General features: G+C 66.3%; 53 protein-coding genes (1 of these 53 running past the window's edge). 31 read left to right on the top strand and 22 right to left on the bottom strand.

The features are described from left to right. Positions 1-466 carry the beginning of a glutamine synthetase family protein gene (locus ACIPG5_RS18690; RefSeq protein WP_176510841.1) on the bottom strand. It extends 893 nt beyond the left edge of the window, so 466 of the gene's 1,359 nt are visible here — the first part of the coding sequence; it begins with the start codon at positions 464-466; its stop codon lies off the left edge, out of view. 150 nt (positions 467-616) lie between these two features. Between ACIPG5_RS18690 and ACIPG5_RS18685 the strand changes: the two genes are divergently transcribed. Together ACIPG5_RS18685 and ACIPG5_RS18680 are read left to right on the top strand one after the other, a co-directional pair. Next, positions 617-1,516, top strand: a complete 900-nt coding sequence (locus tag ACIPG5_RS18685) for a helix-turn-helix domain-containing protein (protein WP_176510840.1) — start codon at positions 617-619, stop codon at positions 1,514-1,516. A 40-nt stretch (positions 1,517-1,556) separates the two neighbouring features. Next, positions 1,557-3,464 carry an AAA family ATPase gene (locus tag ACIPG5_RS18680; RefSeq protein ID WP_401377000.1) on the top strand — a complete coding sequence of 636 codons (1,908 nt, stop codon included), beginning with the start codon at positions 1,557-1,559 and terminating at the stop codon, positions 3,462-3,464. A gap of 123 nt (positions 3,465-3,587) precedes the next feature. Here the strand turns inward: ACIPG5_RS18680 and ACIPG5_RS18675 are convergent, their stop codons facing one another. Next, positions 3,588-4,973, bottom strand: coding sequence for an aldehyde dehydrogenase family protein (locus tag ACIPG5_RS18675; protein WP_401376997.1), 1,386 nt, complete (start codon positions 4,971-4,973; stop codon positions 3,588-3,590). 105 nt (positions 4,974-5,078) lie between these two features. Between ACIPG5_RS18675 and ACIPG5_RS18670 the strand changes: the two genes are divergently transcribed. The 3 genes from ACIPG5_RS18670 (at position 5,079) to ACIPG5_RS18660 (ending at position 7,216) form a co-directional block, all read left to right on the top strand. Then, positions 5,079-5,945, top strand: coding sequence for a LysR family transcriptional regulator (locus ACIPG5_RS18670; RefSeq protein ID WP_401377162.1), 867 nt, complete (start codon positions 5,079-5,081; stop codon positions 5,943-5,945). Positions 5,946-6,006: 61 nt separating this feature from the next. Beyond that, positions 6,007-6,450, top strand: coding sequence for a carboxypeptidase regulatory-like domain-containing protein (locus ACIPG5_RS18665; protein ID WP_401376994.1), 444 nt, complete (start codon positions 6,007-6,009; stop codon positions 6,448-6,450). A 244-nt stretch (positions 6,451-6,694) separates the two neighbouring features. Then, positions 6,695-7,216: an acyloxyacyl hydrolase gene (locus ACIPG5_RS18660; RefSeq protein WP_176510836.1), complete on the top strand. Its 522-nt coding sequence runs from the start codon at positions 6,695-6,697 to the stop codon at positions 7,214-7,216. A gap of 39 nt (positions 7,217-7,255) precedes the next feature. On the opposite strand, the gene ACIPG5_RS18655 is transcribed toward ACIPG5_RS18660, so the two are convergent. Continuing rightward, positions 7,256-8,146, bottom strand: a complete 891-nt coding sequence (locus tag ACIPG5_RS18655; protein WP_176510835.1) for a universal stress protein — start codon at positions 8,144-8,146, stop codon at positions 7,256-7,258. Between the two features lie 301 nt (positions 8,147-8,447). On the opposite strand from ACIPG5_RS18655, the gene mntP reads away from it, so the two are divergent. Continuing rightward, complete coding sequence (gene mntP / locus ACIPG5_RS18650; RefSeq protein ID WP_176510834.1) at positions 8,448-9,014, top strand: manganese efflux pump MntP; 567 nt, start codon at positions 8,448-8,450, stop codon at positions 9,012-9,014. Positions 9,015-9,107: 93 nt separating this feature from the next. On the opposite strand, the gene ACIPG5_RS18645 is transcribed toward mntP, so the two are convergent. Then, positions 9,108-10,487: a hypothetical protein gene (locus ACIPG5_RS18645; RefSeq protein ID WP_401376990.1), complete on the bottom strand. Its 1,380-nt coding sequence runs from the start codon at positions 10,485-10,487 to the stop codon at positions 9,108-9,110. 194 nt (positions 10,488-10,681) lie between these two features. Between ACIPG5_RS18645 and hisN the strand changes: the two genes are divergently transcribed. From hisN to ACIPG5_RS18630, 3 genes are all read left to right on the top strand, one after another. Then, positions 10,682-11,473 carry a histidinol-phosphatase gene (gene hisN / locus ACIPG5_RS18640; RefSeq protein ID WP_401376987.1) on the top strand — a complete coding sequence of 264 codons (792 nt, stop codon included), beginning with the start codon at positions 10,682-10,684 and terminating at the stop codon, positions 11,471-11,473. Positions 11,474-11,667: 194 nt separating this feature from the next. Then, complete coding sequence (locus ACIPG5_RS18635; protein WP_236236336.1) at positions 11,668-12,399, top strand: hypothetical protein; 732 nt, start codon at positions 11,668-11,670, stop codon at positions 12,397-12,399. Positions 12,400-12,585: 186 nt separating this feature from the next. Continuing rightward, complete coding sequence (locus ACIPG5_RS18630; protein ID WP_176510831.1) at positions 12,586-13,542, top strand: AraC family transcriptional regulator; 957 nt, start codon at positions 12,586-12,588, stop codon at positions 13,540-13,542. A gap of 154 nt (positions 13,543-13,696) precedes the next feature. On the opposite strand, the gene ACIPG5_RS18625 is transcribed toward ACIPG5_RS18630, so the two are convergent. From ACIPG5_RS18625 to ACIPG5_RS18595, 7 genes are all read right to left on the bottom strand, one after another. Next, complete coding sequence (locus ACIPG5_RS18625; protein ID WP_401376982.1) at positions 13,697-14,848, bottom strand: acyl-CoA dehydrogenase family protein; 1,152 nt, start codon at positions 14,846-14,848, stop codon at positions 13,697-13,699. Between the two features lie 16 nt (positions 14,849-14,864). After that, a complete protein-coding gene (locus ACIPG5_RS18620) occupies positions 14,865-15,935 on the bottom strand; it encodes an enoyl-CoA hydratase/isomerase family protein (RefSeq protein WP_176510829.1) in 1,071 nt (356 codons plus the stop codon). Between the two features lie 393 nt (positions 15,936-16,328). Then, positions 16,329-17,525, bottom strand: a complete 1,197-nt coding sequence (locus tag ACIPG5_RS18615) for an MFS transporter (RefSeq protein ID WP_401376978.1) — start codon at positions 17,523-17,525, stop codon at positions 16,329-16,331. Between the two features lie 75 nt (positions 17,526-17,600). Next, positions 17,601-18,641: a heme-dependent oxidative N-demethylase family protein gene (locus ACIPG5_RS18610; protein ID WP_401376975.1), complete on the bottom strand. Its 1,041-nt coding sequence runs from the start codon at positions 18,639-18,641 to the stop codon at positions 17,601-17,603. A 17-nt stretch (positions 18,642-18,658) separates the two neighbouring features. Next, complete coding sequence (locus ACIPG5_RS18605) at positions 18,659-19,627, bottom strand: PDR/VanB family oxidoreductase (protein WP_176510987.1); 969 nt, start codon at positions 19,625-19,627, stop codon at positions 18,659-18,661. Next, positions 19,624-20,229, bottom strand: a complete 606-nt coding sequence (locus ACIPG5_RS18600; protein WP_176510986.1) for a dimethylamine monooxygenase subunit DmmA family protein — start codon at positions 20,227-20,229, stop codon at positions 19,624-19,626. Before ACIPG5_RS18600 ends, ACIPG5_RS18605 begins: the two co-directional genes overlap by 4 nt. 100 nt (positions 20,230-20,329) lie before the next feature. Next, a complete protein-coding gene (locus ACIPG5_RS18595; protein WP_401376972.1) occupies positions 20,330-21,754 on the bottom strand; it encodes a gamma-aminobutyraldehyde dehydrogenase in 1,425 nt (474 codons plus the stop codon). Positions 21,755-21,993: 239 nt separating this feature from the next. On the opposite strand from ACIPG5_RS18595, the gene ACIPG5_RS18590 reads away from it, so the two are divergent. The 11 genes from ACIPG5_RS18590 to madM all read left to right on the top strand — a co-directional run bounded on the left by ACIPG5_RS18590 (position 21,994) and on the right by madM (position 30,928). Next, the gene (locus ACIPG5_RS18590) at positions 21,994-22,749 is read left to right on the top strand and encodes a FadR/GntR family transcriptional regulator (protein WP_176510984.1); all 756 of its coding nucleotides are present in this window, start codon (positions 21,994-21,996) and stop codon (positions 22,747-22,749) included. A 47-nt stretch (positions 22,750-22,796) separates the two neighbouring features. Beyond that, complete coding sequence (locus ACIPG5_RS18585) at positions 22,797-23,540, top strand: cache domain-containing protein (protein ID WP_236236308.1); 744 nt, start codon at positions 22,797-22,799, stop codon at positions 23,538-23,540. A 112-nt stretch (positions 23,541-23,652) separates the two neighbouring features. Continuing rightward, positions 23,653-25,314 (top strand): malonate decarboxylase subunit alpha, encoded by a 1,662-nt coding sequence (mdcA, locus tag ACIPG5_RS18580; protein WP_236236309.1) that lies wholly within the window; start codon positions 23,653-23,655, stop codon positions 25,312-25,314. Continuing rightward, entirely contained in the window at positions 25,314-26,216 is a 903-nt protein-coding gene (locus ACIPG5_RS18575; protein ID WP_401376967.1) for a triphosphoribosyl-dephospho-CoA synthase, read from the top strand. Before mdcA ends, ACIPG5_RS18575 begins: the two co-directional genes overlap by 1 nt. 1 nt (position 26,217) lies before the next feature. Further along, the gene (locus ACIPG5_RS18570; RefSeq protein WP_176510980.1) at positions 26,218-26,517 is read left to right on the top strand and encodes a malonate decarboxylase subunit delta; all 300 of its coding nucleotides are present in this window, start codon (positions 26,218-26,220) and stop codon (positions 26,515-26,517) included. Continuing rightward, positions 26,510-27,358: a biotin-independent malonate decarboxylase subunit beta gene (locus ACIPG5_RS18565; protein ID WP_401376964.1), complete on the top strand. Its 849-nt coding sequence runs from the start codon at positions 26,510-26,512 to the stop codon at positions 27,356-27,358. Before ACIPG5_RS18570 ends, ACIPG5_RS18565 begins: the two co-directional genes overlap by 8 nt. Then, positions 27,355-28,146, top strand: coding sequence for a biotin-independent malonate decarboxylase subunit gamma (mdcE, locus tag ACIPG5_RS18560; RefSeq protein ID WP_176510978.1), 792 nt, complete (start codon positions 27,355-27,357; stop codon positions 28,144-28,146). The genes ACIPG5_RS18565 and mdcE overlap by 4 nt, the downstream gene beginning before the upstream one ends. Before the next feature lies 1 nt (position 28,147). Beyond that, positions 28,148-28,762: a malonate decarboxylase holo-ACP synthase gene (locus ACIPG5_RS18555; RefSeq protein ID WP_401376961.1), complete on the top strand. Its 615-nt coding sequence runs from the start codon at positions 28,148-28,150 to the stop codon at positions 28,760-28,762. Beyond that, a complete protein-coding gene (gene mdcH, locus ACIPG5_RS18550; RefSeq protein ID WP_401376959.1) occupies positions 28,759-29,679 on the top strand; it encodes a malonate decarboxylase subunit epsilon in 921 nt (306 codons plus the stop codon). The genes ACIPG5_RS18555 and mdcH overlap by 4 nt, the downstream gene beginning before the upstream one ends. 60 nt (positions 29,680-29,739) lie before the next feature. Then, positions 29,740-30,162: a malonate transporter subunit MadL gene (madL, locus tag ACIPG5_RS18545; protein ID WP_401376956.1), complete on the top strand. Its 423-nt coding sequence runs from the start codon at positions 29,740-29,742 to the stop codon at positions 30,160-30,162. Position 30,163: 1 nt separating this feature from the next. Further along, complete coding sequence (gene madM / locus ACIPG5_RS18540; protein ID WP_176510974.1) at positions 30,164-30,928, top strand: malonate transporter subunit MadM; 765 nt, start codon at positions 30,164-30,166, stop codon at positions 30,926-30,928. Positions 30,929-31,044: 116 nt separating this feature from the next. Here madM and ACIPG5_RS18535 read toward each other — a convergent pair whose 3' ends face one another. After that, positions 31,045-31,956 carry a LysR family transcriptional regulator gene (locus tag ACIPG5_RS18535; RefSeq protein WP_176510973.1) on the bottom strand — a complete coding sequence of 304 codons (912 nt, stop codon included), beginning with the start codon at positions 31,954-31,956 and terminating at the stop codon, positions 31,045-31,047. A 440-nt stretch (positions 31,957-32,396) separates the two neighbouring features. On the opposite strand from ACIPG5_RS18535, the gene ACIPG5_RS18530 reads away from it, so the two are divergent. The 3 genes from ACIPG5_RS18530 (at position 32,397) to ACIPG5_RS18520 (ending at position 36,205) form a co-directional block, all read left to right on the top strand. Next, complete coding sequence (locus tag ACIPG5_RS18530; RefSeq protein WP_401376952.1) at positions 32,397-33,245, top strand: LuxR C-terminal-related transcriptional regulator; 849 nt, start codon at positions 32,397-32,399, stop codon at positions 33,243-33,245. 65 nt (positions 33,246-33,310) lie between these two features. Beyond that, positions 33,311-34,801: an aldehyde dehydrogenase gene (locus ACIPG5_RS18525; RefSeq protein ID WP_286913557.1), complete on the top strand. Its 1,491-nt coding sequence runs from the start codon at positions 33,311-33,313 to the stop codon at positions 34,799-34,801. Positions 34,802-34,822: 21 nt separating this feature from the next. Then, complete coding sequence (locus ACIPG5_RS18520; protein ID WP_401376949.1) at positions 34,823-36,205, top strand: aspartate aminotransferase family protein; 1,383 nt, start codon at positions 34,823-34,825, stop codon at positions 36,203-36,205. A 158-nt stretch (positions 36,206-36,363) separates the two neighbouring features. Here the strand turns inward: ACIPG5_RS18520 and ACIPG5_RS18515 are convergent, their stop codons facing one another. Beyond that, positions 36,364-38,364, bottom strand: a complete 2,001-nt coding sequence (locus ACIPG5_RS18515) for a U32 family peptidase (protein ID WP_236236318.1) — start codon at positions 38,362-38,364, stop codon at positions 36,364-36,366. Between the two features lie 225 nt (positions 38,365-38,589). Between ACIPG5_RS18515 and ACIPG5_RS18510 the strand changes: the two genes are divergently transcribed. Continuing rightward, positions 38,590-39,642 carry a 3-keto-5-aminohexanoate cleavage protein gene (locus ACIPG5_RS18510; protein ID WP_401376946.1) on the top strand — a complete coding sequence of 351 codons (1,053 nt, stop codon included), beginning with the start codon at positions 38,590-38,592 and terminating at the stop codon, positions 39,640-39,642. Between the two features lie 188 nt (positions 39,643-39,830). Continuing rightward, the gene (locus ACIPG5_RS18505; RefSeq protein ID WP_401376943.1) at positions 39,831-41,162 is read left to right on the top strand and encodes an MFS transporter; all 1,332 of its coding nucleotides are present in this window, start codon (positions 39,831-39,833) and stop codon (positions 41,160-41,162) included. On the opposite strand, the gene ACIPG5_RS18500 is transcribed toward ACIPG5_RS18505, so the two are convergent. The 4 genes from ACIPG5_RS18500 to ACIPG5_RS18485 all read right to left on the bottom strand — a co-directional run bounded on the left by ACIPG5_RS18500 (position 41,157) and on the right by ACIPG5_RS18485 (position 46,275). Further along, positions 41,157-42,182: an AraC family transcriptional regulator gene (locus ACIPG5_RS18500; RefSeq protein WP_401376940.1), complete on the bottom strand. Its 1,026-nt coding sequence runs from the start codon at positions 42,180-42,182 to the stop codon at positions 41,157-41,159. The two genes, ACIPG5_RS18505 and ACIPG5_RS18500, sit on opposite strands and share 6 nt — an antisense overlap. A 75-nt stretch (positions 42,183-42,257) precedes the next feature. Further along, positions 42,258-43,316, bottom strand: coding sequence for an NAD(P)-dependent alcohol dehydrogenase (locus tag ACIPG5_RS18495; RefSeq protein WP_401376937.1), 1,059 nt, complete (start codon positions 43,314-43,316; stop codon positions 42,258-42,260). Between the two features lie 57 nt (positions 43,317-43,373). After that, positions 43,374-44,831 carry an acyl-CoA reductase gene (locus ACIPG5_RS18490; RefSeq protein ID WP_401376934.1) on the bottom strand — a complete coding sequence of 486 codons (1,458 nt, stop codon included), beginning with the start codon at positions 44,829-44,831 and terminating at the stop codon, positions 43,374-43,376. Positions 44,832-44,835: 4 nt separating this feature from the next. Continuing rightward, a complete protein-coding gene (locus ACIPG5_RS18485) occupies positions 44,836-46,275 on the bottom strand; it encodes a hypothetical protein (protein ID WP_401376931.1) in 1,440 nt (479 codons plus the stop codon). A 290-nt stretch (positions 46,276-46,565) separates the two neighbouring features. Between ACIPG5_RS18485 and ACIPG5_RS18480 the strand changes: the two genes are divergently transcribed. From ACIPG5_RS18480 to ACIPG5_RS18470, 3 genes are all read left to right on the top strand, one after another. Then, positions 46,566-47,717, top strand: coding sequence for an iron-containing alcohol dehydrogenase (locus tag ACIPG5_RS18480; protein ID WP_401376928.1), 1,152 nt, complete (start codon positions 46,566-46,568; stop codon positions 47,715-47,717). Next, the gene (locus tag ACIPG5_RS18475) at positions 47,714-48,148 is read left to right on the top strand and encodes a thioesterase family protein (RefSeq protein ID WP_286913547.1); all 435 of its coding nucleotides are present in this window, start codon (positions 47,714-47,716) and stop codon (positions 48,146-48,148) included. The genes ACIPG5_RS18480 and ACIPG5_RS18475 overlap by 4 nt, the downstream gene beginning before the upstream one ends. Positions 48,149-48,217: 69 nt before the next feature. Further along, positions 48,218-48,871 (top strand): TetR/AcrR family transcriptional regulator, encoded by a 654-nt coding sequence (locus ACIPG5_RS18470; protein WP_176510960.1) that lies wholly within the window; start codon positions 48,218-48,220, stop codon positions 48,869-48,871. 76 nt (positions 48,872-48,947) lie between these two features. Here ACIPG5_RS18470 and ACIPG5_RS18465 read toward each other — a convergent pair whose 3' ends face one another. Beyond that, positions 48,948-49,307, bottom strand: coding sequence for a RidA family protein (locus tag ACIPG5_RS18465; RefSeq protein WP_176510959.1), 360 nt, complete (start codon positions 49,305-49,307; stop codon positions 48,948-48,950). 148 nt (positions 49,308-49,455) lie between these two features. Here ACIPG5_RS18465 and ACIPG5_RS18460 point away from each other — a divergent pair, with 148 nt between their 5' ends. Beyond that, entirely contained in the window at positions 49,456-50,154 is a 699-nt protein-coding gene (locus tag ACIPG5_RS18460; RefSeq protein WP_176510958.1) for a tRNA (adenine(22)-N(1))-methyltransferase TrmK, read from the top strand. 1 nt (position 50,155) lies between these two features. On the opposite strand, the gene ACIPG5_RS18455 is transcribed toward ACIPG5_RS18460, so the two are convergent. Then, positions 50,156-50,428, bottom strand: a complete 273-nt coding sequence (locus ACIPG5_RS18455) for a DUF2790 domain-containing protein (RefSeq protein WP_286914809.1) — start codon at positions 50,426-50,428, stop codon at positions 50,156-50,158. A gap of 123 nt (positions 50,429-50,551) precedes the next feature. On the opposite strand from ACIPG5_RS18455, the gene ACIPG5_RS18450 reads away from it, so the two are divergent. Next, on the top strand, positions 50,552-51,484 hold the full coding sequence (locus tag ACIPG5_RS18450) for a LysR family transcriptional regulator (RefSeq protein ID WP_176510956.1): 933 nt from the start codon (positions 50,552-50,554) through the stop codon (positions 51,482-51,484). Positions 51,485-51,528: 44 nt separating this feature from the next. Here the strand turns inward: ACIPG5_RS18450 and ACIPG5_RS18445 are convergent, their stop codons facing one another. Beyond that, a complete protein-coding gene (locus tag ACIPG5_RS18445) occupies positions 51,529-51,846 on the bottom strand; it encodes a hypothetical protein (RefSeq protein WP_176510955.1) in 318 nt (105 codons plus the stop codon). 189 nt (positions 51,847-52,035) lie between these two features. Beyond that, positions 52,036-53,313: an MFS transporter gene (locus tag ACIPG5_RS18440; RefSeq protein ID WP_176514135.1), complete on the bottom strand. Its 1,278-nt coding sequence runs from the start codon at positions 53,311-53,313 to the stop codon at positions 52,036-52,038. 155 nt (positions 53,314-53,468) lie between these two features. Between ACIPG5_RS18440 and ACIPG5_RS18435 the strand changes: the two genes are divergently transcribed. Next, complete coding sequence (locus ACIPG5_RS18435) at positions 53,469-54,344, top strand: AEC family transporter (RefSeq protein WP_176514133.1); 876 nt, start codon at positions 53,469-53,471, stop codon at positions 54,342-54,344. 68 nt (positions 54,345-54,412) lie between these two features. On the opposite strand, the gene ACIPG5_RS18430 is transcribed toward ACIPG5_RS18435, so the two are convergent. Further along, positions 54,413-55,045 carry a hypothetical protein gene (locus ACIPG5_RS18430; protein ID WP_176514131.1) on the bottom strand — a complete coding sequence of 211 codons (633 nt, stop codon included), beginning with the start codon at positions 55,043-55,045 and terminating at the stop codon, positions 54,413-54,415. Positions 55,046-55,274 lie beyond the last annotated feature (229 nt).

Below are 55,274 nucleotides of genomic sequence, written 5' to 3'. Positions count from 1 at the left end.
GGGGCAGGTCCGGGTCTTCGCAGCGCTGGGTCAGGTAGAACTCCATCTCCGGCGCGACGATCGGCTGCCAGCCTTTGTCGGCGTAGAGCTTGAGTACTTTCTTCAAGACGTTGCGCGGCGACAGCTCGATCGGATTGCCCTGCTTGTCGAAGGTGTCGTGGATGACGATGGCGGTCGGCTCGATCGCCCACGGGATCTGGTACACCGCAGTCGGGTCGGGGCGGCAGACCATGTCGATGTCGGCAGCGTCGAGCAGGCTGTAGTAGATGTCATCGTCGACGTAGTCGCCGGTGACGGTCTGCAGCAGCACGCTTTCAGGCAGGCGCATGCCACGCTCGTGGAGGAATTTGGCGGTCGGTGCGATCTTGCCGCGGGCGATGCCGGTCAGGTCGCTGATCACGCATTCGACTTCGGTGATCCGGTGCTCTTTCAGCCAGGTGGACAGCTGATCGAAGGGGGCGTTCATACAGACCTCTTGGTTGGGTTTTTGTGGCACTTGCGTGAAGGAACCTTCCCACACGGCGTGCTGGCGACTATCTTGGTCGCAGCCCCCACGGGCCATCTATCCACTTTATTCGGCAATGAATGCACCAAAAGAGTGCAAATAGGACCAAGCGTGAACACGCCCAATGCCTTGCAAGTCCAAGCGTTCAACACCACCGATGTCACCGAGCTGGTGCGCGCCACCCCCGGCTGGCAGCAGCAGTACCGGCAGATGTCGCCGGGCCATTTCAGCGGCCAACTGCGCTGCCTGGGGCTCGATGGCGTGGAGGTGTACGAAGAGCGCCTGAACACCCGCGTCGAGCAGTTCTTCCGGGCGCCCAGCGGCGCCTTGGCGTTCTGCTTCGACCGCAGCGAAAACAGCCTGTACCTGCTCAACGAGCAGAGCCGCAATATCTGGATCACGCCGGAGAACTACCAGGAAGTGGCGGTGGTGTTCGACCAGGCCTTCCTGGCCCGCCATGGCCTCGACCCGCAGCGCCTCGAAGGCTTGTTCATGGTGCCGCTGGGCAGCGGCCAGAATGCGCTGTTCGGCAGCTGGCTCAGTGCCACCCTGACGCGCCTGGGCGAAGCCGATTGCCCGCTCGAAGGCCAGGCGCTGGCCGAGCAGCTGCTGGAAGACTGCCTGTTCATTCTCGACAATGCCTGCCAGCGCCTGCAGGGCGGCGCCCTGGGGCGGCGCGGGGTGGAGCGGGGGATCATGCAGCGGGTCAGCGAATGGGCGGCGGATTGCCCGGAAGAAACCCTCAACCTGGTGGAGCTGGCGGCAGTGGCCGGGGTTTCCCTGCGCCAGCTGCAGGAAGCCTTCAAGGCCTTTACCGGCATGCCGCCGGCGCAATGGCTGCGCTTGCGCCGCCTGAACGGTGCGCGGCGCGACCTGCTGCGCGGCGGCGAGATGACCGTGGCAGAGGTCGCCATGCGTTGGTCGTTCTGGCATTTGGGAAGGTTTTCAGAGAGTTACAGGCAGTTGTTCAAGGAGTTACCGAGCGAGACCCTCAAGCGCAGCCGGGCCTGAAACCTGCTATCGTGCCCGGCAGTTATTACCCGAGGTTTCGATGTTCTACCTGCCTTTGCCCAGCGACCAGGCCGACCGCCTCGCCAGCGAACCTACCGACTTCTTCCACACCGCCAGCCTCTTCGAGGCTGCTGCGGTGCTGTTCGTGCAGAACCTGCCACGCCAACCCGCCAGCCTTTCGGCCGACGTCCAGGAGCGGCGTTTTGCAGAAATCGTGCGGATCGCCAACGAAGTCGAGGCGGCAGCGCCCGGCCGCTTCCAGGGCCAGGTGGCGCAGCATTTCGACCGAGAGGCCTTTGCCATGGGCCTGGGGATGCTGGGCGAGAATGGCGTCGGGCTGGTGTCGCCAGAGGTCGACTGCCCGGCCGATGAGTGGCAGGACGGCGAAGGCCAGTGGAACTTCCAGTTCGCCGACAGCTACCGCCAGCGGGTGACGCCGCTGCACCCGGTGCATTTGCCAGGCCTGGGCAGTGACCTGCGCCTGAGCGACCAGCAGAACCGCCTGCTGCGCGAGTTCCTCTCCGGCGTGGACGAATCGGTGGCGGTGCAGGGCTTTGCCGGCACCGGCAAGACCTTCCTGATTCAGCAATTCACTCGCCTGCTCGACCCGCAGCGCACCTTGCTGCTGGCCCTGACCGAGGGCCAGTTGCGCGCGTTGCAGGCGCGGGTGAAGGATGCCGCAGCGTACACGGCGATGACCTTCGGCCAACTGGCCGACGAAATCCTCAACCGCGACCTGACCAGCAACGGCTGGCGCCTGCGCGATCCATACCGCACCAAGCTTTCCTGGCGCCCACAGGAAGCGCAGGTGGTGAAATGGCTGGCGATCCCCGACATCGGCCCGCTGGCGGCCCGCGATGTGGTGGCCCTGTGCATCAAGGCCGTGCGCAATTTCTGCCGCAGCGGCGACAGCCAGTTGCAGTTGCACCATCTGCCCTGGGCCGGCCCCGGCACCACGCCGCTGGACCAGCAAGTGCTGCTGGAAAAGGCCCGGCTGTACTGGCAGGAGCTGACCCGCCCCTCGGCGCGGGAAATCCAGCTGCCGGTGCGCGATTACCACCGGGTCAAGCTGCTGTCGCTGACCGCCGAGGTGATCGACAGCCGCTACAGCCACGTCATCGTCGACGAAGCCCACGAGCTGTCCGCACCGATGCTTGCCGTGCTCGATCGCAGCCCGCAATCGATCATCGCCCTGGGTGACGAGCTGCAGAACCTCAATGGCCTGAGCCCACACCATGGCGGCTTCATTCGCCAACGCTACATCGACCATTCGCTGCGCGCCGGGCCGGCCATGGACGGTGTGCTCAACCCGCTGATCCAGGCACACCCGGCGGCCATCCAGGCGGCCTTCAGCGGCAGCGCCGAGCACTACACCCGGGTCAGCTTCTTCGATGCGGTGGCCGTGCCCGAGCAGCCCACGGCGTTGATCGTCGACGACGAGTGGGGGCTGTTCGGCTGGTTCCAGCGCCTGACGCACCAGGGTGTGCCGTTCGTGCTGCTGCAGAGTGCGCGCAAGGATTTCGAGCTGTTCGTCGAGGATTGCATCGAGCTGTACCGCTACGGCACCCGGCCGCGCCACCCGATGCTGTTCCGCTACCCCAGCTGGCAGGCGCTGGAGCAGGACAAGGGCGATGACAAGGCATTTGTCGCGGTGGCCAACATGCTGCGCAAGGGCTACACGCCCGAGCACTTTGCCAAGGCCAAGAGCCGCTACCGCTGGGACAAGGCGCCGAAGCTGTTCCTGGGCCGCGTGCGCGATGTGAAGAACATGGAATTTGCCCGGGTGATGGTGTCGCCGGAGTTGATGGTTGCGCCGGCCACGGCGGGCAATCGCAATGAACGGGCGCGGCTGCTGGCGGGGTTGTATACCGCGTGTTCGCGGGCGCGGCATGAACTGATCGTGCCGGGGGGGATGCTGGACTGGGTCAAGGACCAGGTTCGTGATTGAGATCTTTGGGGGCCGCTTCGCGGCCCTTTCGCGACACAAGGCCGCTCCTACAGGTATTACGCGATCCTCTGTAGGAGCGGCCTTGTGTCGCGAAAGGGCTGCCTAGCAGCCCCAAAGTACAACTCAGTTACGATCCAGCCACACGGTCTGGGCATTGGTGAACTCACGCACACCAAAGTGCGACAGCTCGCGCCCAAAACCACTCTTCTTCACCCCGCCAAACGCCACGCGGGGGTCGGACGCGCAGTAGCCGTTGATGAACACGCCACCGGTATCCAGCGCTGCCGTCATGCGCTCGGCCAGGGCATAGTCGGCGGTGTAGATGGTCGAGGCCAGGCCGAACTCGCTGTCGTTGGCCAGCTCCACGGCGTGGTCGGCATCACGGGCGGTGATGATCGCCGCCACCGGGCCGAACAGCTCCTGCTTGAACGCGGTCATCTGCGGGGTCACGTTGGCGAACACGGTCGGTGCGTAGAAGTTGCCCACGCCCTCGAGCTTGTTGCCGCCCAGCAGCAGGGTAGCGCCTTCGGCAAGGGTCGCCTGGACCTGGCCGTCGAGCTCGTCACGCAGGTCGTAGCGGGCCATCGGGCCGATGTAGGTGTCGTCTTCCAGCGGGTTGCCGACTTTCAGCTGGCGGGTGGCTTCGACGAACTTGTGCGTGAACGCCTCGACGATGCTTTCTTCGACGATCAGGCGCTTGGCGGCGGCGCAGACCTGGCCGGTGTTCTGGTAACGGCCGATCACGGCGGCCTTGACCGCAGCGTCCAGGTCGGCGTCAGCCAGCACGATGAACGGGTCGGAGCCGCCCAGCTCGAGCACGCACTTTTTCAACGCGGCGCCAGCCTGGGCACCGATGGCCATGCCGGCGCGCACGCTGCCGGTCAGGGTCACGGCGGCGATGCGCGGGTCGTTGATGGCGCGGGTGACGCCTTCGGGGGTCACGTTGAGCACTTCGAACACGCCTTGCGGCACGCCGGCATCCTTGAACAGCTCACCCAAAAGGTAAGCACTGCCCATCACGTTCGGGGCGTGCTTGAGCACGTAGGTGTTGCCGGCCAGAATCGCCGGTACCGCGCCACGCAGCACCTGCCAGACCGGGAAGTTCCACGGCATCACGGCCAGGATCGGGCCCAGCGGGCGGTATTCGATGCGGGCCTTTTCCACCTGGGTCGGTTCGGCGGCGAGCATCGCCGGGCCGTGCTCGGCGTACCAGCGGCACAGGCCCACGCACTTGCTCACTTCACCGCGCGCCTGGCTGACCGGCTTGCCGATTTCGTGGCTGATCATCTGCGCGAAGGCCTCGGCCTTGGCTTCCAGGGTGCTGGCCAGGGCGAGCAGGTATTCGCTGCGCTGACCCAGCGACACCTGGCGCCACTGGCGGTAGCCGAGCTTGGCACGTTGCAATGCCGCTTCCAGTGCGGCATCGGTGTCGAAGGGGTAGCTGCCGATCTGTTCGCCGGTGAAGGGGTCGACGGAGATGGCGTGGGTCAGGCTGCTGATGGCGCTCATGGCGGGGCACTCGTTGTTGTTGATCAGTGGGGCCAGACTAGTGGGCTATGGCTTTAATGAAAACTGAATAATAATGAGCGAAACATTCACGTTTGGAGAATGACTGTGGACCTGGTGCAACTCGAGATCTTCAAGGCCGTGGCCGAGCAGGGCAGCATCAGCGCCGCCGCCCAGCACATCCATCGGGTGCCGTCGAACCTGACCACGCGCATCAAGCAGCTGGAAGAAGACCTCGGCGTCGAGCTGTTCATCCGCGAAAAAAGCCGCCTGCGCCTGTCGCCGGCGGGCTGGAATTTCCTCGAATACACCCGGCGCATTCTCGACCTGGTACACGAGGCGCGGCTGACCGTGGCCGGAGAAGACCCGCAGGGCACCTTCGCCCTGGGCTCGCTGGAGAGCACCGCGGCGGTGCGCATCCCGGCCTTGCTGGCGGCCTACAACCAGCGTTACCCCAAGGTCGACCTCGACCTCTCCACCGGGCCGTCGGGGACCATGCTCGAAGGCGTGCTGTCCGGGCGCCTGGTGGCGGCGTTCGTCGATGGCCCGGTGCTGCACCCCACCCTCGAAGGCATGCCGGTGTTCGAAGAGGAGATGGTCATCATCTCGCCTCTCAACCACGCCCCGGTGCGCCGCGCCCAGGACGTCAATGGCGCGAGCATCTACGCCTTTCGCGCCAACTGCTCTTACCGCCACCACTTCGAGAGCTGGTTCGTCCAGGACCAGGCCGTGCCGGGCAAGATCCATGAAATGGAGTCGTACCACGGCATGCTCGCCTGCGTCAGCGCAGGCGCGGGCCTGGCCATGCTGCCGCGCAGCATGCTCGACAACATGCCCGGCTGCAGCACGGTCAGCGCCTGGCCGATGTCGGAAGATTTCCGCTACCTCAAGACCTGGCTGGTGTGGCGCCGAGGTACCGTGTCGCGCAGCCTGAGCATGTTCGTGAAATTGCTCGAGGAGCGCCGCGCGGCGTGAACCTGGCCACAGGCCAGGCATCCAATATCAGGTAAGCCATCTCCACAAGGAGGAGCTGACCATGCGTAACCATCCCCATGCCCTGGGCGCTGCACTGCTGCTGGCTTTGGCAATGCCCTGGACCCTCGCCGCCGCCGCGGACCTCAATGCCCCCATCAACATGCAAGCCGTGCAACTGCAGCCGCAGGAGCAGAACGGCATTCGCTACCTGGAAGGCGGTATTGGCCAGGATGAAGCCAACGCCCTGCGCAAGACGCCGGGCTATGACCTGCACGTGGAACTGTCGACCGGGCCCAGCGGTCAGTTCGAAAGTGGCGCTGCAGTGGATATCCAGAACGCCCAAGGCAAGTCGCTGCTGAGCGTGCAGGACGCCGGCCCCTTGCTCTACGTACAGTTGCCGCCGGGCCAGTACAAAGTGGTCGGGCAGGCGGGCGGCACCACGGTGCAGCAGCATGTGACCGTGAGCGGCAAGGCGCCGGCCACGGTAAGCCTGAACTGGCGTTAATGGAGGAAAGTTGCCGTGGAGTACATCTGTACTCCACGGCTGCAAACGGACGCTTGAATACGCTCAAGACAAGGCGCTGCAAGAGAAATTAGCCATTAGTGGCAATTCACTTTCAACTTTCTGATTATCTGGACAATAATCAGAAAAGTATTACCTCTTGTGACCGATTGGATGCATCGGTCACAAAAAAGTCGAGGGGCCCAAGCCCCCACAAGCCCGTGTTGACCATCAGGAGAAGTCATCGATGAAAACCCGTCTAGCCGCTTCGCTGGCTGTAGCCGTATTGGCCCTCGCCGGGGCCAACCTGGCCCAGGCTGCGCAGATCTCCGGAGCCGTAGGCGCCACCAGCCAGGGCGACATGACCTACCGTATCGGCATGTCGTTCGATTGGGACAAGAAATGGATGCAAAGCAGCACCGGTTTCGTCTCCGGCTACTGGGATGCGGCCTACACCTATTGGGAAGGCGGCGACGCCAGCGGCGCCCACTCGCTGTCGTTCAGCCCGGTATTCACCTACGAGTTCAGCGGCTTCACCTACACCCCCTACATCGAAGCGGGCATTGGCCTGGCGGCCTTCTCCAAGACCGACGTGGGCGACCAGCGCCTGGGTTCGTCGGTCAACTTCGAAGACCGTATCGGTTTCGGCCTGAAGCTGCCGGGCGAGCAGAAGGTCGGCATCCGTGCCATGCATTACTCCAACGCCGGCATCAAGCAGCCGAACGACGGCATCGAGTCGTACTCGCTGTTCTACAGCAAGGGCTTCTGACCCGCACGGGGCCGCCTCGCGGCCCCAGCCTTGCGCGGCTCAGCGCGTCGCTTTCAACGCCAGCACATTGCACAACGGATGTTCCAGCACGTGGGCGGTGGTGCCCCCGAGGAACGTCTGCATGGCGTCGTGCCGGTGGCTGCCCATCACGATCACATCCATGCGGCTGTGGCTGACGAACTGGGCGATCGCCCGTATCGCCGTACCCTCCAGAAAATGCCGACGCTCCAGCGGGACCTGGTGATGGTCGCCCAGGCGGTTGAACGCCGCGCGCTGGGCCGTGCGCACGCTGCCCTCGAAGCCCGGCATAGTGACCGTGCCGGCGCCAAAGTCGGCAATGTGGGTCTTGGCCGCATCGCACACGTGCAGCAGGTGCAGTTCGCCATTGCACTGCAAGGCCAGGGCATGGGCGCAGTGGATCACCTGTTCGTCCAGGTGCTCGCCGCTGCCATGGCTATTGAGGTCGACCGCCGCGGCGATCTGCCGGGGGAGGGGTAGGCGGATGTCGCTGACCAGGTGCACGGCCACCGGGCTGTCCTTGAGCAGCTGCCAGTCCAGTGGCGTCACCAATAGGCGCTTGAGCACCGGCTCGTGCTGCACATCCTTGACCAGCAGATCGCAGCCCAGCTGTTCCATGCGTTCGAGCGCGCTGCCCAGCGGGTCGCGGGTGAGCAGCAATTCGGTGGACACATCGAGCCCGGCATTGCCCAGTTGCTCGGCCTGGTCGGCCAGCCATTGGCGGTTGTCGGCCAGCAGCCGCTCGCGCTCACGGCCGTCGCTCATCAGGCCAAAGGTGTCGACATCGTCGACGAACACGTTGATATCCAGCAGTGCGCCGTTGGATTCGGCCAACGCCGCGGCGCGTTGCAGCGCCGGCGTGTGGCGCATCTGCGGGCCGAGCATGACCAACAAACGCTTGAACTGGCTCATCGCACACCTCCTCGTGTGGGCAGCCCCCCGGTTCATGCCATGTCATCTGGTCTGTACAGTCTAGCCCCGCTTGCGCCCGGCAAAACCTTTCGCGCTTTTTTCCCCGGGCGCTGGTATGATCGCGCCACTCTTTGGGAGTAGCCTGCCTTCGCGCCCTGCGAAAGCGCTCTGGTCAACATATTTGGCAACCTGCCATGGCCAGCGCATCCACCCGGATTGGCGAGACCAACGACCTTCCTGCAGCCAAGCCGGGCCTGCAGGTCGTCTGTCGTTGACTCGTTGCCTGGCTGGAGTCTGATCGTTGAATCCCATTTCCCTCATCTTCCTTGCCTTCGCCATGTCCACGGATGCCTTCGCGGCCGCCATCGGCAAGGGTTCCAGCCTGCACAAGCCACGCTTGGCCGAAGCCCTGCGCACCGGCCTGATCTTTGGCGTGATCGAGGCCATCACCCCGGTCATCGGCTGGCTGCTGGGCCAGGCGGCCAGCCAGTATGTCGAACAGTGGGACCACTGGATCGCCTTTACCCTGTTGCTGCTGCTGGGCGCGCACATGGTGCATGCCGGCCTCAAGCCCGATGACGAAGAAGAAGAGAAACAGAGCCAGCACTCGTTCTGGATCCTGGCGGTAACGGCTGTTGCCACCAGCATCGATGCCTTGGCCGTGGGTGTGGGCCTTGCCTTCGTCGACGTGAATATCTGGGTGGCGGCCGCCGCGATCGGCCTGGCGACCATGACCATGGTGACCATTGGCACCATGCTTGGGCGAGCGCTGGGGTCCGTGGTGGGCAAGCGCGCCGAGATCGTCGGTGGCATCGTGCTGATGCTGGTCGGTGCGACCATCCTCTACGAGCACCTGACAGCGGTGTAATAAGCAGGCATTGTCGGTGCAACTTCGCAGTGTGGATAGCCTCCGGTCTACCCACACTGCAATCGGGAAAGCGTAAAGCTCTGGGCCGAAATGTCAGGCATTGAGCTTGAGGATGACTTCCAGCAGATCCCGGTCGCCCACAAGTGGCCTCACCGTGAAGACGCGAATTCCGTCCGGGTCCAGATACAACTCGTTTGAGTGATAAAGATCGGGGCCTGAATCGAAATACCCCCCTACGCCGAAACTCTCATCCAGCGCGCCAGCGTAAGTGAGACGGCAGACATTCAGTGTGCCGACGTTCACGGCTGTCAGGTGGGGGCCTGCAAGTACAATTCGCCCTTGATCATCCAGGCGGGCATTGTTCAGCACAAGGCCGCCACGGTCATGCCTGAGGGTAAGTGGCTGTCCGCCGTTGAAGTTCTGGTCATTTTGCCCTGCATGGTTGAAGCAGAAGACCACCGTAGGATCGATAAGCTGCCTGTCGACTGCGCGGGTAATGACGATTCGATCATCGTTCACATCCATTCCAGGTGACATGCCCGGGGTGTTTGCAAACAGGTTCCGCACTCCGTTATCGGCAAAGCTTCTGTCGAGTTCGCCATTAGCGTTGTAGCGCAGCAACACGACGCGCTCATCTGCATTGAGGGCCAGTAGCAGGAGTGCGCCGTCCTTGAAGAAATGGCCGCGCAGGGTGCGAATACTGCGGCCTGAGCCATCTAGCAAAGGCAAAAGACCACGGGCACGCCGCGAGGTGGAGGCCTCTATCAGTTCTCCTGTTACAGGGTCGATATAGGCGATCCAGGACGCGTGGAACTCACCCTCATCATTGTTCAAGATAGCTTGCACTATTACCCGCAGCTCTCGATCAACCAGGCACATGGGTTGTCGCCGCGAAGGGGGCTGTGCAAAGACTTTTTCTGCTGGCGTGGCCGTGCTGTCTGCATGCCTGGCGAGACGCGCTGCAGCAATCCTGGATGCTCCAGCCAAGCCACCGAGGATGGGGATCCAAGCCTCGCCAGGGTTTGGCAAGGCAACGCCACGGGTACCGAATGACAACACTGGCCTAAATGCGTCATCCAAGCGCGCAATGCTGATGAAGTTCAACACTGCAAAGGTTTCTTCATCGTAATAAGCCGGGATGCCAGCAGCGAAAATGCAGGGTTCCCCATCGAACACTGTATATAACATGCCGCCATATTCGTGGGATTGGTCTGGGAGGTCTTGATCGTACGGGACTTTTACATGGCCAGTGCCTTGGTCCCATTGACCATTGCGCAATACGCGGGTGAACACACGTTCCGTGCCATCACCTTCACCCAGATCACAAAAGACCAGGTTGCCATTGCCGTCATCGGCGAGCCCTGCAACTTGAAGTGATTTAACGTCAGGGTTTGCCGGCGGTACCGGTGGAATACTGGCGATTCCCTGATTGCCGTAAGCAGTGTCAGGTGTGCCGGGTCGATTCTGCTTCATGTCCAAACACTCCATACAAGGCGGGAAGGCACAAGGTAGCGGGATGCCTGTACTTGCGAAACTGACAAAAATGCCAGGTCCATGAACGCGCTTGGATATGGGCAAAACAGCGTTTTACTTCTTCTGGCCGGGGTCTGTTTCCTCACTCTTTGTCGGGTATCATGCGGGCCCCATCATCGTGAGAGGCCCACCCCATGTCCCTGAAAGCCGAACAGATTGCCGAGTACCGCGCCTTCGCCGAGCAGTTGGCCGATGCCGCTGCGGCCGCGATCCAGCCGTACTTTCGCGCCAGCCTGGACGTCGAGGACAAGGGCGGGCGCTTGTACGACCCGGTGACCGTGGCCGACAAGGCGGCCGAGGATGCCATGCGCGCACTGATCCAGGCGCGCTACCCAGAGCACGGCATTCTCGGCGAAGAGGCTGGCGTGGCGGTGGGCAGCAGCCCGCTGACCTGGGTACTCGACCCGATCGACGGCACCCGCGCCTTCATCACCGGCCTGCCGCTGTGGGGCACGCTGATTGCGCTCAATGACGGCACCCGCCCGGTGCTGGGGGTGATGAACCAGCCGTTCACCGGCGAACGCTTCGTCGGTACCCCGGCAGGCGCCTGGCGCAGCGGCACGGCGCTGAAAACCCGCGCTTGCGCCGACCTGGCGGCGGCCACGCTGATGTGCACCACGCCAGACATGTTCGACACCGCCGAGCGCAAGGCCGCCTTCGAAGCCGTGGCCGGCCAGGCGCGGCTGATGCGCTATGGCGGTGATTGCTATGCCTACTGCATGTTGGCGTCGGGCTTTGTCGACGTGATCGTCGAGGCGAGCCTGCAGCCCTATGACGTGCAGGCGCTGATGCCGATCATCGAAGGGGCGGGCGGGGTGATCACCGCCTGGGACGGCAGCAGTGCGCAGGATGGCGGGTGCGTGGTGGCCTGTGGTGACCCGGCGCTGCATGCGCAGGTGGTGCAGATGTTGCGCCACGCCATGTGACCTGCATTGGCCGCATCGCCGGCAAGCCGGCTCCCACAGGTATCTTGCGGCCAGCCTGGACTTTGTGGGAGCCGGCTTGCCGGCGAAGAGGCCATCACAGGCACGCGCCATCGCACTTTTTCGCATTTCCGGGCTCTATGCTTGGCCAGGCCACGCCGATCCCCAGCGCGGCCGCCGACCCTGTCCCGGTGCCGATGGTTGCAAGCAAACCCCTGAAAATCCCCCGCCTGCTGCTGGCAGGCGCCCTGGCCTGCCTGGGCGCCTGTACCCAGCAACAAGGCCATGACATCGTCAGCCAGTTCGGCAACGGCAAGCCCAGCGAGCTGTTCCAGACCAGCGTCGATCGCCTGGCCACGCTGTCCATGCGCGACAACCTGCAGAGCCTGTACCTGCTGATGAACAAGCTGTACCTGCGCAACCCCAACCAGCTGACGCTCTCCGGCTACCTCGACGCCGCCACGGCTGAACGGCAGATACGCCTGGCCATCGAGCAGCGCCAACCCTTGCCGCAGCTGGGCAACCGCCGCGACCTGGCTGCCTTGAGCTATGCCCTGAGCCCGGAGTTTCGCGGTGACCGGGTCGGTGCCTTCATCTACGCCATCGGCAGCATGCTGGTGACCGCTCATGGCGGGCGCACCGAGTTCTACATGACCGATACCCTCGACCCGCTGTTCATCAACAACGCTGCGCGCAATATCGAGAAGGCGACCTGGATGCTGAGCCAGCGCCAGGATGCCAATGGCGTGCTGCTGCTGTTCTCCAACGAGATTTCCGAGGCGGGCAGCAACCTGAGTTTCGCCGTGGAATTCGGCAAGGTCGTCGCGCGCCTGGACCTGTTGGCCGAGCTGCTCGACGAGCGCTACCGGCGTATCGGCCTCAACTATGCGCAGAGCCTTTTGTTGATGAACTTCCTGCCGGTGCAGTAAGCGGCCGATAATCGCCCCAACGCCTGGTACCGCCGGGCGCTATCCGCCCAGCCAATCCACAGATCGCATTGCCCAACCCCGGCCTTTTGCTTAGTGTATCGCCAGGACCGTGACCGACCGCGACCACAGGCCCCCGGCCAGTAGGCAGCGGCGAACAGAACAATAACGATACCGAGTGCCTTGCCTATGGAAAGCCGCCTGCTGAGCGAGCGCAGTAGCGTGTTCCATCACGCCGACCCGTATGCCGTGTCCGACTACGTCAATCGGCACGTGGGCCAGCATTGCATCGGCCTGTCGCGCACCACCCACCCCCAGGCCAGCCTCAGCCACCGCAAGTTCGCCGACCTCGACCTGTGCCGCATCAGCTACGGCGGCAGCGTGCGGGTCACCTCGCCCGCCCTGGAAACCATCTACCACCTGCAGGTGTTGCTCAGCGGCAACTGCCTGTGGCGCGGCCACCAGCGCGAGCACCACCTGGTGCCGGGCGAGCTGCTGCTGATCAACCCGGACGACCCGGTCGACCTGACGTATTCGCACGACTGCGAAAAATTCATCCTCAAGCTGCCGACCCGGCTGCTCGACTCGATCTGCGAGGAGCAACGCTGGCAGCGGCCAGACGGCGGCGTGCGGTTTTTGCGCAACCATTACCGGCTCGATGAGCTGGACGGTTTCGTCAACTTGCTGGCGATGGTCTGCCACGAGGCCGAGGTCAGCGATTCGCTGCCGCGGGTGCAGGGGCATTACAGCGAGATCGTGGCCAGCAAGCTGCTGACCTTGATGAGCACCAACATCCGCCGCGAGCGCCTGGCCAGCCCGGGTGCGAGCCTGGAGCGGATTCTCGACTACATCGAGCGCAACCTGAAACTGGAGCTGGCGGCCGAGACCCTGGCCGAGCAGGCGTGCATGAGCGTGCGTTCGTTGTATGCGCTGTTCGACCGGCAACTGGGCACCACGCCCAAGCAGTACGTGCGCCAGCGCAAGCTGGAGCGGGTGCATGCGTGCCTGGGCGATGGCAGCTGCACGGTGCGCAGCGTGACTGAGCTGGCGATGGATTATGGCTTTTTGCACCTGGGGCGGTTTGCCGAAATCTACCGCCAGCGCTTTGGCGAGCTGCCGTCGGAAACCTTCAAACAACGCCGCTGACTGTGCGGGCCTCATCGCCGGCAAGCCGGCTCCCACAGTATTGTCAGCAGCGCTGCCGTATCTGGACTGCCCTCAAGGGTTGGATGGGTGTCCAACTTCTTGGCGGCAGTCCATACCTGGGGGAGCCGGCTTGCCGGCGATGAGGCCGGTAGCATCACAGCGGATAGTGCTTCAACTCCCGCGCAATCAGCATCCGCTGAATCTCGCTGGACCCTTCATAGATCTGCGTGATCCGCGCATCCCGGTAATGCCGCTCCACCGGATAATCCTCCAGGTACCCATACCCGCCATGCACCTGGATCGCCATCGAGCACACCCGCTCGGCCATCTCCGAGGCGAACAGCTTCGCCTGGGAGGCCTCCGACAGGCACGGCTTGCCAGCACTGCGCAGGCGCGCGGCATGCAGGATCAGCAGGCGCGCGGCATTGACCTGCACCTGCATGTCGGCCAGCAGGTTGGCGATGCTCTGGTGTTCGTTGATCGGCTTGCCGAACTGCACCCGCTCACGCGAATACACCAGCGCCGCCTCGAACGCCGCGCGGGCAATCCCCAGCGCCTGGGCGGCAATGCCGATACGCCCGCCTTCAAGGTTCGACAGCGCAATCGCCAGGCCCTTGCCACGTTCGCCCAGCAGGTTGGCGGCGGGGATGCGGCAGTTGTCGAAGGTGACCGCGCAGGTGTCGGAGGCGCGGATGCCCATCTTGTGCTCGCTGCGGTCAACCTTGAAGCCTGGGTTGTCGGTCGGCACCAGGAATGCCGACAGGCCTTTCTTGCCCAGCTGCGGGTCGGTCACCGCGAAGACGATGGCCAGCCCCGCACGGCGGGCATTGCTGACGAACTGCTTGGCGCCATTGATCACCCACTCACCGTCCACCAGCTCGGCGCGGGTGCGCAGGTTGTGCGCCTCGGAGCCGGCCTGCGGTTCGGTCAGGCAGAAGCAGCCGATCACCTCGCCACTGGCCAGGCGCGGCAGCCACGCCTGTTGCTGTTCGGCATTGCCATAGGCCAGCAGCGGGCCACAGCCCACCGAGTTGTGGATGCTCATCATCGCCCCGGTGGCGCCGCAACCGGCGGCGATTTCCTCGACCGCCAGGGCGTAGGCGACGTAGTCGGTGAAGCTGCCGCCGAAGTCTTCCGGCACCACCATGCCGAGCAGGCCCAGCTCGCCCATCTTGCGCACCACGCCGTCATCGATCCAGCCGGCCTTTTCCCATGCCTGGGCGTGCGGCGCGATCTCGCCGCGGGCAAAATCCCGGGCCATGTCGCGGATCATGATCTGCTCTTCGCTCAGTTCCAGGTCTTGCATCTGTGTACTCCCAGGCTCACAGGCCTTCGAAGAATTGGTCGACCCGCTGGCGCTGCAGGCCGGCCAAGGTCGGCGGGTTCCAGCGCGGCTGCTTGTCCTTGTCGATGATCAGCGCGCGCACGCCCTCGATGATGTCGCCGTACTGGAACCACTGGCGGTCCAGGTGCAGCTCCATGGCAAAGCAGTCGTCCAGCGAGAGATGGCGGCCACGGCGCAGCATCTCCAGGGTAACCGCCATCGCCAGCGGCGAGCGGCTTTCCAGCTGGTCGGCGGTGGCCAGCGCCCACTGGTGGCTGTCGCCGATGCTCACCGCGCGCAGCTGCTCGATGATCGCGCTCAGGTCGGGCAGGGCGAAGAAGTGGTCGATGACCGGGCGCAGCTTTTCCAGTGGCGCGTCGTCCAGCGTCTGGCTGCCGAGCTTGGCCAGCAGGTTTTGCAGGTCCTTGAGCGGGTTGCCGGTGAAGTTCAGGCGGTCCAGCCCTTCATCCAGGGCCGCGAGCTTGTCGCTGGGCACGTACCAGTCGGCCAGCCCGCAGTACAGCGCGTCGGCGGCCTGCACCTGGGCGCCGCTGACCCCCAGGTAGATGCCCAGCTCGCCCGGGATGCGCGGCAGGAAGTAGCTGCCGCCCACATCCGGGAAGTAGCCAATGCCGACCTCGGGCATGCCCAGGCGGCTGCGTTCGGTGACGACGCGCAGGTCGCAGCCCTGGGCCAGGCCCATGCCGCCGCCGAGGGTGAAGCCGTCCATCAGCACCAGCACCGGCTTGCGGTAGCGGTGGATCAGCAGGTCGAGGGCGTATTCCTCGGCGAAGAAGTCTTCGTGCAGGGTGTCGCCGGCCTTGTAGCTGTCGTGCAGCGAGCGGATATCGCCGCCGGCGCAGAAGCCTTTGGGGCCTTCGCCGCGCAGCACCACGGCCAGCACCTGCGGGTCGTCGGCCCAGCGGTCGAACTGCTGGCGCAGGCTGCGCACCATGTCCAGGGTCAGGGCATTGAGGCCGGCGGGGCGGTTGAGGGTGAGGTGGCCAATCTGGTTGCGGACCTCGGCCAGTACATGAGCCGTTGCCGAGGTGTGAGCGTGCGCGGTCATCGCGTTCTCCCTGCTTTGTTATTGATTTTCCAAGTGAAGTCTGGAGGCCGCTGGAGTATCGCGAGATCCTGGCATGCGAATTTGTCGTACACAATCGGCAAATATGCAGGGGGAGTCTGCGTTTTTGCCTGGGTCGAGTTTTTCAGCGTGGTCAAGATCGAGCGCCGCCCGCGCGGCGCATCGCGGATGAATCCGCTCCTACATTTGTTGCAACGTACCACGGTCTGTCAGGCCATGGTTGCCCGCTCTTGGCGCCCGCCGAGAAATTGCGTCGTACCAACAAGGCTGTCAACCATGGCCTATCAGGCATAGGTACGTTGCAACAAATGTGGGAGCGGATTCATCCGCGATGCGCCGCGCGGGCGGCGCTCGATCTCAACCGCGCCGCCTACCTCAAGCGGCCGCCAACCCTACGGTAACGTGCTCGCGGCGAATGCTCGCCAAGGGGATGGATACCAGCAGCAAGGTCAGCACCACGGTCACGCCAATGCCCCAGGCCGCCAGGCTGAACCCGCCCAGCGAAATCAGCCCGCCGGAAATCGCCGGCCCTACCGCCAGCCCCAGGCTCAGGAAGCTGCTCGCCGCAGCCACCACACGCCCTTCGCGGTCCAGCGCGGCGGCCAGCCCGGTCAGGTAGCTCAAGGCATAGAAGTAGGTAATGCAGATGGTCATCACACCCATGGTGTACATGGGCTTGGAATGCTCGCCCAGCACATAGCACAGGCTGGTTGCGCCGGTCAGCAGGATGGCCAGGATCACCGGCGTGCTCAGCCCGAAGCGCTTGCCGATCATCGCCGCCAGCAATGGCCCGATCAGGCCGATGAAGGACTGGAACGACAGCAGCATGCCCAGCTCGTCACCGCTGTAGCCCACCAGCGTGCCGATGCGCTCGACGAACGCCCAGCCCATGGTGTCGCGGGCCTGGAACACGAACATCGCCAGCATCATGCAGATCGCCGGCAGGCTCAGCAGCACATTGCTCGAGCCCTGGGGCGTGGTGTGCGTGGCGTCGGCCCGCGGCGCACGCTGCTCCATCGCCGGGATCGCCAGCAGCATCAGCGCCATGGTCGCGGCCATCGCGTAGTACAGCCCGGCCAGCCCGAACAGCGCCATCACCTTGGCATAGCCGAGCATCACCACGATCATCAGCAGCACCGAGAGGATGTTCATGTGCCCGGCGATGCGGTCGGGCTGCGTTGCGCTGGCCACGCAGGCATTGCCGCAGGCCAGCGCCAGGCCGGCACCGACCCCGGCCACGCAGCGCACGGCGCCCAGGGCATAGAGGTCGGTCATGTGCGCACTTGCAAGGTTTGCGGCAATTGCCAGCAGGGTGCCCGCCAGCGCCAGGCTGCGGCGCGGGGCGCGGCCCATGAACGGCGCCACCAGCAACGAGGCGAGCATGGTGAAGATGAACTCGGCCGACATCAGTAGCCCGGCCTGGGCTTCGTTGAGCTTGAGGTCATTGATGATGGCGCTGATCAGAAACGGCAGCGCCCACAGGCCGAGCAGCCCCACGCCATAGGCGGAGGCGGCGGCGGAGAACACCAGGCTCCAGCTTTCGGGCAAGGCATTGCGTATTGTTTTTTTCATCGGGGGTGATCCCTGGTTGGCATGCATGGCATTACGAAAAAGCGCGCCAGTATGGCGCGCTCGTGGGCTAAAGGTTTACTGCTGCAGACTTTCGTCGACAGGCGTGCCGTCGTCGTACTGCGACAGCCACGCCACCATGGCATCGCGGTAGCGGGTGAAGCCCTTGTAGTCGACCAGCTCCTGGTCCAGGTCGCGGATCACCCGGTGCATGCGCTTGGCCCACTGCGGTGCGGCCTCGGCCAGCTCCTTGAGGCTGACCAGGTAGGTGCGTACCGGGAACAGCACCGCGTTGCTGCGCGGCAGGCGGTGCAGCGGTTGCAGTTCGATGCGCAGGTTGACCCGCTCGCCGGCGTTCTCCGGCGTCACCGTGGTGCGGTCCGGGGCCCAGTCCGGCAGGGTTTCGGCCGAGGTTTCCAGGCGCGGGTTGACGGTGATCGACCAGTTGGTGCGGCGCACCGGGTGGCCTGGGCGCAGGCGCAGCAGGAACTTCAGGGCGCGCTGCAGGATGCCCATTTCGTGCAGCTTGGGCACCGGGCCGTGGAACTCCATGAAGCTCATGCCCAAGTTGAAGCGCAGCGAGTAGTCGGCGCGCTGGGTGGCCATGCCGGCGCCCATCACCAGGGTTTCGTCACGCTCTTCGAGAAGGATGAACTCGCCCTGGGCCTGGCGGGTGATGTACTCCATCGGCTCCATCGGCAGGGTGCTGGCGTCGCCGAAGGTGAAGGTCTGGTCGATCTGCAGCGGGCGGTTGATCCAGTGCCACTGGCTGCCGTTCTTCTCCAGGGTGAAATGCTCGGGGAAGTCCCGCGAGTAGCACTCCATCAGCAGCTCCAGCAGGTCCCACTGCGCTTCCATCATGTGCGGCAGGGCGGCGTAGTGCACGCCCGGCTGGCTGTCGAGGGTGTGCGCGCGGTGGTGGCACTCGGAGATGTAGTGCTCGTCGATGTCGAACTGCGCGCGCAGGGCGCCGACGCCGAACGGTACATGGGGCTCGACGTTCATCGAGTACATGTACTGGTCTTCCGGGTAGGGGAAGGGCAGGCGCAGGATCGCCTCGCGGCTGTTGCTGTAGGTGTAGTCGTCGCAGTAGGTTTCGATCGGCTTGAATACGGTCATGATGGTTTGTTCTCGTCTCAGAGGTCTACGACCAGGCGGCTGCAGGTGGCGCGGGATACGCAGGGCATGAATTTGCGGCGCTCGAGCTTGTCTTGCTCGCTCAGCCAGTCGTCGCGGTGGTCCAGTTCGCCGTCCAGTTCCAGCACTTCGGTTTCGCAGTAGCCGCAGGCGCCGCCGCGGCACAGGTAGGGCACCTTGTAGCCGGCCTGTTCGGCGGCTTCGAGCAGCGACTGGTCGGGCGGCACTTCGAGGGTCACGCCCTGGCGGGCGAGGGTGACGCTGAACGGCTGGCCGCTGGAGCCCTGCTCGACGAAGCGCTCGTAGTGGATGTGGCTGTCGGTCCAGCCGAGGGCGCGGGCGCTGTCGAGGGTGTCGTCGATCATGCTGTCCGGGCCGCACACGTACACGTGGCTGCCCAGCGGGCGTTCGGCGAGGATCTGGCGGATGTCCATGCGCGCATCGACGCCTTGCACATACAGCTGCACGCGCTCGCCATAGCGGGCCTTGAGCTCCTCGCCCAGGGCGATGTGCTCGGGGCCGCGCACGGCCAGGTGCAGCTCGAAGTCGGCCTGCTTGATGTGCAGCTCTTCCATCTGCGAGTACACCGGGGTAATGCCCACGCCCCCGGCGATGAACACGTGCTGGCGGGCGTGCTTGGCCAGCGGGAACAGGTTGGCCGGCTGCAGGATCTGCAGCAGCGCACCTTCCTCGACCTGCTCGTGCAGGTGGCGCGAACCACCACGGCCGCCTTCGACCCGGCGCACGGCAATCTGGTAGGCGCTGGAGTCGTAGGGCGAACCCATCAGCGAGTAGGCGTTGCGGTGGGTCTTGTCACCGTCCTGCATCACCACCACCACATGGCTGCCGCCGGAGAACGCCGGCAGGTGCTTGCCGTGCGGGTCGACGAAGGTGAAGCGCTTGATTTCCGGGGTCAGCGTCTCGATGCGGGTGACCCGCACGCTGAGGGTTCCGTTATGGGTGTTCACGTGTCGAGCTCCTCGGCAGCTGGCATTTCGCCCGGGACTTCACCGTCGGCCTTGATGCCCTGGAAGGCGGCCAGGCGGCGCGAATAGTGGTCGCGCACCACCAGGTCCAGCTGGCAGCCGGGGCAGGTGAACACGCGGTGGGTGACGTTTTCGGTGTAGGTGTCGCAGTGCGCGCACCACACGCGCCGCACCAGGGTGCCGCTGTGTTCGCGCAGCACCTCGTCACGGTTCAGGTCCACCGCGTTGGCCGCCTGCATGGTGGTGCCGATGAAGCTTTCCGAGCCGCTCAGGTACAGCCGGGTGCCCATGTGCGCGCTGCCGAGCAGCTGGCGCAGGCCGTCGATCAGCGCCTGGTTGCTGTCGAACACCTGCAGCTCGCCGACGTCGGCCTTGCGCAGTTCGGCCAGGTGGTTGTGGCCGGAAAAGGTCTCGGTGGAGTAGAGCAGGGTGCTGGCCTGGCGCTGGGCCGCGGTCATGTCGCCGATCAGGCGCAGCATGGCCGTGCCGCCGCTGCCCTGGCCGGCGACCAGGTGGCGCAGGCCACTGGCCATCGGCTGCAGGCGGTCATAGACCGGGCGGCTCTTGATGCCGGTGATGAGCATGGTGTTTCACCTCGTGCAGGTGCTGGCAGGGCGCGCGGTGAGCGCGCAAAGCCATATTACCTATTGTGTTATATGTTTTATGGCGAACGCGAAAACGGTTTTAGTGCTTGAACATCACATGGCGCACGCAGGTGTAGTCTTCCAGCCCGTACATGGACATGTCCTTGCCGTAGCCAGACTGCTTCATGCCGCCGTGAGGCATCTCGCTGACCAGCATGAAGTGGGTGTTGACCCAGGTGCAGCCATACTGCAGGCGCGCCGCCAGGCGGTTGGCGCGCCCGACATCGGCGGTCCACACCGACGAGGCGAGGCCGTAGTCGGAGTCGTTGGCGTAGGCCAGGGCCTGGGCTTCGTCGCTGAACGGGGTGACGCTGACCACCGGGCCGAACACTTCGCGCTGGACGATCTCATCGTCCTGGCGGGCATCGGCCAGCACCGTCGGCTCGAAGAAGTAGCCCGGGCCCGGCACGCGGTTGCCACCGGTGACCACGCGGATGTGCGGCTGCGCCTTGGCGCGCTCGACGAAGCCTGCCACGCGCTCCAGGTGGTCGCGGGTGATCAGCGGGCCCAGCTCGGTCTGCGGGTCGTCCTGCAGGCCATGGCGAATGCTGCCCACCGCCTGGCCGAGTTTTTCCACGAAGGCCTCGTAGACGCCTTGCTGCACATACAAACGGCAGGCGGCGGTGCAGTCCTGGCCGGCATTGTAGAAGCCGAAGGCGCGGATGCCCTCGACGGCGGCGTCGATGTCGGCGTCGTCGAAGATCAGCACCGGGGCCTTGCCGCCCAGCTCCATGTGCGTGCGCTTCACGCTGCTGGCGGTATTGGCGACGATGCGTGCCCCGGTGGCCACGGAGCCGGTCAGCGACACCAGGCGCACTTTGGGGTGGGTCACTAGCGGCTCGCCCACGCTTGGGCCCTTGCCGAACAGGATGTTGACCACGCCGGCCGGAAACAGCGCGTTGATCAGCTCGGCCAGTTTCAGCGCGGTCAGCGGCGTCTGCTCGGACGGCTTGAGCACCACGCAGTTGCCGGCAGCCAGGGCCGGGGCGAGCTTCCAGGCCACCATCATCAGCGGGTAGTTCCACGGCGCGATGGAGGCGACCACGCCCAGCGGGTCGCGGCGAATCATCGAGGTGTGGCCGGGCAGGTACTCGCCGCCGGCCGAGCCGTTCATGCAGCGGCTGGCGCCGGCGAAGTAGCGGAACACGTCGGCAACGGCGGGGATCTCGTCGTTGAGCGCTGCCTGGTAGGGCTTGCCGCAGTTCTGCGATTCGAGCGAGGCGAACACCTCGGCCTGCGCCTCAATGCGGTCGGCAAGTTTGAGCAGCAGGGCGGCGCGGTCCTTGGGTGGGGTTTGCGACCAGCCATCGAACGCCTGGTCGGCGGCCTGCACGGCGGCATCCACCTGGGCGCTGCTGGCCTCGTTGAGGGTAACCATCACCTCGCCCAGGGAGGGGTTGTAGACAGGCTGGCTGGCGCCCTCACCGGCAATCAGCTGGCCGTTGATGAGTAGGTTTGTTTGCATGGCGGTTCCCTTGAGGGGTTTTATCGTTGTGGTACAAGCCGTAAACATATGAAAACATATCTTAATGTTTGAAGTTTGCCAACTGCCAAGGCGATAATTGGTCGCAGGCGGCAAGCAAGCGGCCGCGCAGGGGTGGCGGCAACCGTATCAGCCGCCGCCCAATCGCTATAAGATACGGAACTGAACGTTTAGCCCCATGCCTCAGGGCCAGGTCGAACACACTGAAAAGGGAGAGTCAATTGAGTGCCCTGAATACTGCCCGCAGCACCGCGTTCATTCGCCTGCGCCAGGAAGGCCGTACCGACGAAGTGGCGCGCAGGCTGGTGGAGGCCATCGAACTGGGGCTGTTCACCGAAGGCCAGCAACTGCCCAGCGAAAGCGAGCTGGCGCTGCAACTGGGAGTGGCCACCGTGACCTTGCGCGAAGCGCTGGTGGTGCTGCGCCAGCGCGGGCTGATCGAAACCCGCCGCGGGCGCAACGGCGGCAGCTTCGTCTGCGCGCCGGTCGAGCTGCCCGAGCCGCTGCTCTTGGCCCGCCTGCGCGAAATGAGCGGCCCCGACCTGCGCGACCTGGGTGACGAGCAGATGGCGATCTCCGGCACCGCCGCACGCCTGGCCGCGCAGCGCAGCTCGCGCGAGCAGCAGGCGCGCATTGCCCAGCACATCGAGTCGCTGGCCCAGGCCAGCACGCGCCTGGCGCGCCACCGCGCCGATGCGCGGTTCCATATCGAGGTGGCGGCCGCGGCCCAGTCGCTGCGCCTGACCCACGCCGAAATGCGCCTGCAGTCGGAAGTCGGCGAGCTTTTGTGGATGGAGGCGGCAGGCGGTGGCGAGGTCAGCGTGATCGAACACGAACACCGGGCGATTCTCGATGCCCTGGTCAACGGTGACGCGGTACTGGCCGGTGCGCTGGCCGAAGCGCATGTCAGCCGCGGCATCAAGCGCCTGATGGCGCTGCGCCTGGAACTGCTGGCCGCAGGCGAAAGCCCGGCCTGACCCCTTGAGCACAACAACGTACAAAAATACCTGCGTGAGGAAATGCCATGTCTACCGCGATCGATAGCGACCCTCTGCTGCTCTGCGCCCGGCAGCTCAACAGCACGGTGGGCACCATCTTCGGCCAGGTGCGGCAGCTGGTGGATGTGGCGGCCGAGCAGTGGCGCCGGGTGCTGGCCGAAGGCCGCGAGCCGGCCTCCAAGGACCTGGCCCTGCTGCGCCCGGCCATCGATGAGCAACTGCTGGCCACCGGCGCCTTCGGCTGCGGCGGCGGGGTGATCGTCGAACCCGGCTGCCTGGCCGACCGCGAGATGCACCTGGAGTGGTGGTACCTGGCCGACGGTGGCAAGACCCTGCCGCTGCGCCCGAACTTCGACCGCCGCCGCGAGAACTTCTACGACTACACCAACATGCCCTGGTACGCCCGCCCGCGCGACTCGCGCAGCAGCAGCGTGGAAGGCCCCTACGTGGACCTCTACGGCACCAACATGTATGTGCTGACCTTCACCATGCCGATCCTCGTCGAGGGCCGCTTCATCGGCGTGGCAGGGCTCGACCTGTCGCTGCACAACCTGGAGAAGATGCTGGTGTGCAGCCTGATGCGCCTGGACAACGAAGCGGTGCTGATCAGTGCCGATGGCCGCATCATCGCCGCAAACACCGCCAACTGGATGGTCGGCGACCTGGCGCCGAAGCTGCTCGACCCCACCCCGCTGGGCGGCGTGCGCCTGGTGCTGGAAGAGCCCGAGGCTGGCTGGTCGCTGGTGCGTTTGCCATCGCCTCGGCGCTGATCGGCCTGCAATCGTTAACCTGAGCGTAACGATTGCGTGCCCGGCTTGATTGATCGGCCTGGGCAGCCCGTCCTACTGTGCCTCCACGACAGCGAACCCGTGGAGTCACCCAATGACCATAACCAACAATCCACCGCCGCAATGGTCGCGGCGGCGCGCCGAGAAGCAGCGCCGCCTCGAACGTGTGCGCCACCTGGCCGACGGTGTGGTGCTGCCTACCGAGCGTATCGTCGAGGCGCTGGAGCTGTTGATCGCCCCCGGCGACCGGGTGGTGCTCGAAGGCAACAACCAGAAGCAGGCCGACTTCCTCTCGCGGTCATTGGCCAAGGCCGACCCCGAGCGCCTGCACGACTTGCACATGATCATGCCCAGCGTCAGCCGCGCCGAGCACCTGGACCTGTTCGAGCGCGGCATCGCACGCAAGCTCGACTTCTCCTTCGCCGGCCCGCAGAGCCTGCGCATCGGCCAACTGCTCGAAGACGGCCTGCTCGAAGTGGGCGCCATCCACACCTACATCGAGCTGTACTCGCGGCTGCTGGTCGACCTGATCCCCAACGTCACCCTGGTCGCCGGCTTCATGGCCGACCGCGACGGCAACCTGTACACCGGCCCCAGCACCGAAGACACCCCGGCCCTGGTCGAGCCAGCCGCCTTCAGCGACGGCCTGGTGATCGCCCAGGTCAACCAGCTGGTGGACCGCGTCGACGACCTGCCACGGGTCGACATCCCGGCCTCGTGGGTGGATTTCGTGGTGGTCGCCGACCAGCCGTTCTACATCGAGCCGCTGTTCACCCGCGACCCGCGCCACATCAAGCCGGTGCACGTGCTGATGGCGATGATGGCGATCCGCGGCATCTACGAAAAACACCAGGTGCAGTCGCTGAACCACGGCATCGGCTTCAACACCGCCGCCATCGAGCTGATCCTCCCTACCTATGGCCAATCGCTGGGCCTGAAGGGCAAGATCTGCCGCAACTGGACCCTCAACCCGCACCCGACCCTGATCCCGGCGATCGAAACCGGCTGGGTCGAAAGCGTGCATTGCTTTGGTACCGAGCTGGGCATGGAAGACTACATCGCCCAGCGCCCGGACGTGTTCTTCACCGGCCGCGACGGCTCGCTGCGCTCCAACCGCATGATGTGCCAGCTGGCCGGGCAGTACGCGGTCGACCTGTTCATTGGCGCCACCTTGCAGGTCGATGGCGATGGCCATTCCTCCACCGTCACCCGTGGCCGCCTGGCCGGCTTCGGCGGTGCGCCGAACATGGGCCACGACCCCCGTGGCCGGCGCCACGCAACCCCGGCCTGGCTGGACATGACCGTGCCCGAGACGATGCTCGAACGCGGCCGCAAGCTGGTGGTGCAGATGGTCGAGACCTACCAGGAAGGCGGCAAGCCCACCTTCGTCGAAACCCTCGATGCGGTCGAAGTGGCGAAGAAGGCCGGCATGCCCTTGGCGCCGGTGATGATCTACGGCGACGACGTCACCCACCTGCTCACCGAAGAGGGCATCGCCTACCTGTACAAGGCGCGCAGCCTGCAAGAGCGCCAGCAGATGATCGCCGCCGTGGCCGGGGTCACCGCCATCGGCCTGCGCCACGACCCCAAAGACACCCTGCGCCTGCGCCAGCAAGGCCTGGTGGCGCTGCCCGAAGACCTCGGCATCCGCCGCACCGACGCCAGCCGCGAACTGCTCGCCGCGCGCAGCATCGCCGACCTGGTGGACTGGTCTGGTGGCCTCTACAACCCGCCCGCACGGTTCAGGAGCTGGTGATGCAGACACTCGAAACCGTGGCGCCGCTGCGCCCCCCTGTGGGCGCCGGCTTGCAGGCGATAGGGCCAGCAAAAGCAAGCACAATCCCGCTGCCCGATCACCTGGCCGACCTCGCCGTCGAGTCCCTGATCGACGAAGCCGAACTTTCGCCCAAACCCGGCCTGGTCGACCGCCGCAGCAGTGGCGCCCACCGCGACATGAGCCTGCCCCTGATGCACGCCTCGGCCCTGGCCCTGTGGCCATGCCTGCGGCAAATGGCCGAAGCCGCCGAGCAGCATGGCGCGGTCGGCCTACCGCTGCGCACCGCCCTGGGCCGCATCGGCCGCGAAGGCGAAGCCCAGATGCTGGCCGCTACCGGCGGCGTCAACACCCACCGCGGCGCCATCTGGGCCCTGGGCCTGCTGGTAGCGGCGCGCACCCTGGACACCCGCGCCGACGCCGCAGCCGTAGCCGCACGCGCCGGCCGTATTGCCCTGATCGACGACCCGGCCGCCATAACCCCCGACAGCCACGGCAACCAGGTACGCCGCCGTTACGGCGCCAGCGGTGCCCGCGAGCAGGCCCAGCAAGGCTTCCCGGCGGTGATCGAACATGGCCTGCCGCAACTGCGCCGCAGCCGCGCCGCCGGCGCCAGCGAAACCCAGGCCCGCCTCGACGCCTTGCTGGCGATCATGGCCGCCCTGAGCGACACCTGCGTGCTCTGGCGCGCCGGCCCGCAAGGCCTGCAAGCCCTGCAGCAGGGCGCCCGCGCCGTGCTCGACGCCGGCGGCTGCGCCAGCCTCGACGGCCGCCGCCAGCTGCGCCTGCTCGACGCCCAGCTGCTGCACATGAATGCCTCGCCAGGCGGCGCCGCCGACCTGCTGGCCGCCTGCCTGTTCCTCGACAAGACCGGGAGCCTGTGACATGGAAACCCTGAACTTTCAATTCCCCGCCGCCGAGCCCGGCCGCGGCCGCACCCTGGTCGGCTGCGTCAGCTCCGGCGACCTGGAAGTGCTGATCGAACCCGGCACCCCTGGCCAGCTGGACATCCAGGTGGTGACCTCGGTCAACGGCAGCAGCGCCCGCTGGGGCCAGCTGTTCCAGCGCCTGTTCGAAGGCCGCAGCGTACCGGCGGTGAAGATCGACATCCATGATTTCGGCGCCACGCCCGGGGTGGTGCGCCTGCGCCTGGAGCAAGGTTTCGAGGAGATCGCCCATGACTGACATCGCCCGCCTGCTGCAAAGCCGCAGCTTCGTCGAACTCGGTGCGCGCCAGCGTGCCCGCGCCTTGCTCGACCCTGGCAGCTTTCGCGAACTGCTCGGCCCCTTCGAACGGCTGATGTCGCCCTGGCTGCCGCGCCAGGGCATCGTGCCCCAGGCCGACGACGGCGTGGTCATCGCCAAGGGCCAGTTGCAGGGGCGCAACACCGTCATCGCCGCCATCGAAGGCGCCTTCCAGGGCGGCAGCATGGGCGAGGTGGGCGGGGCCAAGATTGCCGGCGCCCTGGAGCTGGCCATCGAAGACAACCGCAACGGCATCCCCACCTGCGCCGTGCTGCTGCTGGAAACCGGCGGCGTGCGCCTGCAGGAGGCCAACCTGGGCCTGGCGGCGATTGCCGAGATCCAGGCGGCGATCGTCGAGCTGCGCGCCTATCAGCCGGTGGTCGGGCTGGTCGCAGGTTCGGTCGGTTGCTTTGGTGGCATGTCCATCGCCGCCGGCCTGTGCAGCCACCTGCTGGTCACCCGCGAAGCGCGCCTGGGCCTGAACGGCCCGCAGGTGATCGAGCAGGAAGCCGGCATCGGCGAATACGACGCCACGGACCGCCCGTTCATCTGGAGCCTGACCGGTGGCGAGCAGCGCCACGCCAGCGGCCTGGTGGACGGCTACGTGGCCGACGACGTCGAAAGCATTCGCCAGCAACTGCTGCAGTTGCTGGCCGCCACGCCCGCCGACCGCGCCGGCCAGCACGCCTGGTACCTGCAGCGGCTGGCCAGCCTGGGCGCCGACTGCCCGCAACTGGATGCCGCCGCCGTGCGCGCCCTCTACCAAGGAGATGCCCCATGAACCGTGCCCTGAACTGGCTGCCGGGCCTGGCCGGTGGCGAAGCCCTGGCGGGCTATCCCGCCTCGGTGAAGGTCATCGATGGCGAACTGGACCAGCGCCTGGCGCGCTTTATCGCCGTGGTGCCGGATGCCCAAAACCCATTCCCCCGCGCCCGCTCGGGCGAGGTCGGCCTGCTCGAAGGCTGGGGCCTGGCCAAGGCGGTGAGCGAGGCCATGGCGCTCGACCGCGATGGCGAGAAACGCGCCATCGTCGCGGTCATCGATGTGCCAAGCCAGGCCTACGGCCGCCGCGAAGAAGCCCTGGGCATCCACCAGGCCCTGGCGGGCGCGGTGCAGGCGTATGCCCAGGCACGCCTGGCCGGGCACCCGGTCATCGGCCTGCTGGTGGGCAAGGCCATGTCCGGGGCGTTTCTCGCCCACGGCTACCAGGCACAACGGCTGATCGCCCTGGATGACAGCGGGGTGATGGTGCATGCCATGGGCAAGGCGGCGGCGGCGCGCATCACCCTGCGCAGCGTCGAACAGCTCGAAGCCCTGGCCGCCGAAGTGCCTCCCATGGCCTACGACCTGGCCAGCTATGCCTCGCTGGGCCTGTTGTGGCGGCGCCTGAGCGTGGACAACGCCGATGCGCCGACGGCGGCCGACCTGGCGCAGGTACGTGCCTGCCTGGCCGAAGCCGTGCGCGATATCGGCCGCTGCACCGACCTGTCGTCGCGCCTGGCCGGCGAGCATCGCAGCGCCTCCCGCGAGGTGCGGGCACGCCTGCGCAGCCAATGGCAGGAGGCCTGAGATGAACGCCCCGCAGCCCCATGACCTGCTTTGGGGAATGCCCCCGGCAGCGTTGCCCGCCGACGCCCCGGCCTGGGCCCGCCAGGTACTCGCGGCCGGCCAGCCGGTGGTGGTACGCCGGGCCGTGTGCGCCGAGGGCTGGGTGGCCGTGGGCCTGCGCGGGGCAGGGCGGGAACAGCGCCTGGGCGTGCAGATGCCGCTGGCCGACATTGCCCGCCAGCTCAGCCCCGAAGCGCTGCGCTGGCAGGGTGACAGCCCCTGGGCTGCCTTGCAGGCGCTGGCCAGCGTGGCGCCCGTGCTCGATGCCAGCGGGCTGGCCTGGGGGCCGACCGGCAGCGTCGGTTATCAATTGGCCACGGGCGTTGGCGCAGTACACGCTGCCAGCGACCTCGATGTGCTGCTGCGCACGCCGCAACCCCTGGCCCGGACCAAGGCGCGCGAGCTGCTGGATATTCTCGATTGCGGCCCTTGCCGCATCGACGTGCAGCTGCAAACCCCGGCCGGCGCCATCGCCCTGCGCGAATGGGCCGGCATGGCGCGGCGCGTGCTGCTCAAGTCGGCCAGCGGCGCGCAGCTGGTGGCCGACCCGTGGGCGTTGCTGGAGTGCGCAGCGTGAGCAGCCTGTTCGCCTTCCCCGGCCAGGGCGCCCAGCAGGCGGGGATGCTGCACCGCCTGCCCGAGGGCAGCGCGGCGCTGCTGGAGGAGGCCAGCGATGCGTTGCATCAGCAGGTGCTGGCGCTGGACACCGCGCAAGCGCTGCAGACGACCCAGGCCGTGCAGCTCTGCCTGCTGCTGGCCGGGGTCGCCTGGGCGCGCTGGCTGATGCAGCGCAGCCCGGCGCCGGACTATGTGGCCGGGTTGTCGATCGGCGCCTACCCAGCCGCCGTCGCCGCCGGCGCTCTGGCCTTTGCCGATGCCGTGCGCCTGGTGGCGCTGCGCGGCAAGCTGATGCACTGCGCCTACCCGCAGGGCTACGGCATGACCGCCCTCAGCGGCCTCGACCAGGCGCGTGTCGAACACTTGCTGGCCGAGGTGGGCGGCGAGGTGTACCTGGCCAACCTCAACAGCGACAACCAGTTCGTCATCGCCGGCAGCGACAGCGCCATGGCCGCGGTCGCCGCCCGCGCCCGCCGCCTTGGCCAGGGCGTGGCCCGGCGCCTGGCGGTCAGCGTGCCGTCGCACTGCGCGTTGCTCGACGGCCCGGCCGCCGAGCTGGCCGCAGCCTTCGCCCAGGTGCAGCTGCGCCGCCCGCGCATCACCTACCTGAGCGGCAGCAGCGCCCGGCCGATCCACGACCCGCAACGCCTGCGCGATGACCTCGCCGGCAACATGGCGCGGCAGGTGGATTGGCGTGCCACGCTGCGCAACGCCTATGAACGCGGGGTGCGCCTGCACCTGGAGATGCCGCCTGGCAGCGTGCTCAGCGGCCTGGCCCGGCCGGTGTTCGAACAGGGCAGGGTGGTGGCCGTCGAGGGCACCCGGGCCGACACCGTCGATGCGCTGTTGCGCCAGGAGGTGGCCGACAACCGATGACGGCGCTGCAACTCGAAGAACAACAACAACCAACTTCGATACAAGCTGAGGACAACAACAATGATCATCTATGGTGTGGCTCTGCTGGCGGTGTGCACCCTCGCCGGCGTCATCGTCGGCGACTTCCTGGGCGTGCTGCTGGGCGTCAAATCCAATGTGGGCGGGGTCGGCATCGCCATGATCCTGCTGATCTGCGCACGGCTGTACATGCAGCGCCAGGGCGGCATGAGCAAGGAGTGCGAGTTCGGCGTCGGTTTCTGGGGCGCCATGTACATCCCGGTGGTGGTGGCCATGGCTGCCCAGCAGAACGTGGTCACCGCCCTGCACGGCGGGCCGGTGGCGCTGCTGGCGGCCATTGGCGCGGTGCTGGTGTGTGGCCTGACCATCGCCCTGATCAGCCGCAGCCACCGCGGCGAGCCGTTGCCGGCGCTGGAGGCACCCACCCCTGAGACTGCGCAGGTAGCCCCTGCAGGAGGGCGCTGAGATGTGGCCGATCATTGACAATGCCCTGGAACACAATGGCCTGATCACGGCGTTCGCCGTGGTCGGCGGGATCATGTGGCTGTCGGTGCTGTTGTCCAAGTACCTGACTTTCGGCCGCGTGCATGGCTCGGCCATCGCCATCGTCATCGGCCTGGTGCTGGCCTGGGTCGGCGGTACCGTGACGGGCGGGCAGAAGGGCCTGGCCGACATGGCGCTGTTCTCTGGCATCGGCCTGATGGGCGGGGCGATGCTGCGCGATTTCGCCATCGTCGCCACGGCCTTCGAAGTGCAGGCCACCGAGGCGCGCAAGGCCGGCATGATCGGTGCCATCGCGCTGCTGCTGGGCACGGTGCTGCCGTTCATCGTGGGCGCTGGGGTGGCGTATGCCTTCGGCTATCGCGATGCGGTGAGCATGACCACCATCGGCGCGGGCGCGGTGACCTACATCGTCGGGCCGGTGACCGGTGCGGCGCTGGGCGCGAGTTCGGATGTGGTGGCGCTGTCGATTGCCACCGGGTTGATCAAGGCGATCCTGGTGATGGTGTTCACGCCGGTGTCGGCGCGGTTGCTGGCGTTGGACAACCCGCGTTCGGCGATGGTGTTTGGTGGCTTGGCCGGGACGGTGTCGGGGGTGACGGCAGGGCTTGCGGCGACGGATCGGCGGTTGGTGCCGTATGGTGCTTTAACGGCGACCTTCCATACCGGGTTGGGGTGCCTGATGGGGCCTTCGATCCTGTATTTCTGTGTGCGCGGGTTGGTGGGCTGAAGGGGCCTGGGGCTGCTTTGCAGCCCTTTCGCGACACAAGGCCGCTCCTACAGGGTTACGCGGTAGTTTGTAGGAGCGGCCTTGTGTCGCGAAAGGGGCGCAAAGCGCCCCCAATCTCAATTCTCCCGGCTATACATCCGGCATTCCGCCAACAACGCCAACAGGTTCGGCTCGCGCTCCCGCGCCTTCAGAAACACCACCCCAATATGCTGCTGCAACCGATACCTCTGCTGCAGCGCTATCAACTTCACCCGGTTCTCGTACACCGCCGCAATCCGCCCGGGCAACAGCGCAAACCCCACCCCCGAACTGACCATGCTGAGCAAGGTGAAGATGTCGTTCACCTGCATCGCCACCTTCGGCTCGAACCCCGCCTGCTGGAACACCTGCGCACCATCGCGGTGGGTGGCAAAACCCTGGGTCAGGGTGATGAAGGTAGAGTCGGCCAGGTCCGCCAGGTCCACTTCCTGCTGCCCGGCAAACGGAGAATCGGTGGGCACGGCGAGGAAGATGTCGTCGCAAAACAGCGCCAGCTGCTCGCAGGCAGGGTCGGCCACGCTCTCATCCAGCGACACCAGGATCGCTTCCAGCTCGTGGTTCTTCAGGCGCTGCAGCAGCTCGACGTTCGAGCCCAGGGTCAGGTCGATGTTCAGCTCGCTGCGCCGCAGCTTCAGGCCCATCACCAGTTTCGGCACGGTCTTCACGGTCAGCGAATACAGCGCGCCCAGGCGGAAACGCTCGGCGTAGAAGCCCGCGGCCTCGCGGGTCTGGCGCACCATCTGCTCGGCATCCTGGATCAGCTGGCGGGCCTTTTTCTCCAGCACATAGGCGCTTTCCAGCGGGATCAGCTGACGGCCTTCGTGCTTGAACAGCGGGCAGCGCAGGGCGCTTTCCAGGGAGTGGATGGCCCGGTGCACGCTGACCGCGCTGGTGGACAGCTCGGCGGCGGCGCGGCCGAGGTTGCCGCTGCGCATGAAGGCGAGGAAGGTCTCGAGCTTTTTCAGGGTCAGTTCTTCGTCGATCAGCATGGGGCAGGGTGGGGCACAGAGGCTGGGCGGGTAATGATGACATAGGTGCGGAATGTGCGTGGGTGTTGTGGGTGGAAGGGTTGAGATTTTTTGTGGTCATGAGATCGCGCGCCGCCCGCGCGGCGCATCGCGGATAAATCCGCTCCTACATTTGTTGCAACGTGCCACGGTCTGTCAGGCCATGGTTGTCCGCCTTTGGCGCCCGCCGAGAAATTGCGCTGTACAAACAAGGCTGGCAACCATGGCCTATCAGGCATAGGCACGATGCAACAAATGTAGGAGCGGATTTATCCGCGATGCGCCGCGCGGGCGGCGCTCGATCTCACCCGCACCGAAAAAACCACGCCATGCACCCCAGGCTCACCCCGAAGGGTGATGGCCGCCCCCGCCAACCCATGCAAGAATTCCCCTCATAACAACCCCGGCATGGGACCACGACAATGAGCAAAGACCGGCTGAAATCGCCCGACTGGTATGCGCAGATGGCGCGTGTCATCGACGCCCAGGGCGCGCCGGGCTTCGTCGAGGCGCTGTTCGCCGCGCTCAAGCTGCTTGCCCCGTGCCAGGCCATCACCGTGTTCCTCTACCCGCGCAAGGGCCTGCCCTCGGCACTGTTCGTCAAGGACGAGGAAGGCCCATGGCTGCCGGAAGGCAACGTGCAGCGCTACCTCGAAGGCTACTACCTGCTGTGCCCGTTCTACCGCGCCTGCATGGACGGCGTGCCCGCCGGTTGCTACCGGCTGAGCGACGTGGCCCCCGACCACTTCAAGCGCAGCGAGTACTTCCTGGCCTTCTACCAGCACGCGCACATGGAAGATGAGCCGAACTTCATCGTGCCATTGGACGAAGACCTGACCATCGCCGTGTCGCTGGCCAGCACCCAGCGCCTGAGCCGCCAGCAGGTCAACGACCTCAAGTGCGTGGCGCCCTGGGTCGCGGCCGTGGTGCGCCGGCAATGGGGCCACCTGGACATCGACGCGCTCGGCGGGCGCTTCGAGAGCGCCCTGGGCCGGCAGATCAACGCGGCGCTGAACAATTTCGGCTCCTCGCTGCTGACCGAGCGCGAATGCCGCATCGCCCAGTACCTGCTGCGCGGCCACTCGACCCGCTCGCTGGCCGAGCGCCTGGGCATCAGCGAAGACACGGTCAAGACCCACCGCAAGAACCTCTACACCAAGCTGGACATCGCCAAGCAGTCCGAACTGTTCTCGCTGTTCATCGACTCCCTGGCCCAGGCCCAGGAAGGCTTGAGCAAGGACCCGCTGGAAAGCTACCTGCGAAGGCGCTGACGCCCGCGCGACACCTCATACGAACGACAAAACCGGCCGCCCGTGCGGCCGCAAGGGAGACCTGCGTGCATACGAAAAGCGATTGGCAGCAGCGCGCTGCTGGGCAAAGCTTCATCACCTCGGCGCTGATCGACGGCCGCCCGCTGTCGGCGCGCTCCGGGCAAACCTTTGCCGCCATCAACCCGGCCACCCAGCAGCTGCTGGCCCAGGTGGCCGCCTGCGGCGAGGCGGAAATCGACCAGGCCGTGCGCTCGGCGCGCCGCGCCTTCGAACAAGGCCCCTGGGCGCGCATGGCGCCCTCGGCACGCAAGCAGGTGCTGCTGCGCCTGGCCGAGCTGATGATGGCCCACCGCGAGGAGCTGGCCCTGCTCGACTCGCTGAACATGGGCAAGCCGGTGATGGACGCCTACAACATCGATGTGCCGGGCGCCGCCAACGTGTTCGCCTGGTACGGCGAGGCGCTGGACAAGGTCTACGACCAGGTTGCCCCGACCGCGGCCAACGCCCTGGCCACCATCACCCGTGAAGCGCTGGGCGTGATCGGCGCCGTGGTGCCCTGGAACTTCCCGCTGGACATGGCCGCCTGGAAAGTCGCCCCGGCCCTGGCCGCCGGCAACAGCGTGGTGCTCAAGCCCGCCGAGCAGTCGCCGTTCTCGGCCTTGCGCCTGGCCCAACTGGCCCTCGAAGCCGGCTTGCCGGAAGGCGTGCTGAACGTGGTGCCGGGCCTTGGCGAAAGCGCCGGCCGCGCCCTGGGCCTGCACCCGGATGTGGACTGCCTGGTGTTTACCGGCTCCACCCAGGTGGGCAAGTACTTCATGCAGTACTCGGCCCAGTCCAACCTCAAGCAGGTGTGGCTGGAATGCGGCGGCAAGAGCCCGAACCTGGTGTTCGACGACTGCCAGGACCTGGACCTGGCCGCCGAGAAGGCCGCCTTCGGCATCTTCTTCAACCAGGGCGAAGTGTGCTCGGCCAACTCGCGGCTGTATGTGCAGCGTTCGATCCACGACGAGTTCGTCGAGCGCCTGCTGGCCAAGGCCCGCAACTGGCTGCCGGGCGACCCGCTGGACCCGGCCAGCCGCGCCGGCGCCATCGTCGACAGCGCCCAGAGCGCCCGCATCATGGCCGCCATCGAGCAGGGCCAGGGCGAGGGCGCGCGCCTGCTGTGCGGCGGCCAGCGCCTGAGCTTCAACGGCTCGGACAACTTCATCGCCCCGACCGTGTTCAGCGACGTGCGCCCGGACTCGGCCCTGGCCCGTGAGGAAATCTTCGGCCCGGTGCTGGCGATCACCGCCTTCGACGACGAGGCCCAGGCCGTGCGCCTGGCCAACGACAGCGTCTACGGCCTGGCCGCCTCGGTGTGGAGCGATGACCTCAACCGCGCCCACCGCGTGGCGCGCCAGCTCAAGGCCGGCACCGTGTCGGTGAACACGGTCGATGCCCTGGACGTGGCCGTGCCCTTCGGCGGCGGCCGCCAGTCCGGTTTTGGCCGCGACCTGTCGCTGCATGCTTTCGACAAGTACACCCAACTCAAGACCACCTGGTTCCAGCTGCGCTGACCGACATCACGGAGAACGACCATGAACGCACCTTTTAAGCCGCAACGCGACACCCGCGATTACCAGGCCAGCGACGCCGCCCACCACATCCACGCCTTCCTCGACCAGAAGGCGCTCAACGCCGAAGGCCCGCGCGTCATCACCCGCGGTGAAGGCCTGTACCTGTGGGACAACGACGGGCGCCGCTACCTGGACGGCATGTCCGGCCTTTGGTGCACCCAGCTCGGTTACGGGCGCAAGGACCTGACCGCCGCCGCTGCCGCGCAGATGGACCAGCTGGCCTACTACAACATGTTCTTCCACACCACCCACCCGGCGGTGATCGAGCTGTCCGAGCTGCTGTTCAGCCTGCTGCCGGGCCACTACAGCCACGCCATCTACACCAACTCCGGTTCCGAGGCCAACGAGGTGCTGATCCGCACCGTGCGCCGCTACTGGCAGGTGGTCGGGCAGCCGAGCAAGAAGATCATGATCGGCCGCTGGAACGGCTACCACGGCTCGACCCTGGCCGCCACGGCCCTGGGCGGCATGAAGTTCATGCACGAAATGGGCGGGATGATCCCCGACGTTGCCCACATCGACGAGCCGTACTGGTACGCCGAGGGCGGTGAGCTGAGCCCGGCCGAATTCGGCCGCCGCTGCGCACTGCAGCTGGAAGAGAAGATCCTCGAGCTGGGGGCCGAGAACGTCGCAGGCTTCGTTGCCGAGCCGTTCCAGGGCGCGGGCGGCATGATCTTCCCGCCAGAGAGCTACTGGCCGGAAATCCAGCGCATCTGCCGCCAGTACGACGTGCTGCTGTGCGCCGACGAAGTGATCGGTGGCTTTGGCCGCACCGGCGAATGGTTCGCCCACGAGTACTTCGGCTTCGAGCCCGACACCCTGTCGATCGCCAAGGGCCTGACCTCGGGCTACGTGCCGATGGGCGGCCTGGTGCTGAGCAAGCGCATCGCCGAGGCGCTGGTGGAGCGCGGTGGCGTGTTCGCCCACGGCCTGACCTATTCCGGCCACCCGGTGGCGGCGGCGGTGGCCATTGCCAACCTCAAGGCGCTGCGTGACGAGGGCATCGTGCGCCAGGTCAAGGACGACACCGGGCCGTACCTGCAGCGCATCCTGCGCGAGACGTTCGCCAATCACCCGTTGATCGGCCAGGTGCAGGGCGCGGGGCTGGTGGCGGCGCTGCAGTTCGCCGAAGACAACGGCAGCCGCAAGCGGTATGCCAACGAGAACGACCTGGCGTGGCAGTGCCGCACCTATGGCTTCGAGGAGGGGGTGATCATTCGTTCGACCCTGGGGCGGATGATCATGGCGCCGGCGCTGGTGGCCACGCGCAGCGAGCTGGATGAGCTGGTGGAGAAGACCCGCATCGCGGTGGACCGCACTGCGCGCGGGCTGGGGATTCTCTGAGGCCGTAAAAGGGGCCGCGTTGCGGCCCTAAGCTGTAGGAGCGGCCTTGTGTCGCGAAAGGGCTGCAAAGCAGCCCCCGGGTTTGTGCAGCACTGCTTCATCCAGGGGGCCGCGCTGCGGCCCTTTCGCGACACAAGGCCGCTCCTACAAGCCTACCCTCAATGCGGCGCGCGGGGGATGGTCTTGAGCAGGTCTTCCGGGCTGATGTGCCCCACCACCTGCGCCACCGCGCTGCCCGGCGTCGGCAGGTCGATGATGTGGCCCTTCATCTTGCCGATCACATGCATCTCGCACGGCTTGCAGTCGAACTTCAGGGTCAGCACCTCATCGCCCTGGATCAGCTGCATCGGCGCCACCTTGGTGCGCACGCCGGTCACACCCTTGGCCTGTTTCGGGCACAGGTTGAAGGAAAAACGCAGGCAGTGCTTGGTGATCATCACCGGCACTTCGCCGTGTTCCTCGTGGGCCTCGTAGGCCGCATCGATCAACTGCACGCCATGGCGGTGGTAGAAGTCGCGGGCCTTCTGGTTGTAGACGTTGGCCAGGAACGACAGGTGCGACTCGGGGTACACCGGCGCCGGCGTGGTCTCGGCCTTGCGCGCACCGCGCGGGTGGGCCTTGATGCGCGCTTCGGTCAGCGCCTCGATGGCTTCGCGGCGCAGGGCCTTGAGCTGCGAGTTGGGGATGAAGTACGCCTGCGGCGCGTCCAGCACGATGGCGTTGGCGTGGTACATCGTGGTACCCAGCTGGCCGAGCAGGTCATGCAACTGGTCCAGCGCCTGCTGCGGCTTGTTGGCGGCGCCGAACGGGCCGTCCAGTGCCACCTGCACGCTCACCCCTTCCTCGCTGCACACGCTGAGCATCAGCCGTTGTTCGGTCAGCACCGCATGCCACTCCACGCCCACCCGGCGCTCGGCCGAGGTGCGCTGCAGCGCTTGCTGCCAGTTGTGGTCGAGGTTGCGCGACAGCGGATGGTTGGGGCGCAGCTTGTGCAGGCCTTCGGGCATCTCGTTGGGCTCGACCCGGTAGCGGTAGCGCTTCTGGCCGTCTTCTTCGAACTCGCCACGCGGCTCGGCGATGTTGGCGCGGAAGCCCACCACTTCGCGCTTGACCAGCACGTTGAGGCCATCGCCGTTGGTCAGCGGCACCTCGGTGACCACCTGCATGTCACGCTTGCCGACCTTTTCCACCACACCCACCGGCAGCCCGGTGAAGGTTGGCGAGTCGAAGGCGCCGATGTCGACCTTGCGGTCGGTGACGAAGTAGTCGGTGCTGCCGCGGTGGAAGGTCTTGTCCGGGTCGGGCAGGAAGAAGTGCTCGGTACGGCCGCTGGAGGCGCGGGCCAGGTCCGGGCGGCCTTCGAGGATGGCGTCGAGCTCTTTGCGGTAGTGGGCGGTGATGTTCTTCACATAGCCCATGTCCTTGTAGCGGCCCTCGATCTTGAACGAGCGCACGCCAGCGTCGACCAGGTCGCTCAGGTTGGCGGTCTGGTTGTTGTCCTTCATCGACAGCAGGTGCTTCTCGAACGCCACCACGCGGCCCTGGTCGTCCTTGAGGGTGTACGGCAGGCGGCAGGCCTGGGAGCAGTCGCCACGGTTGGCGCTGCGCCCGGTCTGGGCGTGGGAGATGTTGCACTGGCCGGAGAAGGCCACGCACAGCGCACCGTGGATGAAGAACTCGATGGCCGCATCGGTTTCGGCGGCGATGGCGCGAATTTGCTGCAGGTTCAGCTCGCGCGCCAGCACCAGCTGGGAGAAGCCGGCCTGGTCGAGGAACTTGGCCCGCTCCAGGGTGCGGATGTCGGTCTGGGTGCTGGCGTGCAGCTCGATGGGCGGGATATCCAGCTCCATCACCCCCAGGTCCTGCACGATCAGCGCATCGACGCCTGCGTCGTAGAGCTGGTGGATCAGCTTGCGCGCCGGCTCCAGCTCGTTGTCGTGGAGGATGGTGTTGATGGTGGTGAACACCCGCGCATGGTAGCGCCGGGCGAACTCGACCAGTTCGGCGATTTCGCCCACCTCGTTGCAGGCGTTGTGGCGCGCGCCGAAGCTCGGGCCACCGATGTAGATGGCGTCGGCGCCGTGCAGGATCGCTTCGCGGGCGATGGCCACGTCACGGGCAGGGCTGAGCAGTTCCAGGTGATTCTTTGGAAGGGACATGTCGTTATAGGTTCGGGCTGTCACGGTTTAGGGCGGCATTGTAGCGGTGAAATGCCTGGCTGGCACCTTTAGCTGCCGGGAGGCGGGGCCATGGCTGCTGGCGTGGGCCTGTCATCAAATGTGCTGGCGTTGTCGCGCGATGCGACGCAGCCGCCGCGCCCTGGGCATACATTGGCTCAGCGCCATGCCACCCGCTGGCAGGCAACGCCAATCAAGGAGATGCCCATGCAGTTTTTCGACGATTCCCTGCACCCGGACACCATGGACAAAGTGGTGATCACGGTCGCCCCCTATGCGCCCCAGTGGATGCCCGACGACTTCCCCGAAGACATCCCGCTGACCATGGACCAGCACGTGCAGGCCGCCGTGGACTGCTATGAAGCCGGCGCCACGGTGCTTCACCTGCACGTGCGCGAGCTCGATGGCAAGGGCTCCAAGCGCCTGTCCAAGTTCAACGAGCTGATCGCCGGGGTGCGCGAAGCGGTGCCGGACATGATCATCCAGGTCGGCGGCTCGATCTCCTTCGCCCCGGAAGGCGAGGGCGCCGAGGCGCTGTGGCTGTCCGACGACACCCGGCACATGCTGGCCGAGCTGATGCCCAAGCCTGACCAGGTGACGGTGGCCATCAACACCATCCAGATGAACATCACCGAGCTGCTGTACGCCGATGGCATCGAAGGCACCTCGCTGCTCGATCCGGCCACCCACGCCGCCTACAGCGAAATGACCGTGCCCGCCGGCCCAGGCTGGGTCGCCGAGCACCTCAAGCGCCTGCAGGCCAGCGGCATCCAGCCGCACTTCCAGCTCACCGGCATCCACGCCTATGAAACCCTCGAGCGCCTGGTGCGCAAAGGCATCTACAAAGGCCCGCTGAACCTGACCTGGATCGGCATCGGCGGCGGCTTCGATGGCCCCAACCCGATGAACTTGATGAACTTCGTCAACCGTGTGCCGGACCGGTGTACCCTCACCGCCGAATCGCTGCTCAGGAACGTGCTGCCGCTGAACACCATCGCCCTGGCCATGGGCCTGCACCCGCGGCTGGGCAATGAGGACACCCTCATCGACCAACATGGCAAGCGCTTCTCGTCGGTGGAGCAGGTGCGCCAGACGGTGCGCATCGCCCACGAGCTGGGGCGTGAGATCGCCAGTGGCAAGGAGGCGCGGGGCATCTACAGGATTGGTGAGCAGTACGGGTCCGTCGAAGAGACGTTGCAGGCCAATGGCATGGCGCCGAACCGCCGGCCGGGGCAGAAGGGGGTGCCGCAGCGCACGTGAATTGTAGGAGCGGCCTTGTGTCGCGAAAGGGCCGCGAAGCGGACCCGGCAATTATTGCGGTGCTGCAGAAATCCCGGGGCTGCTCCGCAGCCCTTTCGCGACACAAGGCCGCTCCTACAGCGGGCGTGTGTCCGAGGTATTACCGATAACAACAAAAACAGCTGAAGCCAGACTTCCAAGGAGCCACCGTGGCCTTTCACCCCACTACCACCCACGACGAAATCGACACTTCAATCGGCATCCCGCGCCGCTACGCCTGGGCCGTGTTCGCCCTGACCTTCGGCCTGCTGATTTCCGACTACATGTCACGCCAGGTGCTTAACGCCGTGTTCCCCATCCTCAAGGGCGAATGGGCCCTGAGCGACGGCCAGCTGGGCCTGCTCAGCGGCATCGTCGCGTTGATGGTGGGCCTTTTGACCATCCCCTTGTCGATGCTCGCCGACCGCTTCGGCCGGGTCAAAAGCCTGACGTTGATGGCGCTGCTGTGGAGCCTGGCCACCCTGGGCTGCGCCCTGGCCGAGAACTATCAGGAGATGCTGCTCGCCCGCTTCATGGTCGGCGTCGGCGAGGCGGCCTATGGCAGTGTCGGCATCGCCGTGGTGGTGTCGGTGTTCCCGCGCAGCATGCGCGCCACCCTGGCCAGCGCGTTCATGGCCGGGGCCATGTTCGGCTCGGTGCTGGGCATCTCCATCGGTGGGGTGGTGGCGGCGAAGCTGGGCTGGCGCTGGTCGTTCGCCAGCATGGCGCTGTTCGGCCTGCTGCTGGCGGCGCTGTTCCCGCTGGTGGTCAAGGAAGCGAAGATCGCCCCGCAGCGCCTGGCCTCGGCAGCGAACAAGGCCCAGGCAGCGGTGCGCCAGCCGCTGCGCACCTTGTACAGCACCCGCTCGGTGCTGGCAGCGTACCTGGCCAGCGGCCTGCAGACCTTCGTCGCCGGCAGCATGATCGTGTGGATGCCCAGCTACTTCAACCGTTACTACGCCATGGGCGAGGGCCAGGCCGGGGCGCTGGCGGGGGTGATGGTGCTGTGCTGCGGCGCCGGGGCGATCCTCTGCGGCATGCTCAGCGACCGCCTGTGCCGGCAGTCGGCACTGCGCAAGATCGAGATCTCCATGGTGTTCTGCCTGGGCAGCTGCCTGCTGATGTCGCTGGCCCTGATCCAGGCCGCAGGGCCGCTGCAGCTGACGCTGATCGGCCTGGCCATGCTCATGGTCACCGGCATCAACGGCCCGACCATCGCCACCATCGCCAACCTGACCCACTACAAGGTGCATGGCACCGCGTTCGCGGCGCTGACCCTGGTCAACAACATGGTCGGCCTGGCGCCGGGGCCGTTCCTCACCGGCCGGGTCTCCGACGTGATCGGCCTGCACGGGGCGTTCCAGCTGGTGCCGATGATGAGCATCGCGGCCGCGGCGGTGTTCTTCTATATCCGCTGCCATTACCTGGACGACATCGCTCGCGTGCAGCGGGCCCAGGCCGAACCGGCCGCGGCAAAGCCCCTGATGCCGGCATCGTCATGACCTGACATCGGCCAGCCCGGCGCCTCGCTGGGCGTTGCGCCAGGCGGCGGGCGGCATGTCGAACTGGGAAATGAACCAGCGGGTGAACGAGTTGGGCATCGAGTAGCCGAGCATGTCGGCAATCTGCCCCAGCGAATAACCCGGGTTCTTCAGGTAGCGCACCACCAGGTCGCGGCGCACGCTGGCGACCAGCTCGCTGAAGCTCACCCCTTGCTCATCCAGGCGCCGCTGCAGGGTACGCACGTTCATGCCCTGGCTGTGGGCGATCTGCGCCAGGGTCGCGCGGCCCATGGGCAGCAGCAGGTAGATGGCCTTGCGCACTTCGCCCGCCACCGAAGCGTCGTGCTTGCCCAGCAGCGAATCCATGTAGCGCTGCGCATGCCGGGCCATGGCCGCATTGGCCAGGGGCATGCTCGCGTCCAGGCTTGCGGCCGGGCAGAGCAGGCCGTTGAACTCGCAGCCGAACTCGACCTTGCAGCCGAAGATGCGCCGATGCACGCCAAGGTCGGCCGGTGGGGCATGGGCGAAGCACACCTTCAGCGGCTGCCAGTGGCTGCCCAGCAGCGCGGCGCAGAAGCGGTGCAGCACGGCGATCGCCAGCTCGATGGACTGGCGGTTGTGGGCGCCCAGGTCGGTCACCAGCTCTTCACGGATGATCACCGTGCTGCCCACTTGCTCAATGTGGATCGCCAGCGACTCGTTGATCTGCAGGCGGTAATCCACGATCACCTGCAGCGCATCGCGCAGGGTGGGCTGGTGGCTGAGCAGCAGGCTCACCTCGCCGAAATCGGCCAGGTCGCGGCGCTCGGCCATGCGCAGGCCGAGGGTGTCGCAACCGCTCAGGTGCGCCGATTTTTCCAGCAGGGTGATGCTGGCGCTGGCCGGTATGCGTTGGCTGGGGTCGCTGAGCAGGGCAGGGCTCAAGCCCACCTCGCCAAGCAGCGAGGCGGCGTTGAGCTTCAGGTGGTGAGCGACATCCAGGTAATGGGCCAGAACCGCAGTGCGAGCATGTACGGGCATGGTGGGGCGACTTCCCTGTGGGTGATGAGGCGTGCTCGGTGCTGCGGCGCTGGGCGCCGCAGCATCAGCCGGGCGTTACTGGTTCAGCTCACGCAAGCTGGTCATGTCGATCACGAAGCGGTACTTCACGTCATTGTGCTGCAGGCGTTCGAAGGCCTGGTTGATGTCCTGGATCGCGATCATCTCGCATCTGGGCAGCACCTGGTGCTCGGCGCAGAACGCCAGCAGCTCCTGGATCGCCTGGATGCCGCCGATCAGCGAGCCGGCCAGGGTGCGGTTGTTGCGGATCAGCAAGCCGCCGTGGATCGGCTCCAGCGGCTCGATCGCCCCCACCAGCACCATCACCCCCTCGCGGCCGAGCAGCATCAGGTAGGGGTTGACGTCGTGCCGGCTGGGGATGGTGTCGATGATGAAGGCAAAGGCATTGGCCGCCGCGGCCATGGCCGCGCTGTCACGCGACAGCAGCACATGCTTGGCGCCCAGCGCGCGGGCATCCTCGGCCTTGCCCGGCGAGCTGGTGATGACCGTGACCTCGGCGCCCAGCGCCACGCCCAGCTTCACCGCCAGGTGGCCAAGCCCGCCAAGGCCCACCACCGCCATTTTCGTGCCCTTGCCCACGTTGTAGCGGCGCATCGGGTTCCACACGGTGATGCCGGCACACAGCAGCGGCGCGGCGTAGCGCGGGTCGAGGCGCTGGGGCATGCGCAGCACGAACTGCTCGCGCACCACGATGTGCTCGGCGTAGCCGCCGTAGGTGGTATCGCCTGTGTGGCGGTCCTTGCCGTTGTAGGTCGGCGTCGGCCCGTGGGCGCAGAGTTGCTCCTGGTGGTCGTGGCACGGCGCGCATTGCATGCAGCTGTCGACCTGGCAGCCGACCGCCACCGGGTCGCCGACCTTGAAGCGGCTGACGCCACTGCCGACGGCGGTGACATGGCCGACGATCTCGTGGCCGGGGACGATGGGATAGAGCGTGTTGTTCCAGTCGTTGTGCACCTGGTGCGCGTCGGAGTGGCAGACGCCGCAGTAGGCGATGGCGATCGCCACGTCATCGGCGCGCAGCGCGCGTCGTTCGAAGCGAAACGGGGTCAGGGGCGAGTGGGCGTCGTGGGCGGCATAGCCCAGGCAAGTGGTCATGGTCGAATCCTTGTGCAAGGCCAGGAACAACCCCCGGCAAGGGCCGGGGGAGGGCATTCAGATCGAGGGGCGCAGCCAGGGCGCCGGGGAGGTTTCGGGCGAGGCGATCTGGTTGACGATCCACTTGCCCATGCGCCGCAGCGGCTCGATGGAGTCCTGCGGGCCGGCCCATTTCAGGCCTGCCGCGTACCCCAGCGAAACGATGCGCTGGGCGCCGTACAGCGGCAGGATGTCCTTGAGCTCGTCCTTGATGCTTTCCGGGTACACGCCCACGGTCTGGGTGTAGGCGTCCACTGCGTCGAGCATTTCGGTCAGCGTGTCGACCGGCACCAGGTTGGCGGTGCGGTCGTCCAGGCGCGGGGCGAACGACACGGCGTCGGCGGTCTGCGAGCAGATCACCGCGCCTTCGCCATCCTGGCCGCCGACCACCTGGTACCACTCGTCCTCCAGGCGCAGGGCGTCGACTTCGGCCTTGAGCGCCGGGTCGTAGCGCTTGGGCACGGTGCTCAAGGTGTTGGGCAGGGTCTGCATGGCGTCGTAGACGTAGCGGCCAAAGGTGTTGAGCTTGGCAAGGCCTGCGTCGTCGGTGCCGCTCTGCACGTAGATCACCCGGGCGCACACGCAGGCCTTCTGGTTCAGTGCGCCGATGTCGCTGGCCAGGCGCACGGCGGCCTCGCGCATGCTCGCCTCGTTGTCGAAGGCGGCCTTGCCGATGATGCTGGCGCTGCGCTTGGGGTCCAGGGAAATCAGCTCCAGGCCCGGCTGCACGTAGCGGGTCACGTGCTTCATGGCGTTGTAGCCGCCCCAGGCGACGATCTTTTCCAGGTTCTGCGGCTGGTACAGGCGCTCTTCGAAGGCCTGGTCGCCGCCTTTCCAGTAGGCCACGCTCAGGTGCCGGGTCAGCGGGTGGTCGGGCGCCATGTCGACCATGGTGCGGGCGATGGCCAGGGCGGTGAACGGGTCGTTGGACGGCGCCTTGATGATCGCGTCGCTGCGCAGCACCATGTTGCGCAGGATGGTCAGCAGCGACAGCCCGGTGGCGTTGCCGGCGACGATGTGCAGGGTGCGCGCGCCGAAGCAGCGCACGTCCAGTTCGGTGCCATCGAGCAGGCGCTGCTTGACCCAGCCTTCCAGGTACTTGATGCCCACCGCGTTCTCCACCTGCTCGGTGACCGAGGCGCGGGTGAGCATGTGGCGCAGGCCCAGGTAGCTGCCCTTGACCATGCTCGGGGTCACCGGGGCGGTCAGGTAAGACAGCTCGCAGGCTTGCTGCAGGAACGGGTTGCGGTCGAACTCCAGGCGCTCGCCCAGGGCCTCGCAGTAGTCGAGGATGTCGTCGAAGCTCAGGCTGTACAGGTCGGCCAGCTTGGCCGGGTTGCCCAGCGGCAGCTGGTCGAGGTACTGGTGCGCGTCCGGGGTCTGGAAGATCAGGTCGCCACCGCGCCCGCCCACGTCGATCAGGTTGTCGGTGATGACCTTGCCGCGGATGATCATCGGTGCAATCGGTTTGTTCATGGGCTCAGCCCTCCAGGGTGTTGAGAAAGTCCATCGCCTGGCGATGGGAGTCTTCGGTTGCCGCGCAGGTGATCTTGTCGTCGCCGCCGTTGAGGTCGCTGTAGCGCTGGATCGGCCCTACCACGTAGCGGCTCGGCCGGCCGCAGCTGCACGGCTGGTCCCACTCCACGGTGATTTCGTCGCCGGTGATGAAGCCGCCCCAGCGGAACTCGGCGCCCAGGTCGAAGAACGCCGCGCGCCCGGTGACGCGGCCCTGGCGCGGCAGTGGCTTGCTGGTGTCGGGGTCGAGCTGGAAGGGGATCACCGTGGGGGCGAAGTGGAAATGGCCGGCCTCGCAGCGCGCATGGGCGCCGCCGACCACCTCGGACATGGCATAGGACTCGTTCAAGGTGCGCGCTCCGGTGAAGCGCAGCACGTCCTCGCGCCAGCCCTCAGGCTGCACCACGCCCTTGCCGCCCCCGGCGGTGTGCACGAACGAATCGGGGTGGAACACGCCTTCCAGGCCTCGTTCAAGGCCCGCCTTGGCCATGCTGTGCAGCAGGTTCCAGGTGGCGCCGATGTACACCCGCTGGCCCTTGAGCTGGGTTGCCATGTGGTCGAAGAAGGCCGCCAGGTGCTGGGGCATTTCGGCCTGCAACTGGTCGAAGGCCTTTTTCTTTTCCAGCAGCTGCGGGCTGATCACCAGGCGGTCGAGGGTGCCTTTGGATTGCGCGGCGCGCAGCTTGGCGCCCAGGTGCAGCACGTCGGTGCTGAGGGTGGTGGGGTAGGCGGCATGGAAGTGCGATTCGCTCGGCAGCAGCGCCGGGATCATCGCTGCATGCACCCGCACATGGCTCAGGTAGCCCTTGCGGTAGTAGGGGTAGATGGTGTGCAGGTTGGGTTGCGGGGTGTCGGGGTTGTCCATGTTCCACACCACCATCTTGCGCAGCTGGGCGAACTTGTCCCATTCGTGCACGCCCTGGGGCAGGAACGACAAGGTGCCGGAGGTGCCCGAGGTGTGGCTGATGCGAAGCTGCGGCACGCCTTCATCCATGGTCTGGAACCAGTCGTCCAGGCCTTGGCAGTCGCTGACGTTGACCGCCGCGATGGCCTCGGCGACCTCGGGCGTCACCAGCTTGCCCAGCCATTTGTTGATCTGCGCGTAGCTGCGTTTTTCCAGCAGCGAAGGCGGGTAGGACTTGTACACGGTGTGCTCGAACAGCAGCGGTACCACGTCGTCGAGCTGGTCGATGCGCTCCACGCCCTGGGCATCGGCGAGCTTTTTCAGGACCGGGATGCGCTGGCGCAGGGCGGCGAAGCGCTGCTTGAGGCCGCTGAGCTGAAGGGCGTCGATCTCGGCGCGGGGCAGGTGGTTCCAGGCGTGCTGGGAATAGTTGACCAACGCTGCCGGATCGTTCAGCAACAGCTGGGTTTTTTGTTCTATCGACAGGGGGGCAGTGGGCATGTTCAGGCTCGCTGTTCGACTCATGGGATCCGGCCGGGCCGGAGAGAAGGTGCGGCCCAAACATAGCAATGGCGAGTGCCGATTTGTTCCGGATTCCGGGTGTCGAGATGCGGTCCTAAAGCATTGAAAATAAAGATAAAAAACCAGCATCGAAAAGACTGCTCGAGGGCCATTCCGGATTCGATTTCAGCCTGCCGGGCAAAGGCGAAAGCCGGCTTAGACTGAACCTCGCCCACTCATTTCAATGAGTGCGCAGCTGGCCCATTCCGAGCGCAATTCGAGAGGCTTTCATGTTGAAAATGCTATTTCAGACCACGCCTTCACTGATCATCGAGTGCGGTGCTTCGGCACGGCTTGCCGAGCATGTGCGGGCCAAGGGGTGCAAGTCGGTGTTGCTGGTGACCGATGCGGGGGTTGTCGGGGCGCGGCTGCTGGATGCGCTGCTCGCCGGGCTGCAAGATGCGGAAATCGCCGTGCAGGTATTCGACCAGGTGCAGGCCGACCCGCCGGAACCGGTGATCCTGGCGGCGGTGGCGGCCGCCAGGGCCTGTGGCGCCGATTGCGTGGTCGGGGTGGGCGGTGGCAGTTCGCTGGATGCCGCCAAGCTCGCTGCGCTGTTGGCCTGCAGCGGCGAGCCGTTGAGCCAGGTGTATGGCATCAACCAGGCCAAGGGGCCGCGCCTGCCGCTGATCCTGCTGCCGACCACGGCCGGCACCGGTTCGGAAGTGACCTCGGTGTCGGTGGTGACCACTGCCGGCGGCGAGAAGAACGTGGTCTATTCGCCCTTGCTGTTCCCCGACCTGGCCGTGCTCGACGCCGAGCTCACCCTCGGCCTGCCGGCCCCGGTCACGGCCGCGACCGGGATCGATGCCATGGTCCATGCCATCGAAGCCTTCACCACCCGCAATCTGAAGAACCCGCTGTCCGACTGCCTGGCCCGCGAGGCGCTGCGGTTGCTGGCTGGCAGCCTGTTCCAGGCCTGCCGCCAGGGTGACGACGTGCAGGCCCGCGAGCAGATGCTGCTGGGCGCCTGCCTGGCCGGCATGGCCTTTGCCAACGCCCCGGTGGCGGCGGTGCATGCACTGGCCTATCCGCTCGGCGCCCGCTTCCACATCCCCCACGGGCTGTCCAATGCGCTGGTGCTGGGGCCGGTGATGCGTTTCAACCTGCCGGTGGTGGCGCCGCTGTACGCGCAGCTGGCCGATATCGTGATGCCTGGGTTGCGTGGCAGTGAGGTTGACAAGGCCACGGCGCTGGCCGACTACCTGGGCGGCCTGGCCGGCGAGCTGGGCCTGGCCACGCGGCTGAGCGAGCTGGGCATCGCCGAGGCCGACCTCGAGGCGCTGGCCCAGGATGCGATCAAGCAGCAGCGCCTGCTGGGCAACAACCCGCGTGAACTGCATCTTGCCGATGTGCGGGCGATCTACAGGGAAATCCTGTGAGCAAGCCGGCGCGGCCCAGCCGCGAGGCCTTCCGCCATTTCACCCAGGTGCCGACGCGCTTTGGCGACAACGACGCCTACGGGCATGTGAACAACGTGGCGTACTACGGCTACTGCGAAACGGCGATCACCACCTTCCTGGTCGAGCAGGGCACCCTGGACATCGCCAGCAGCCCGGTGATCGGGCTGATCGTCAATTCCGGCTGCAGCTACTTCGCGCCGCTGGGTTTCCCCGACCGGGTCGAGGTGGGCATGAAGATCGCCCACCTGGGCAACAGCAGTGCGCGTTACGAGCTGGCGCTGTTTCGCAACCACGAGCCGCTGGCGGCTGCGGCGGCCCACGTGGTCTACGTGTACGTCGAGCGCGCCAGCAACCGCGCGGTGCCGATCCCGGGCCCGGTGCGTGACAAGCTGGCCCTGCTGCTCGACTGATCGCATACTCCGGGTGCTGCCCGCCGGTTTGCCAAGGTGGCGCTGGGCAGCATTGTGGAGAGACGACAGATGATCAAGGCAGACAAGCCGGGCGTGCAGGTGGCGATCCCGGCGCAGCCGCGCAAGGAGCCGCGCCAGGCACGCTCGGTGGCGCTGGTCACGGCGCTCAAGCAGGCCGGCCGGCAAATTCTCGAGAGCGAAGGGCGCGAAGCCTTGAGCGCGCTGCGCCTGGCGGAAGATTCAGGGGTGGCGATCAGCTCGATCTACGAATATTTCCCGACCATGGAATCGCTGATCGCGGCGGTGTTCGACGATTACCGCAGCGAGGCACGGCGCGGGTTGTACGCCGACATCATGGCGCTACCCGCTGGCACCACGCTGCTCGATGGCATCTTGCTGGCGTTGCGCGCCGTGCTCGCCGCGCACCACAAGAAAACCCTCTATGACCCCGCGTTCAGCGTGCGCTCCACCCACTACGACGAGCTGGTGCGCCTGGATGTGGTCAAGGCCAAGCAGATATGGAGCGCCACCGCCAGCTCGGCGCTGATGCAGCGCTTTGCCGATGAAATCCGCGTCAAGGATCGGGCCAAGGCCGAGTTCCTGGTGTACCAGACCTGGTCGGCGCTGCCGCGGGCCATGCTGCTGGAGCGCCCTGGCTACCTGACCGACCCGGACACCCCGCAACTGCTGGCGCGTATGCTGCACGCCATGCTTACACAGTGAGGTTGGGGGTGCCTTTTGAGGCCCCATCGCCGGCAAGCCGGCTCCCACAGGTTTCTCACAGCGCTCAAGGCCTGTATCAGCCTTTGGCGGCCATCGCGGTCACTTCCACGCGCATCTGCGGGTAGGCCAGCGCCGCCACGCCCACGGCGGCGCGCACCGGCCACGGCTTGCTGAAGAAGCGCTGGTACACCTCGTTGAAGGCGGCGCGGTCGGCCATGTCGGTGAGGTAGATGGTCAGGTGCATGACCCGGTCCATGCCGCTGCCGGCCTTTTCCAGGGCGTCTTTCAATGCCTGCAGGGTGCTTTCGCTCTGCTGCACGATATCGGCCTCGATATCGGCGGGAATCTGCGTGGTGACGAGAATGCCGTTGAACTCGGCGACGTCGGAGGAAATCGACTCGGCGTCGGAATCGGGGGTGAAGACGAGGTTTGCCATGGAATGTTTGCCTTGCAACGGAAGGAAAGCCGCAAGCCTACGCGAGCACGGCGCAGCGGTCGAGCCAGCGCCACCGTTTGGCCCGCGCACGTTGTAATAGCGCGCCCCGGCGGTCAGAATCGCGCCGATTGTGAAGAAGGGGTTTGAGTTGAACGAACAGACATTGTCGATGCGCCTGGAGCGTGTGGCGGCCCATGTGCCGCAGGGCGCGCGCCTGGCCGACATCGGCTCGGACCACGGCTACCTGCCGGTGGCCCTGGCGCTGCGTGGGGTGATCGAGGCGGGCGTGGCCGGTGAAGTGGCGCAGACGCCGTATGCCTCGGCCCAGCGCAACGTGCGCCGCAACGGCCTGGAGCAGCGCATCAGCGTGCGCCTGGCCGACGGCCTGGCAGCGATCCAGGCGCAGGACCGCATCACGGCGGTGAGCCTGTGCGGCATGGGTGGCAAGACCATGTGCGAGATTCTCGAGCGCGGCAAGCAGCACCTGGGCGGCCACCCGCGCCTGATCCTCAACCCCAACGGCGACGAGCGCGAGCTGCGCGGCTGGCTGATGGCCAACGGGTACCGCATCGTGAGTGAAGAGTTGCTGCGCGAGAACCGTTTCGACTACGAGATCATCGTGGCCGAGCCGGCAGCGGGTGAGGCGGCCTACAGCGCCGAAGAGCTGTACTTCGGCCCGCTGCTGATGCGCGAGAAGAGCCCGGCATTCCTCACCAAGTGGCAGCGCATGCTGCGCCAGAAACAACAGACCCTGGCCAACTTCGAGCGCGCGCGTGACGCCGTCCCGCAGGCAAAACGCGACGACTTCGCCCGGCAGATCGGCTGGATCAACCAGGTGCTGGCCTGAGTTACAGCTGCGAGCAGTTGCCCATCTGGCGGTAGTCGACTTCGCGGGTCTGGCCCTGGTGGTCGACATAGACCATGTGCGCGGTGCCAACCTGGCAGTCGGCGGCGTTGCTGGCCGGGGTGATGGAAATGACCTTGGCCACGTCCAGCGGCATGCCGTATTCGTAGGTGTCGCTGCTGGCCACCGGCTGGTTGCCAGCCGTGTCGGCCAGGGCGCCGAACGAGGCGAGCAGGGTAGTCAGGGCAAGCACGGCAATCGAGCGGGGGGTGTTCATGGGGGCTCCTTTTTCGATGTTTCACTCATCATGTATTCATTGGTGATCCTCAATAAATGGGCTAACTCGTGATAGATTCCTGCCCGGAACGCACGAATAAGAAATGCACAAGGAGCCAAGCCCATGGACATGCTGCACGCCATGCGAACCTTCGCCCGGGTAGTGGAGTGCGGCAGTTTCGCCGCGGCCGCCAATGCCCTGGACATATCCGCAGCGCAGGTATCACGCATCGTTGCGGAGCTGGAGAACCAGCTGCAGACCCGCCTGCTGCACCGCACCACCCGGCGCCTGCGCATGAGCGAGGCGGGGGAGCGGTTTCTCGAGCGCTCGCGGCAGATCATGCTGCTGACCGAAGAAGCGATGGACGAGGCCCGCGGTGCCCACCTCACCCCGCGCGGGCGCCTGCGCCTGCATTGCCCGCATGGCCTGGGCATGCTGCTGATGCCGCTGGTGGCCGGCTACAACGCGGTGTGCCCGGACGTGGTGATCGAGCTGACCCTGTCGCAGCGCAACCCCGACCCGTTGGCCGAGGGCCACGACGTGGTCATCACCGTGGACGAAGCCTTGCCGGATTCGCAGCTGATCGCCGTGCCGCTGGGCACCATCTTCAGCATCCCCTGCGCGGCGCCCAGCTACCTGCAGGCCCACGGCGTGCCAGAGCGCCCCGAAGACCTGCACGAACACCGCTGCCTGCGCATGGCGTACCCGATGTACGAGGGCGACTGGGTGTTCCCGCAGGGCGTGGACCACTGCGTGATCGCCCCGCGAGACAGCTTCTTGACCAACGTCGCCGACGCCATGCTCAAGGCCAGCGAACTGGGCATGGGCATCGGCCTGCTGCCGTTCTACACCGCCAGCCAGGCCATCGAGCAAGGCCGCCTGCGGCGCCTGCTGGCGCCGTATCGGCTGAGGGAAAGTGCGCTGTATGCGATCTACCCGTCGCGCCATTACCTGGACGCCAAGGTGCGCACCTGGATCGACTACATGAAGGAGCAACTGCCGGCGCTGTTTGCCGGGCACGAACGCATTGTCGATGACGCGCAGTACTGGCGCTGACGCCCGACACCCCCTCGGGCAAGGTGCCAAGGGGGTGTCGGCGGTCAGCGGCTGTCCTGGTCTTCGGCGGTGCCGCCGGTGTGGCCGGCGCCGCTGCCGGTAGCCTCGCCGGTGCTGTTGGAGCCGCCTGCGGCACCATCGGCGGCATCGGAATTGCTGCCGCTGTCGCTGCTGTCATTGGCTTTGCCGCTGCCAGGGCTGTTGACGCTGCTGTCGTCGCCGGCAGTCTTGCCGCCTTGCTGGTCGGCTTTGGGGTAGGCATCGGTGTTGGTGTCGGAGGGGGTGGATGCAGCGAAGCTGCTGGCGCTGCCAAGGCCCAGGGCCAGGGCGAGGCAAAGGGTGAGCGGGCGAATGCGGATCATGGCGTAGCTCCTGTGCGGATGATCTGTCATTCGTTTGGCTGGCGGGGGATGGCAGGGTGCCCGTGGTGCGACGGGCGGTCATGCTGGGGTGTCTGTGAGGGCCCTATCGCCGGCAAGCCGGCTCCCACAGGTACCGTGGTTTTCCTGTGGGAGCCGGCTTGCCGGCGATGGGCTGTGCAACAGCCCCACTCAATGAGCGGGCGTGTCCACCGGCTCCAGCGGCGGATGCTCCTGCGCCGCATGCATCAGGTCCTCGGTCACCCGCAGCTCCGCCCCGGTCGGCGAGAAGGTGGTCGAGGCGGTGAACGGCGCCGGGTGTTCGGCCGCCGGGCGCTTGCCGCGGCGCCACAGGAAGAAGCACACCATGCCTAGGTTGACCACTGCAAAGGCCCAGAACAACCCTGGCTCGCCAAACTCGGTCATCACCGGCGAAATCGCCAGTGGCGCCATCGCCGAACCCAGCGAGTTGATCAACAGCAGGCCCTGGATCATCGGCACCAGCGCATCCGACGGCGCCCGGTCGGCCGCATGGCTGACCGCCACCGGGTACAGGGCGAACACCCCGCCGCCGAGCAAGAACAGCATCGCCGGCAGCAACGCCGAGTGCGAAGGCAGGAACACCGTGACCAGCGACAGCACCACGCACAGCGCGGCCAGGGCGATCAGCACATCCTGGCGGTCCTTGCGGTCGGACCAGCGGCCCACCGGGTACTGCAGCAGCATCGCGCCGAGGATCACCCAGGCCATCATGCTGCCCACTTCACCCACGTCCAGGCCGATGCGCTGCAGGTACAGCGGCAGCAGGGCATAGATGCCGGCGATCGCCACCCCCGAGCCGAAGCAGCCGACCAGCCCCGACGGCGCCACGCCGAGCAGTTGGCGCGGCTTGAGCGGCTCCACCTGCTCCAGCAGCGGCGATACCCGCGGCAAGATCACGATCGGCAGCACCGACAACGCGGCCAGCATGCCGGCCAGCATGAACGGCGCGCTGTCGTTGAGGTTGGCGATCACGCCAAGGCCGGCCTGGGCGATCACCCCGGCGCCGTAGAAGGCGATCATGTACAGCGCCAGCAGGCGCCCGCGGATCTTCGCGTCGCCCGCCAGCAGCAGCCAGCTCTCGATCACCAGGAACACGCCCACCGCCGCCCAGCCATTGATCAGGCGCAGGATCGACCACCAGGTGGTGTCGTAGAACAGCCCCTGCAGCAAGATGGTGGCGGCGATCAGCGCGGCGAAGCTGGTGTAGGCGCGGATGTGGCCGATGCGCAGGATCAGCCGGTCGTTGAACACCGCGCCCAGGGTCAGGCCGATGAAGTAGCTCGACGACACGATGCCGATGGTGGTCGCCGATTCGCCGGCAGCGCCCAGGCGCAGGGTGGTCAACGAAGACATGAAGCCGTTGCCCAGGGCAATGATGAACAGCCCGAGCAGGGGTGCCAGCGCCATGGCCAGCAAACGCGGAGACATAAAAACCTCAAAAAGGGGAGTTGCGCAGTGGCCGGCGGCGCGGCACAGGGGAAAAGGAGGCGCGATTCTAAGGCCAGGCAAGCTTTTCCCCAAGGGGCAAGGCCCTGCGGCATAATGACGCTTTTGCGCAACTGACCCAGGGAAGGCAAAGGTTTATGTTCGCTTCGCTGTTCGCGGTGCTGGCACCGGTGTTCATCGTCGCCGGTATCGGCTATGGATGGGCCCGCACGGCGCAGGATTACCCCACCCAGTTCATCGCCCGCATGGTCATGACCGTCGGCACCCCGGCCCTGGTGCTGGCGACCCTGAACCGTACCCAGCTCGACCCCGCCGCCTTCACCAGCATGGCCCTGGCCTGCCTGCTGTGCACCTTGGGCATGGCCGTGGCGGGGTTGCTGGTTTGCCGGCTCAGCCGCCAGGACTGGCGGGTGCTGCTGCCCGGCTTCATGTTCCCCAACACCGGCAACATGGGCCTGCCGATCAGCCTGTACGCCTTTGGCGAGCACGGGCTGGCGCTGGCCATGGCGTTTTTCCTCGGCCTGTCGATCGTGCAGTTCACCGTCGGCATGGCCATTGCCGGCACGGCGTCCTCGTTCAAGGCACTGCTGCGCAATCCCATCGTCATCAGCCTGGCCCTGGCCTTGCCGATGATCTTCTTCGACATCCACTTGCCCCGCTGGCTGGCCAACACGGCAGACCTGCTCGGCGGCATGTGCATCCCCTTGATGCTGCTGACCCTGGGCGTGTCGCTGGCCAGCATTCGCCCGCAGCACATCGCCAGCGGCCTGTTGCTGGGCGGCGTGCGGATCGTGCTGGGGGCAGGGGTGGGCTGGGCGGTGGGCGTGGCCCTGGACCTGGAACAGCTGCAGCGGGCGGTGCTGATGGTGCAGTCGGCGATGCCGGTGGCGGTGTTCAACTACCTGATGGCGGTGAGGGCCAACCGTGCGCCGGAGCAGGTGGCGAACCTGGTGATGTGTTCGACGCTGCTGTCGTTTGCCTGGTTGCCGCTGGTGCTGGCCTGGTGGATGTGACCCCGTACCGGCCCCCACAAGGCCTGTGGGAGCCGGCTTGCCGGCGATGGGGCCAGTGAAGGCCTAGCTCATTTGGCGAACAGGCGCTCGTGCACCCACCCTTGGTTGGTCAGCACCATCACCCGCTTTTCCCTGGCCGGCGTGTCGTGGGTGGCAACGGCCTTGCCCAGGTCGCGAATATTGGCCTTCACTTCTTCATTGCCCGCCCAGTCCGGCAGCCCGGTGATCTTGTAGGCATAGGTCACGTCGGAAATGGTCCGGCCCATCATCTCGCCCGGCTCGCTGAACTGCTCGATCGCCGTCACCTGGGCCTTGCCGAAGCACAGCCCGCCGCGGGTGCTGCCGTTGAGCATCTTCTGCGCGTCGGCCTTGTAGAGCTTGCGGCCTTCGTCGGTGAGGTCGTAGGCGTAGTAGATGTCGGTGCGCGCCGGTTGCCACAGGCGTTCGGGAATTTCCACGCGGGAGATTTCCCGTTCGCTGACGATGCCGACCTTGGCCAGGGCATGCAGGGCCTTGTTGGTGCCGGTGACGTCGAAGTCCTGGGTCTTGGTGGGGAAGTTGCTGACCACGAAGCAGTGGGGGTACTGGGTATCGAGGTAGGCCTGGGCGGCTTTGTGGAAATTGGCCTCGCTGGCGTCCTTGGTGTCCGAGCAGCCGGCCAGGGTGGCCAGCAGTGCCAGCGGTACGATCTTCCTGTGCATGATCAAGCGTCCTTGGATTGCGCGGTGGGCGGCATTAGAACCCACGGGCTAGAGCGGCGCAATCGTGGCAGGACGGCATCTCGACCGGGTTCACATTCACGGGGGCATGTCGTGGGTTTTGCGGGGGGGTCGAGATCGAGCGCCGCCCGCGCGGCGCATCGCGGATAAATCCGCTCCCACATTTGTTGCAACGTGCCATGGTCTGTGAGGCCATGGTTGTCCGCCTTTG

The sequence above is a fragment of the Pseudomonas sp. NPDC087029 genome (genome assembly GCF_044745345.1).
Classification (GTDB): domain Bacteria; phylum Pseudomonadota; class Gammaproteobacteria; order Pseudomonadales; family Pseudomonadaceae; genus Aquipseudomonas; species Aquipseudomonas faucium.
The sequence above is the reverse complement of the archived record's forward strand: the minus strand, read 5'-3'. Positions and strand labels throughout refer to the sequence as shown.

What these genes read in the sequence shown, in the direction of transcription:
- ACIPG5_RS18615 (WP_401376978.1), bottom strand. Translation starts at nt 17,525, where the DNA reads ATGAAAAAAACAATACGCAATGCCTTGCCCGAAAGCTGGAGCCTGGTG.
- ACIPG5_RS18625 (WP_401376982.1), bottom strand. Translation starts at nt 14,848, where the DNA reads ATGCAAGACCTGGAACTGAGCGAAGAGCAGATCATGATCCGCGACATG.
- ACIPG5_RS18530 (WP_401376952.1), top strand. Translation starts at nt 32,397, where the DNA reads ATGAGCAAAGACCGGCTGAAATCGCCCGACTGGTATGCGCAGATGGCG.
- mdcA (WP_236236309.1), top strand. Translation starts at nt 23,653, where the DNA reads ATGACCATAACCAACAATCCACCGCCGCAATGGTCGCGGCGGCGCGCC.
- ACIPG5_RS18635 (WP_236236336.1), top strand. Translation starts at nt 11,668, where the DNA reads ATGGTTGCAAGCAAACCCCTGAAAATCCCCCGCCTGCTGCTGGCAGGC.
- ACIPG5_RS18490 (WP_401376934.1), bottom strand. Translation starts at nt 44,831, where the DNA reads ATGAACAAACCGATTGCACCGATGATCATCCGCGGCAAGGTCATCACC.
- ACIPG5_RS18455 (WP_286914809.1), bottom strand. Translation starts at nt 50,428, where the DNA reads ATGAACACCCCCCGCTCGATTGCCGTGCTTGCCCTGACTACCCTGCTC.
- ACIPG5_RS18585 (WP_236236308.1), top strand. Translation starts at nt 22,797, where the DNA reads ATGTCTACCGCGATCGATAGCGACCCTCTGCTGCTCTGCGCCCGGCAG.
- ACIPG5_RS18470 (WP_176510960.1), top strand. Translation starts at nt 48,218, where the DNA reads ATGATCAAGGCAGACAAGCCGGGCGTGCAGGTGGCGATCCCGGCGCAG.
- hisN (WP_401376987.1), top strand. Translation starts at nt 10,682, where the DNA reads ATGTCCCTGAAAGCCGAACAGATTGCCGAGTACCGCGCCTTCGCCGAG.
- ACIPG5_RS18665 (WP_401376994.1), top strand. Translation starts at nt 6,007, where the DNA reads ATGCGTAACCATCCCCATGCCCTGGGCGCTGCACTGCTGCTGGCTTTG.
- ACIPG5_RS18445 (WP_176510955.1), bottom strand. Translation starts at nt 51,846, where the DNA reads ATGATCCGCATTCGCCCGCTCACCCTTTGCCTCGCCCTGGCCCTGGGC.
- ACIPG5_RS18495 (WP_401376937.1), bottom strand. Translation starts at nt 43,316, where the DNA reads ATGACCACTTGCCTGGGCTATGCCGCCCACGACGCCCACTCGCCCCTG.
- ACIPG5_RS18450 (WP_176510956.1), top strand. Translation starts at nt 50,552, where the DNA reads ATGGACATGCTGCACGCCATGCGAACCTTCGCCCGGGTAGTGGAGTGC.
- ACIPG5_RS18430 (WP_176514131.1), bottom strand. Translation starts at nt 55,045, where the DNA reads ATGCACAGGAAGATCGTACCGCTGGCACTGCTGGCCACCCTGGCCGGC.
- ACIPG5_RS18520 (WP_401376949.1), top strand. Translation starts at nt 34,823, where the DNA reads ATGAACGCACCTTTTAAGCCGCAACGCGACACCCGCGATTACCAGGCC.
- ACIPG5_RS18630 (WP_176510831.1), top strand. Translation starts at nt 12,586, where the DNA reads ATGGAAAGCCGCCTGCTGAGCGAGCGCAGTAGCGTGTTCCATCACGCC.
- ACIPG5_RS18480 (WP_401376928.1), top strand. Translation starts at nt 46,566, where the DNA reads ATGTTGAAAATGCTATTTCAGACCACGCCTTCACTGATCATCGAGTGC.
- ACIPG5_RS18440 (WP_176514135.1), bottom strand. Translation starts at nt 53,313, where the DNA reads ATGTCTCCGCGTTTGCTGGCCATGGCGCTGGCACCCCTGCTCGGGCTG.
- ACIPG5_RS18565 (WP_401376964.1), top strand. Translation starts at nt 26,510, where the DNA reads ATGACTGACATCGCCCGCCTGCTGCAAAGCCGCAGCTTCGTCGAACTC.
- ACIPG5_RS18660 (WP_176510836.1), top strand. Translation starts at nt 6,695, where the DNA reads ATGAAAACCCGTCTAGCCGCTTCGCTGGCTGTAGCCGTATTGGCCCTC.
- ACIPG5_RS18595 (WP_401376972.1), bottom strand. Translation starts at nt 21,754, where the DNA reads ATGCAAACAAACCTACTCATCAACGGCCAGCTGATTGCCGGTGAGGGC.
- ACIPG5_RS18535 (WP_176510973.1), bottom strand. Translation starts at nt 31,956, where the DNA reads ATGCTGATCGACGAAGAACTGACCCTGAAAAAGCTCGAGACCTTCCTC.
- ACIPG5_RS18500 (WP_401376940.1), bottom strand. Translation starts at nt 42,182, where the DNA reads ATGCCCGTACATGCTCGCACTGCGGTTCTGGCCCATTACCTGGATGTC.
- mdcE (WP_176510978.1), top strand. Translation starts at nt 27,355, where the DNA reads ATGAACCGTGCCCTGAACTGGCTGCCGGGCCTGGCCGGTGGCGAAGCC.
- ACIPG5_RS18655 (WP_176510835.1), bottom strand. Translation starts at nt 8,146, where the DNA reads ATGAGCCAGTTCAAGCGTTTGTTGGTCATGCTCGGCCCGCAGATGCGC.
- ACIPG5_RS18510 (WP_401376946.1), top strand. Translation starts at nt 38,590, where the DNA reads ATGCAGTTTTTCGACGATTCCCTGCACCCGGACACCATGGACAAAGTG.
- ACIPG5_RS18555 (WP_401376961.1), top strand. Translation starts at nt 28,148, where the DNA reads ATGAACGCCCCGCAGCCCCATGACCTGCTTTGGGGAATGCCCCCGGCA.
- ACIPG5_RS18485 (WP_401376931.1), bottom strand. Translation starts at nt 46,275, where the DNA reads ATGCCCACTGCCCCCCTGTCGATAGAACAAAAAACCCAGCTGTTGCTG.
- ACIPG5_RS18515 (WP_236236318.1), bottom strand. Translation starts at nt 38,364, where the DNA reads ATGTCCCTTCCAAAGAATCACCTGGAACTGCTCAGCCCTGCCCGTGAC.
- ACIPG5_RS18570 (WP_176510980.1), top strand. Translation starts at nt 26,218, where the DNA reads ATGGAAACCCTGAACTTTCAATTCCCCGCCGCCGAGCCCGGCCGCGGC.
- ACIPG5_RS18575 (WP_401376967.1), top strand. Translation starts at nt 25,314, where the DNA reads ATGCAGACACTCGAAACCGTGGCGCCGCTGCGCCCCCCTGTGGGCGCC.
- madM (WP_176510974.1), top strand. Translation starts at nt 30,164, where the DNA reads ATGTGGCCGATCATTGACAATGCCCTGGAACACAATGGCCTGATCACG.
- ACIPG5_RS18465 (WP_176510959.1), bottom strand. Translation starts at nt 49,307, where the DNA reads ATGGCAAACCTCGTCTTCACCCCCGATTCCGACGCCGAGTCGATTTCC.
- ACIPG5_RS18675 (WP_401376997.1), bottom strand. Translation starts at nt 4,973, where the DNA reads ATGAGCGCCATCAGCAGCCTGACCCACGCCATCTCCGTCGACCCCTTC.
- ACIPG5_RS18645 (WP_401376990.1), bottom strand. Translation starts at nt 10,487, where the DNA reads ATGAAGCAGAATCGACCCGGCACACCTGACACTGCTTACGGCAATCAG.
- ACIPG5_RS18600 (WP_176510986.1), bottom strand. Translation starts at nt 20,229, where the DNA reads ATGCTCATCACCGGCATCAAGAGCCGCCCGGTCTATGACCGCCTGCAG.
- ACIPG5_RS18620 (WP_176510829.1), bottom strand. Translation starts at nt 15,935, where the DNA reads ATGACCGCGCACGCTCACACCTCGGCAACGGCTCATGTACTGGCCGAG.
- ACIPG5_RS18680 (WP_401377000.1), top strand. Translation starts at nt 1,557, where the DNA reads ATGTTCTACCTGCCTTTGCCCAGCGACCAGGCCGACCGCCTCGCCAGC.
- madL (WP_401376956.1), top strand. Translation starts at nt 29,740, where the DNA reads ATGATCATCTATGGTGTGGCTCTGCTGGCGGTGTGCACCCTCGCCGGC.
- ACIPG5_RS18610 (WP_401376975.1), bottom strand. Translation starts at nt 18,641, where the DNA reads ATGACCGTATTCAAGCCGATCGAAACCTACTGCGACGACTACACCTAC.
- ACIPG5_RS18435 (WP_176514133.1), top strand. Translation starts at nt 53,469, where the DNA reads ATGTTCGCTTCGCTGTTCGCGGTGCTGGCACCGGTGTTCATCGTCGCC.